At 68.4% G+C, this 55,951-nt stretch carries 53 protein-coding genes, 2 tRNA genes and 7 pseudogenes (1 of these 62 cut by a window edge); 39 read left to right on the top strand and 23 right to left on the bottom strand.

The features are described from left to right. A protein-coding gene (locus tag EBN03_RS08695; protein WP_122187449.1) for an NAD(P)/FAD-dependent oxidoreductase crosses the window boundary here: on the bottom strand, nucleotides 1–526 show its 5' portion. Its footprint begins 644 nt before the window's first position; the window shows 526 of its 1,170 coding nt (coding positions 1–526); the start codon lies at nucleotides 524–526; the stop codon falls past the left edge of the window. Between the two features lie 164 nt (nucleotides 527–690). Between EBN03_RS08695 and EBN03_RS08690 the strand changes: the two genes are divergently transcribed. Next, complete coding sequence (locus EBN03_RS08690) at nucleotides 691–1,131, top strand: DUF4231 domain-containing protein (protein ID WP_158675567.1); 441 nt, start codon at nucleotides 691–693, stop codon at nucleotides 1,129–1,131. A gap of 34 nt (nucleotides 1,132–1,165) precedes the next feature. Here EBN03_RS08690 and EBN03_RS08685 read toward each other — a convergent pair whose 3' ends face one another. After that, on the bottom strand, nucleotides 1,166–2,548 hold the full coding sequence (locus EBN03_RS08685; RefSeq protein ID WP_233608262.1) for a type I glutamate--ammonia ligase: 1,383 nt from the start codon (nucleotides 2,546–2,548) through the stop codon (nucleotides 1,166–1,168). A gap of 182 nt (nucleotides 2,549–2,730) precedes the next feature. On the opposite strand from EBN03_RS08685, the gene EBN03_RS08680 reads away from it, so the two are divergent. After that, on the top strand, nucleotides 2,731–3,072 hold the full coding sequence (locus tag EBN03_RS08680) for a YciI family protein (RefSeq protein ID WP_122187447.1): 342 nt from the start codon (nucleotides 2,731–2,733) through the stop codon (nucleotides 3,070–3,072). A 3-nt stretch (nucleotides 3,073–3,075) separates the two neighbouring features. After that, the gene (locus EBN03_RS08675; protein WP_122187446.1) at nucleotides 3,076–4,332 is read left to right on the top strand and encodes an RNA polymerase sigma factor; all 1,257 of its coding nucleotides are present in this window, start codon (nucleotides 3,076–3,078) and stop codon (nucleotides 4,330–4,332) included. A gap of 48 nt (nucleotides 4,333–4,380) precedes the next feature. Here EBN03_RS08675 and EBN03_RS08670 read toward each other — a convergent pair whose 3' ends face one another. Both EBN03_RS08670 and EBN03_RS08660 read right to left on the bottom strand, forming a co-directional pair. Next, entirely contained in the window at nucleotides 4,381–4,845 is a 465-nt protein-coding gene (locus tag EBN03_RS08670) for an NUDIX hydrolase (protein ID WP_158675566.1), read from the bottom strand. A 468-nt stretch (nucleotides 4,846–5,313) separates the two neighbouring features. Beyond that, complete coding sequence (locus EBN03_RS08660; protein WP_122187443.1) at nucleotides 5,314–6,309, bottom strand: LLM class F420-dependent oxidoreductase; 996 nt, start codon at nucleotides 6,307–6,309, stop codon at nucleotides 5,314–5,316. 279 nt (nucleotides 6,310–6,588) lie between these two features. On the opposite strand from EBN03_RS08660, the gene mihF reads away from it, so the two are divergent. Together mihF and EBN03_RS08650 are read left to right on the top strand one after the other, a co-directional pair. Next, nucleotides 6,589–6,903 (top strand): integration host factor, actinobacterial type, encoded by a 315-nt coding sequence (gene mihF / locus EBN03_RS08655; RefSeq protein WP_122187442.1) that lies wholly within the window; start codon nucleotides 6,589–6,591, stop codon nucleotides 6,901–6,903. Nucleotides 6,904–7,068: 165 nt separating this feature from the next. Continuing rightward, nucleotides 7,069–7,157, top strand: a tRNA-Leu gene (locus EBN03_RS08650). 121 nt (nucleotides 7,158–7,278) lie between these two features. On the opposite strand, the gene EBN03_RS08645 is transcribed toward EBN03_RS08650, so the two are convergent. Next, on the bottom strand, nucleotides 7,279–7,794 hold the full coding sequence (locus tag EBN03_RS08645) for an SUKH-4 family immunity protein (RefSeq protein WP_122187441.1): 516 nt from the start codon (nucleotides 7,792–7,794) through the stop codon (nucleotides 7,279–7,281). A 282-nt stretch (nucleotides 7,795–8,076) separates the two neighbouring features. Between EBN03_RS08645 and EBN03_RS08635 the strand changes: the two genes are divergently transcribed. Further along, nucleotides 8,077–8,997, top strand: coding sequence for an NAD-dependent epimerase/dehydratase family protein (locus EBN03_RS08635; RefSeq protein WP_122187440.1), 921 nt, complete (start codon nucleotides 8,077–8,079; stop codon nucleotides 8,995–8,997). 182 nt (nucleotides 8,998–9,179) lie between these two features. Here EBN03_RS08635 and EBN03_RS08630 read toward each other — a convergent pair whose 3' ends face one another. After that, nucleotides 9,180–9,626: a DUF6098 family protein gene (locus EBN03_RS08630; RefSeq protein ID WP_122187439.1), complete on the bottom strand. Its 447-nt coding sequence runs from the start codon at nucleotides 9,624–9,626 to the stop codon at nucleotides 9,180–9,182. A 172-nt stretch (nucleotides 9,627–9,798) separates the two neighbouring features. Here EBN03_RS08630 and EBN03_RS34510 point away from each other — a divergent pair, with 172 nt between their 5' ends. From EBN03_RS34510 to EBN03_RS34060, 3 genes are read left to right on the top strand one after another with little or no spacing between them, the layout of a single operon-like run. Continuing rightward, the gene (locus EBN03_RS34510; protein WP_199742678.1) at nucleotides 9,799–10,311 is read left to right on the top strand and encodes a hypothetical protein; all 513 of its coding nucleotides are present in this window, start codon (nucleotides 9,799–9,801) and stop codon (nucleotides 10,309–10,311) included. After that, complete coding sequence (locus EBN03_RS08620; protein WP_122187438.1) at nucleotides 10,271–10,483, top strand: YccJ family protein; 213 nt, start codon at nucleotides 10,271–10,273, stop codon at nucleotides 10,481–10,483. The genes EBN03_RS34510 and EBN03_RS08620 overlap by 41 nt, the downstream gene beginning before the upstream one ends. Then, nucleotides 10,480–10,629, top strand: a complete 150-nt coding sequence (locus EBN03_RS34060) for a hypothetical protein (protein ID WP_158675565.1) — start codon at nucleotides 10,480–10,482, stop codon at nucleotides 10,627–10,629. Before EBN03_RS08620 ends, EBN03_RS34060 begins: the two co-directional genes overlap by 4 nt. 39 nt (nucleotides 10,630–10,668) lie before the next feature. On the opposite strand, the gene EBN03_RS08615 is transcribed toward EBN03_RS34060, so the two are convergent. Then, a complete protein-coding gene (locus EBN03_RS08615) occupies nucleotides 10,669–12,234 on the bottom strand; it encodes a cation:proton antiporter domain-containing protein (RefSeq protein WP_122187437.1) in 1,566 nt (521 codons plus the stop codon). Between the two features lie 299 nt (nucleotides 12,235–12,533). Between EBN03_RS08615 and EBN03_RS34960 the strand changes: the two are divergent. Together EBN03_RS34960 and EBN03_RS35805 are read left to right on the top strand one after the other, a co-directional pair. Beyond that, nucleotides 12,534–13,514 (top strand): annotated as a pseudogene (locus EBN03_RS34960) (zinc-binding alcohol dehydrogenase family protein); the annotation flags it as partial. Further along, entirely contained in the window at nucleotides 13,506–14,522 is a 1,017-nt protein-coding gene (locus EBN03_RS35805; RefSeq protein WP_407671113.1) for an Acg family FMN-binding oxidoreductase, read from the top strand. The pseudogene EBN03_RS34960 and the gene EBN03_RS35805, both read left to right, overlap by 9 nt. 408 nt (nucleotides 14,523–14,930) lie before the next feature. On the opposite strand, the gene EBN03_RS08605 is transcribed toward EBN03_RS35805, so the two are convergent. Continuing rightward, nucleotides 14,931–15,374 (bottom strand): TIGR03618 family F420-dependent PPOX class oxidoreductase, encoded by a 444-nt coding sequence (locus EBN03_RS08605; RefSeq protein ID WP_122187436.1) that lies wholly within the window; start codon nucleotides 15,372–15,374, stop codon nucleotides 14,931–14,933. A 112-nt stretch (nucleotides 15,375–15,486) separates the two neighbouring features. On the opposite strand from EBN03_RS08605, the gene EBN03_RS08600 reads away from it, so the two are divergent. Beyond that, nucleotides 15,487–15,575 (top strand) — tRNA-Leu (locus EBN03_RS08600). Here EBN03_RS08600 and EBN03_RS08595 read toward each other — a convergent pair. Continuing rightward, nucleotides 15,554–16,054 (bottom strand): hypothetical protein, encoded by a 501-nt coding sequence (locus EBN03_RS08595; RefSeq protein WP_122187435.1) that lies wholly within the window; start codon nucleotides 16,052–16,054, stop codon nucleotides 15,554–15,556. The genes EBN03_RS08600 and EBN03_RS08595 overlap by 22 nt on opposite strands. Before the next feature lie 9 nt (nucleotides 16,055–16,063). Between EBN03_RS08595 and EBN03_RS33645 the strand changes: the two genes are divergently transcribed. Continuing rightward, nucleotides 16,064–16,309, top strand: a complete 246-nt coding sequence (locus EBN03_RS33645) for an LppU/SCO3897 family protein (protein ID WP_147471498.1) — start codon at nucleotides 16,064–16,066, stop codon at nucleotides 16,307–16,309. Between the two features lie 124 nt (nucleotides 16,310–16,433). On the opposite strand, the gene EBN03_RS08590 is transcribed toward EBN03_RS33645, so the two are convergent. Together EBN03_RS08590 and EBN03_RS08585 are read right to left on the bottom strand one after the other, a co-directional pair. Beyond that, a complete protein-coding gene (locus tag EBN03_RS08590; RefSeq protein WP_233608261.1) occupies nucleotides 16,434–16,802 on the bottom strand; it encodes a TM2 domain-containing protein in 369 nt (122 codons plus the stop codon). Between the two features lie 344 nt (nucleotides 16,803–17,146). Continuing rightward, nucleotides 17,147–17,812, bottom strand: coding sequence for a DUF6891 domain-containing protein (locus tag EBN03_RS08585; protein ID WP_122187433.1), 666 nt, complete (start codon nucleotides 17,810–17,812; stop codon nucleotides 17,147–17,149). Nucleotides 17,813–18,250: 438 nt separating this feature from the next. Between EBN03_RS08585 and EBN03_RS08575 the strand changes: the two genes are divergently transcribed. From EBN03_RS08575 to EBN03_RS08555, 5 genes are all read left to right on the top strand, one after another. Beyond that, on the top strand, nucleotides 18,251–18,895 hold the full coding sequence (locus EBN03_RS08575) for a LysR family transcriptional regulator (protein WP_122187431.1): 645 nt from the start codon (nucleotides 18,251–18,253) through the stop codon (nucleotides 18,893–18,895). A 235-nt stretch (nucleotides 18,896–19,130) separates the two neighbouring features. Beyond that, nucleotides 19,131–19,607 (top strand): hypothetical protein, encoded by a 477-nt coding sequence (locus EBN03_RS08570; RefSeq protein WP_122187430.1) that lies wholly within the window; start codon nucleotides 19,131–19,133, stop codon nucleotides 19,605–19,607. 4 nt (nucleotides 19,608–19,611) lie between these two features. Beyond that, nucleotides 19,612–20,748, top strand: coding sequence for a sensor histidine kinase (locus tag EBN03_RS08565; RefSeq protein WP_147471497.1), 1,137 nt, complete (start codon nucleotides 19,612–19,614; stop codon nucleotides 20,746–20,748). After that, on the top strand, nucleotides 20,745–21,392 hold the full coding sequence (locus EBN03_RS08560; protein ID WP_122187428.1) for a response regulator transcription factor: 648 nt from the start codon (nucleotides 20,745–20,747) through the stop codon (nucleotides 21,390–21,392). The genes EBN03_RS08565 and EBN03_RS08560 overlap by 4 nt, the downstream gene beginning before the upstream one ends. Nucleotides 21,393–21,471: 79 nt before the next feature. Next, nucleotides 21,472–21,849 carry an integrase core domain-containing protein gene (locus EBN03_RS08555; RefSeq protein WP_122187427.1) on the top strand — a complete coding sequence of 126 codons (378 nt, stop codon included), beginning with the start codon at nucleotides 21,472–21,474 and terminating at the stop codon, nucleotides 21,847–21,849. Between the two features lie 661 nt (nucleotides 21,850–22,510). Here EBN03_RS08555 and EBN03_RS08550 read toward each other — a convergent pair. Further along, a pseudogene (locus EBN03_RS08550) lies at nucleotides 22,511–22,627 on the bottom strand (helix-turn-helix domain-containing protein); the annotation flags it as partial. 102 nt (nucleotides 22,628–22,729) lie between these two features. Here EBN03_RS08550 and EBN03_RS33640 point away from each other — a divergent pair. The 5 genes and pseudogenes from EBN03_RS33640 to EBN03_RS34505 all read left to right on the top strand — a co-directional run bounded on the left by EBN03_RS33640 (nucleotide 22,730) and on the right by EBN03_RS34505 (nucleotide 26,231). Beyond that, nucleotides 22,730–23,596, top strand: a complete 867-nt coding sequence (locus EBN03_RS33640; protein ID WP_147471496.1) for an anthrax toxin lethal factor-related metalloendopeptidase — start codon at nucleotides 22,730–22,732, stop codon at nucleotides 23,594–23,596. 15 nt (nucleotides 23,597–23,611) lie between these two features. Then, entirely contained in the window at nucleotides 23,612–23,773 is a 162-nt protein-coding gene (locus tag EBN03_RS34055) for a hypothetical protein (RefSeq protein WP_158675564.1), read from the top strand. Between the two features lie 756 nt (nucleotides 23,774–24,529). Then, complete coding sequence (locus EBN03_RS35500) at nucleotides 24,530–24,835, top strand: transposase (protein WP_122187424.1); 306 nt, start codon at nucleotides 24,530–24,532, stop codon at nucleotides 24,833–24,835. 44 nt (nucleotides 24,836–24,879) lie between these two features. Further along, nucleotides 24,880–25,080, top strand: a pseudogene (locus EBN03_RS35670) (transposase); the annotation flags it as partial. 755 nt (nucleotides 25,081–25,835) lie between these two features. Further along, the gene (locus EBN03_RS34505; protein ID WP_199742677.1) at nucleotides 25,836–26,231 is read left to right on the top strand and encodes a hypothetical protein; all 396 of its coding nucleotides are present in this window, start codon (nucleotides 25,836–25,838) and stop codon (nucleotides 26,229–26,231) included. Between the two features lie 162 nt (nucleotides 26,232–26,393). On the opposite strand, the gene EBN03_RS08515 is transcribed toward EBN03_RS34505, so the two are convergent. Further along, entirely contained in the window at nucleotides 26,394–27,356 is a 963-nt protein-coding gene (locus tag EBN03_RS08515) for an alpha/beta hydrolase (RefSeq protein WP_122187840.1), read from the bottom strand. A 116-nt stretch (nucleotides 27,357–27,472) separates the two neighbouring features. Here EBN03_RS08515 and EBN03_RS08510 point away from each other — a divergent pair, with 116 nt between their 5' ends. From EBN03_RS08510 to EBN03_RS08495, 3 genes are all read left to right on the top strand, one after another. Further along, a complete protein-coding gene (locus tag EBN03_RS08510) occupies nucleotides 27,473–28,126 on the top strand; it encodes a TetR/AcrR family transcriptional regulator (protein WP_122187422.1) in 654 nt (217 codons plus the stop codon). Nucleotides 28,127–28,919: 793 nt separating this feature from the next. Beyond that, nucleotides 28,920–29,237, top strand: a complete 318-nt coding sequence (locus tag EBN03_RS08500) for a YciI family protein (RefSeq protein ID WP_122187420.1) — start codon at nucleotides 28,920–28,922, stop codon at nucleotides 29,235–29,237. 112 nt (nucleotides 29,238–29,349) lie between these two features. After that, nucleotides 29,350–30,114, top strand: coding sequence for a type 1 glutamine amidotransferase domain-containing protein (locus tag EBN03_RS08495; RefSeq protein WP_122187419.1), 765 nt, complete (start codon nucleotides 29,350–29,352; stop codon nucleotides 30,112–30,114). Between the two features lie 53 nt (nucleotides 30,115–30,167). Here EBN03_RS08495 and EBN03_RS34945 read toward each other — a convergent pair whose 3' ends face one another. Both EBN03_RS34945 and EBN03_RS34940 read right to left on the bottom strand, forming a co-directional pair. Beyond that, a complete protein-coding gene (locus EBN03_RS34945; protein ID WP_233608260.1) occupies nucleotides 30,168–30,314 on the bottom strand; it encodes a hypothetical protein in 147 nt (48 codons plus the stop codon). Nucleotides 30,315–30,369: 55 nt separating this feature from the next. Continuing rightward, a pseudogene (locus EBN03_RS34940) lies at nucleotides 30,370–31,140 on the bottom strand (cytochrome P450); the annotation flags it as partial. Between the two features lie 329 nt (nucleotides 31,141–31,469). Here EBN03_RS34940 and EBN03_RS35970 point away from each other — a divergent pair. Beyond that, nucleotides 31,470–32,267, top strand: coding sequence for a hypothetical protein (locus tag EBN03_RS35970; protein ID WP_233608259.1), 798 nt, complete (start codon nucleotides 31,470–31,472; stop codon nucleotides 32,265–32,267). A gap of 321 nt (nucleotides 32,268–32,588) precedes the next feature. Here EBN03_RS35970 and EBN03_RS08465 read toward each other — a convergent pair whose 3' ends face one another. Then, nucleotides 32,589–33,122, bottom strand: a complete 534-nt coding sequence (locus tag EBN03_RS08465; protein ID WP_122187415.1) for a hypothetical protein — start codon at nucleotides 33,120–33,122, stop codon at nucleotides 32,589–32,591. A 38-nt stretch (nucleotides 33,123–33,160) separates the two neighbouring features. After that, the gene (locus tag EBN03_RS35790) at nucleotides 33,161–33,604 is read right to left on the bottom strand and encodes a recombinase family protein (RefSeq protein ID WP_158675562.1); all 444 of its coding nucleotides are present in this window, start codon (nucleotides 33,602–33,604) and stop codon (nucleotides 33,161–33,163) included. 190 nt (nucleotides 33,605–33,794) lie between these two features. Between EBN03_RS35790 and EBN03_RS08455 the strand changes: the two genes are divergently transcribed. Beyond that, nucleotides 33,795–35,258, top strand: a complete 1,464-nt coding sequence (locus tag EBN03_RS08455) for an aldehyde dehydrogenase family protein (RefSeq protein ID WP_122187413.1) — start codon at nucleotides 33,795–33,797, stop codon at nucleotides 35,256–35,258. Between the two features lie 21 nt (nucleotides 35,259–35,279). Here EBN03_RS08455 and EBN03_RS08450 read toward each other — a convergent pair whose 3' ends face one another. Beyond that, nucleotides 35,280–37,508, bottom strand: coding sequence for an AfsR/SARP family transcriptional regulator (locus tag EBN03_RS08450; RefSeq protein WP_122187412.1), 2,229 nt, complete (start codon nucleotides 37,506–37,508; stop codon nucleotides 35,280–35,282). A gap of 127 nt (nucleotides 37,509–37,635) precedes the next feature. Continuing rightward, complete coding sequence (locus tag EBN03_RS08445; protein ID WP_122187411.1) at nucleotides 37,636–39,165, bottom strand: aldehyde dehydrogenase family protein; 1,530 nt, start codon at nucleotides 39,163–39,165, stop codon at nucleotides 37,636–37,638. Here EBN03_RS08445 and EBN03_RS08440 point away from each other — a divergent pair. After that, nucleotides 39,164–40,558 (top strand): MFS transporter, encoded by a 1,395-nt coding sequence (locus tag EBN03_RS08440; protein WP_122187410.1) that lies wholly within the window; start codon nucleotides 39,164–39,166, stop codon nucleotides 40,556–40,558. The two genes, EBN03_RS08445 and EBN03_RS08440, sit on opposite strands and share 2 nt — an antisense overlap. A gap of 28 nt (nucleotides 40,559–40,586) precedes the next feature. On the opposite strand, the gene EBN03_RS08435 is transcribed toward EBN03_RS08440, so the two are convergent. Further along, nucleotides 40,587–43,760 carry an ATP-binding protein gene (locus tag EBN03_RS08435; RefSeq protein WP_158675561.1) on the bottom strand — a complete coding sequence of 1,058 codons (3,174 nt, stop codon included), beginning with the start codon at nucleotides 43,758–43,760 and terminating at the stop codon, nucleotides 40,587–40,589. Between the two features lie 389 nt (nucleotides 43,761–44,149). After that, nucleotides 44,150–45,688 carry an MFS transporter gene (locus EBN03_RS08430; RefSeq protein ID WP_233608258.1) on the bottom strand — a complete coding sequence of 513 codons (1,539 nt, stop codon included), beginning with the start codon at nucleotides 45,686–45,688 and terminating at the stop codon, nucleotides 44,150–44,152. 155 nt (nucleotides 45,689–45,843) lie between these two features. Here EBN03_RS08430 and EBN03_RS08425 point away from each other — a divergent pair, with 155 nt between their 5' ends. The 3 genes from EBN03_RS08425 (at nucleotide 45,844) to EBN03_RS08415 (ending at nucleotide 47,604) form a co-directional block, all read left to right on the top strand. Beyond that, a complete protein-coding gene (locus EBN03_RS08425) occupies nucleotides 45,844–46,587 on the top strand; it encodes a TetR/AcrR family transcriptional regulator (protein ID WP_122187407.1) in 744 nt (247 codons plus the stop codon). A gap of 375 nt (nucleotides 46,588–46,962) precedes the next feature. After that, on the top strand, nucleotides 46,963–47,280 hold the full coding sequence (locus EBN03_RS08420) for a YciI family protein (protein WP_122187406.1): 318 nt from the start codon (nucleotides 46,963–46,965) through the stop codon (nucleotides 47,278–47,280). A gap of 33 nt (nucleotides 47,281–47,313) precedes the next feature. Continuing rightward, entirely contained in the window at nucleotides 47,314–47,604 is a 291-nt protein-coding gene (locus EBN03_RS08415; protein WP_122187405.1) for a type 1 glutamine amidotransferase family protein, read from the top strand. 32 nt (nucleotides 47,605–47,636) lie between these two features. Here the strand turns inward: EBN03_RS08415 and EBN03_RS08410 are convergent, their stop codons facing one another. Next, entirely contained in the window at nucleotides 47,637–48,455 is an 819-nt protein-coding gene (locus EBN03_RS08410; protein WP_122187404.1) for a thioesterase family protein, read from the bottom strand. A 128-nt stretch (nucleotides 48,456–48,583) separates the two neighbouring features. Between EBN03_RS08410 and EBN03_RS35785 the strand changes: the two are divergent. Next, nucleotides 48,584–48,903 (top strand): annotated as a pseudogene (locus tag EBN03_RS35785) (aldehyde dehydrogenase family protein); the annotation flags it as partial. Nucleotides 48,904–50,361: 1,458 nt separating this feature from the next. Here the strand turns inward: EBN03_RS35785 and EBN03_RS08400 are convergent. Continuing rightward, nucleotides 50,362–50,940: pseudogene (locus EBN03_RS08400) on the bottom strand (AfsR/SARP family transcriptional regulator); the annotation flags it as partial. Nucleotides 50,941–51,247: 307 nt separating this feature from the next. Here EBN03_RS08400 and EBN03_RS08395 point away from each other — a divergent pair. From EBN03_RS08395 to EBN03_RS35665, 6 genes and pseudogenes are all read left to right on the top strand, one after another. After that, complete coding sequence (locus tag EBN03_RS08395) at nucleotides 51,248–52,321, top strand: LysR family transcriptional regulator (RefSeq protein ID WP_199742675.1); 1,074 nt, start codon at nucleotides 51,248–51,250, stop codon at nucleotides 52,319–52,321. A gap of 45 nt (nucleotides 52,322–52,366) precedes the next feature. Then, nucleotides 52,367–53,128, top strand: coding sequence for an SDR family oxidoreductase (locus tag EBN03_RS08390; RefSeq protein ID WP_158675560.1), 762 nt, complete (start codon nucleotides 52,367–52,369; stop codon nucleotides 53,126–53,128). A 182-nt stretch (nucleotides 53,129–53,310) separates the two neighbouring features. Then, a complete protein-coding gene (locus EBN03_RS08385; protein WP_122187401.1) occupies nucleotides 53,311–53,712 on the top strand; it encodes a hypothetical protein in 402 nt (133 codons plus the stop codon). A gap of 23 nt (nucleotides 53,713–53,735) precedes the next feature. After that, nucleotides 53,736–54,650, top strand: a complete 915-nt coding sequence (locus EBN03_RS08380; protein WP_233608257.1) for an EamA family transporter — start codon at nucleotides 53,736–53,738, stop codon at nucleotides 54,648–54,650. 59 nt (nucleotides 54,651–54,709) lie between these two features. Continuing rightward, on the top strand, nucleotides 54,710–55,363 hold the full coding sequence (locus EBN03_RS08375; RefSeq protein ID WP_122187400.1) for an NAD(P)-dependent oxidoreductase: 654 nt from the start codon (nucleotides 54,710–54,712) through the stop codon (nucleotides 55,361–55,363). Nucleotides 55,364–55,651: 288 nt separating this feature from the next. Next, nucleotides 55,652–55,816: pseudogene (locus tag EBN03_RS35665) on the top strand (helix-turn-helix domain-containing protein); the annotation flags it as partial. Nucleotides 55,817–55,951: the final 135 nt, after the last annotated feature.

The raw sequence follows: 55,951 nt of genomic DNA, 5'->3' as shown, positions 1-55,951 counted from the left end.
CCGCGTCGTGAGCCAGATAGGCCAGGGCCTTGACCGCGTCGATGGAGAAGGTGTCGAAGCAGTACCGTTCGGTCACGGTGACCGGTGGCCCGCCGCCGCTGGGCAGCTCGATCGGCGCGTCGAGCCGGGTTTCGGTGACCCGCATCGAGGCGGCCAGCCCGGCCGGCCAGCTGTCCCGGCCGACCAGTTCCACGTTCCCGACCGCCATCACGCCCGTCTCGCCGGGCCGGCGCGCGAGATCGCCGTAGAACTCCCGGCCGCACGACACGATCGATTCCAGGTTCTGCAGCCCGTCGCGCATCGATTCCAGGTGCGCGGGCGGCACCCACGGCAGGAACTGGGCGGCCGCGATCGACGAGGTCGAACCCGTGTACGCACCGGGGCGCCCCTCGGTGGCGAGGACGGTGACCGGATAGCCTCGGTCGGCCAGCTCGTGCGCGGTCAGCAGCCCGATCACGCCCGCGCCGACCACGGTGAATGCCGCAGGCGCCGACCTGCCGCGCCGCGGTACCGCTGAGCCGTCCATGTCCACGATGGCAGCCTAGGGCCTGTCTGTCTCAGCTCGGTACGCGCGGCGTGCGCGTCGGTCCGCGTGTCGCGCACGGAAACGGAACAATTCGGTATCTTCTTCCGCTGCAGTCTGTTTCGGTGAATGATAGGTTTCCCGGCGGGCGAGGGGGTGGTTGTTTCGTGACGGACCGAACCGTGACCGATCCGGCGGATCCGGTGTGGAAGCGGCTGAACGATCAGATCGCCTGGTTCAGCCGCAGCAGCCGCCAGGCGCAACGCGCGTACAAGAGCGTGAAGACCGTCCAGGTCGTCGTCGGCGCGGTCGTCACCGTCCTCGCCGCCTTGAGCGCGCCGGCCCCGGTCACCGCGTCGGTGTCCGCGCTCGTGGTGATCGCCGAGGGCGTGCAGCAGGTGTTCCAATGGCATACCAACTGGCTGACCTACCGCAGCACGGCCGAGGCGCTCAAACACGAGAAGTTCCTCTACCTGGCCGAATCGGACCCCTATGCGGGAACGGATCGCCGGCAACTGCTCGCCCGGCGGATCGAGAACCTGCTCGCGCAGGAGAACGTGCAGTGGCGGTCGGACACGGACTCCGACAAGAGCACGGCCGGCGCGTGATCCCGCCCGACCGGCACCCGCGTCCCGTCGCCGGCTAATACAGCCAGCGCGTCCGCGCGACGACCTCCGCGGGTGCGGCGCCGGCGAAGGACTCGATTTCCGCGCGCCGGACCGTCACCAGGGTGTCGGCCAGTTCGGGGCCGTAGGCGCCCGCGACGACCGGGTCGGCGGCGAAGGCGGTGACGGCTTCGGCGAGCGATCCGGGCAGCCGTCGGATCCCGCGCCGGCGCAGTTCCTCCTGCGGGAGTGCGGCCGGATTGCCGTCGACCGGCGCGGGCAGCCGCGCCCGGTCCGCGAGACCGGCCGCGCCCGCGGTCAGCAGGCCGGTGAGCAGCAGGTACGGGTTGGCGGTGGCGTCGAAGCATTTGAGCTCGATATTGGCCGCGCGGTGGCGTTCGCCGTCGGCGCCGGTCACCCACCGCAGCGCCGCCTCCCGGTTCTCCGGGCCCCAGCAGGCGTAGACACCGGCCCAGCGTGAGGGTACGAGCCGGAGATAGCTCGCGGTGGACGGGCAGCCGACGGCGAGCAGCGCCGGCAGGTGCCGCAGGATTCCGGCGGCGAAGCTGTCGCCGTCGGCGGTCGCCCCGCACGGCCCGTTGCCGCCGGCCATCAGGTTGTCGGCGCCCCGCCACAGGCTCAGGTGGACGTGACCGCCGTTGCCGACCCGGTCGGGTTCGGCCGCGGGCGCGAACGTGGCGCGCAGGCCGCGGTCGGTGGTGACCGCGCGGATCGTCTCCCGGATCAGTACGACCGAATCCGCGGCGTCGACCGGATCTGTTGCGGCGCAGGTCACTTCGAACTGGCCGGGGCTGTATTCGGGATGGATCTGCTCGACGGTCAGCCCGGTGCGGGCCAGCGCGGCGAGCACATCGCGCAGATAGTCGGCGCACGCGGTGACCCGTGCCATGCCGTAGGCCGGGGCGGAGGTCACCGGCACGAACCGGTCCTCGTCCGAGCCCGCCATCCACTCCACTTCGAAACCGGCCCGCACCGACCAGCCCGCCGCCGCCAACCGATCGACGGTGCGCCGCAACAGGTTTCGTGAATCCTGCGGGTGGACCGCGCCGTCCTGGTCGTACCGTTCGCCGGGCGCCCACGCCCAGCCCGGCCGCGCGCCCAGCCGGGTCAGCCGGTCCAGGTCCGGATGCAGGCGCAGGTCGCCGGACGGACTGCCCGCGAACCGCCCACTGACGATCGAATCGTCGGCCAGAAAGGCGTCGAACACCGGGGAGGCCCCGACACCCCACGCCGCCGTATGTGGAAGCTTCTCCACCGGAACCACTTTCGCGCGGGTGATGCCGGAGTTGTCGACCCAGGTCACCGCGACCGCCCCGATTCGGGCCGGCAGCAGCTCCGCGACGATCCGCTGCGCCTGTTCGTGCCGTCGGTTCCGTTCGTCGATGGTCAGGGCCGGCAACAGACAACCTCCGGGATTCGGTGGAGTCGAGCACAGTGGACGGTGGTCGTTGCGACCCTAAGCCCGGCAGAATCTCAGGTGCGCGAAAGCCGCGCCGCCGAGTTGTCGATTCCGGCCGCCGCCGCACGTCGAACACAGTGAGACGGTCCGACCGGCGGACCGGACGACGAGAGGAGCCTCCCATGGCCGAGTACCTGGTCCTGATCTACCAGGACGAACGGCGCGTCGGTGACATCGGCGCGAGCACCGCCGTGATGCAGGGTCATCAGGACTTCATGACCAACAACGAGAGCGCCCTGCGCGGCGGGAACGCCCTCGAGCACACGCACACGGCCACCAGCATCCGACCCGACGGCGCCGGCGGATTCGTGGTCACCGACGGCCCGTTCGCCGAGACGAAAGAGCAACTCGGCGGCTACTACCTGATCGAGGCGGCCGACCTGGACGAGGCCATCGCCCGGGCCGAGCAGATCCCGATGCCCGAGGGTGGCGTCGAGGTCCGCCCGATCCACGTCTTCGGCTGACCGATGGCCCAGCGAGGTCGGGACCGGGCCGTGGCGGCCGCGGTGGCCGACGCGCACCGGCGGGAGTGGGCCTTCGTGCTCGCCGCGACGGTGCGCGTCACCCGCGACCTGGACGCCGCCGAGGAGTGCGTCCAGGACGCCTACGCCCAGGCCCTGACCCGCTGGGCCGCCGACGGCGTCCCGGCCCGCCCGGGTGCCTGGCTGACCACGGTCGCCCGCAACCGCGCGCTCGATCTGCTGCGCCGCCGCGCCACCATGACCCGCGCGCTGCCGCTGCTGGTGTCCGGCGACCGCGACGACGACATCGCCGACGAGGTGGTCGCCGACCCGGTCATCCCCGACGACCGGCTCCGGCTGATCGCCACCTGCTGCCACCCGGCGCTGGCCCCCGAAACCCAGGTCGCGCTGACCTTGCGGCTGGTGTGCGGGCTGGCCACCGCCGAGGTCGCCCGCGCGTTCCTGGTGTCGGAATCGACCATGGCGGCCCGAATCACCCGGGGCAAGAAGAAGATCGCCACCGCCCGCATTCCGTACCGGGTGCCCGGACCCGCCGATCTGCCGGACCGGATCCAGGCGATCCTCGCCGTCGTGCACCTGCTGTTCACCAGTGGTCACAGCGCGGTGGCCGGACCCGACCTGATGCGGGTGGATCTGGCCGATCGTGCCTTGGACCTGGCCCGCATGCTGCACGGCCTGCTGCCTGACGATCCCGACGTCACGGGCCTGCTCGCGCTGATCCTGCTGACCGACGCGCGCCGCGACGCCCGGGTCGCCGCCGACGGCAGCCAGCTGCGCCTCTCGGAGCAGGACCGCACCCGCTGGGACCGCGCCCGCATCGCGGAGGGCATCCCGCTGGTCCGCCGGGCCCTGCGGCAGCGGCCCAACCGATACGCCCTGCAGGCCGCGATCGCCGCGGTCCACGCCGAGAGTCCCTCGTTCAAGGACACGGACTGGCCGGAGATCGTCGGCCTGTACCGCCTGCTGGGCGAGTTGTGGCCGTCCCCGGTAGTGGCGCTCAATCACGCTGTCGCAGTGGGTTTCGCGGACGGCCCCGAAGCCGGCCTCGCCGCCCTGGACCCGCTCACCCTCGAACCGCGGCTCGCCGGCTACGGCTACCTCGCCGCCGCCCGCGCCCACTTCCTGGCCGCCCTCGGTCGCAGCCCCGAGGCTCGTCTGGCCTACGAGGAGGCACTGCACCTGACCACCAACGAGGTGGAACGCGCGTTCCTGGCGGCGCGGCTGGCGGAACTGACCGAGTGAACGGTGCTGCGCCACAGGTGCGCAGCACCGCGACCCGGCCCGCCGGGCTCAGCCGCGATAGCCGTCGAGGATCTGCCGGATCGACGAGGTGACCGGGAGTTCGCCGGCGAGCGGCACCCAGCGGTAGCCGGAGTAGTTCGACAGCCGAACCGGGCCGAATTCGGCGACCCGCGCCGCGAAGTGTTCGCGGCGCACGGGCTTACCGGCAGCGGAGAGATAGTCGAAACTGCCCAGATACCTGGTGATTTCGACGACCAGCAGGCCGGTCTCCTCGGCGACGCCGCGGCCGACCGCCGCCACCAGGCTCTCGCCGGGCTGCAGGATCGTGCCCGGTAGGTGCAATCGATTTCGGAACGTCAAGCGGTCGTCGCGTTCCAACAGCAACACCGCACCATTGCTCTCGAGCACGACACCGACTCGCAGTGCCACATCGTCCGCTTCCGCACGCTCCACCAAGCCGGCGAGTACCGACTCCTCGATGGACAGCTTGGGCGAAACCTCGAAACCCGTCACAGCACACCCCATCCCACGCAGCCTGACCCTTCCGCGGTCGGCCTGTGCGATCACGCTACCGGGCCGGACCAGGTCCGCAGCAGGGGTATCCGCCACATCCGGAGCATCGTGGCCCAACCGAGACAGACGCCGAAAACATTTCCGGACAGTGCGGTCGGTACTCGAGCGACCGGTTCGGCCACGGGGCGCCACGCCGCGTCGATAGTTGCGATGCATGGCCCGATTCCGCACTCTCTACCCTATGTCCCCTGCCTGTCCCGTGTGCTCCTGGCCTGCGCCGATGGCGGTGTCGGCGCACAACTCGGTGCGGTATCTCCGGTGTGTGTGCGGCAGTTGGCTGGTTGCCCACGGCGGCGGGGTGGACGCGGTCGCCGGCCCGCGCAACCACGCCCCGGAGGCCGAGCCCGAGGAGGGCTGGGAACCGCTCCCACTCCCTGAGATGTGAGTTGTTGCTCACCTTTTCCGGCGTCAGTCGCGCAGCGCCGGAACGACCTCCCGTTCGAACAATTCGATCCCCGAGGTGTCGTAGGCGGACTCCGCGAAATTGGTGATGGCGTACTCGAGCCCCAAGGCCCGCAGCGCCCGCAACCGCTCGGCGATCTGCTCGGGCGTGCCCACGGTGGCGCTGTTCGCGTACTGCTCGTGGACATACCGCTTCGCGGCGTCCGCGCCCAGGAACGGCGTCAGGCGGGCCGCGTGCGCGTCGATCCGGTCGGCGACCTCGGCCGCGGTGGCGCCGATGGCGACATTGAAATTCGACGAGCGGGTGATCGCGTCGAAATCGGTTCCGGCTTCCGCGCAGTGCGCCCGCAGGATCTCGGACTTGCGGGCGAAGGTCTCGGCGTCGCCGCCGAAGTTGGTGTACTGCGCGTACTTCGCCGCGATGCGCAGCGTCTTGCGCTCCCCGCCGCCGGCCACCCACAGCGGGATTCCGTTGTCCTGCAACGGTAGTGGCCGCACGATCGCCTCGTCGACCTGGTAGTGGCGGCCGTCGAGGGTGGCACTGCCCGTCGTCCAGGCCTGGCGCACGATCTGCACCCCCTCGTCCAGCCGGGCCAGCCGCTCGCCGGCGCTCGGGAACCCGTATCCGTAAGCGCGCCACTCGTGTTCGTACCAGCCGCCACCCAGCCCGAGTTCGGTCCGGCCGCCGGAGATCACATCGACCGTGGCGGCCAGCTTGGCCAGCAGCGCCGGGTTGCGGTAGCTGACCGCGGTACACATCTGGCCCAGCCGGATCCGGTCGGTGACCGCGGCGAACGCCGACATCAGCGTCCACGCCTCGTGCGTGGCTTCGGTGGTCGGGACCGGCACGGTGTGGAAGTGGTCGTACACCCACAGCGACTCCCACACCGACCGCGCGTCGGCCCGCAGCGCCAGGTCCCGCATCACCGCCCACTGCCGCCCGGGTTCGATCCCGGCCAGGTCCAGGCGCCAGCCCTGCGGGATGAAGATTCCGAAGCGCATCGCACTCCCTCTGCTCGCTCGTCCGGGCCCGCCGCTGGTCGCGACCGGCCGCGTCCACACTGACCACGGCCACCCCGACCGGCAAGCATTCCACTCCCCCTGAGGCGAACGTTTCCCGGAGCGGGCATACTGGCAAACAACCCGCATCCATGTCGAACGGGTCGTCCCGGCGGTGTGGAACCCCGGTTGTCCTCGCGGTGTGTCGTTACGGCACCTGCCTGACCGTGATGTTCAATCGGTGCGGTTGAGGTTCCAGCGAACGAGTGAAAGGTTGTAGATATGGCACTGCCCACGATGACCGCCGAACAACGCTCCGAAGCGCTGGCCAAAGCGGCCGCGGTGCGCAAGGCGCGGTCGGAACTGATCGATCAGATCCGCAAGGGGTCGGTCTCGCTGGCCGAGGTGCTCAAGCGCGCCGACCAGGAAGACCTGGTCAAGAAGACGAAGGTCGCCGCCGTCATCAAGGCGCTGCCGGGTATCGGCCCGGTGAAGGCCGCCAAGCTGATGGACGACGCGGAGATCCCGGTCGACCGTCGCATCGGTGGCCTCGGCTCCCGCCAGCGCGCGGCCCTGCTCGACGCCCTGGCCCACTAAGCCGGTTGCGCCGGAGGCACCACCGGCCCACCAGGCCCGGTCCCCCGCCTCCGGCTCCGACTTCCCTCAGTGGCGGCGCTCAGCCCCGAACCCAGCGCTGACCTGCGTAAATCCCTGTGATTTGGTCCACGCGAAACCTTCGGATAATCTTGCTGAGCACCACCGGTCCGGGTGGCGGAATGGCAGACGCGCTAGCTTGAGGTGCTAGTGTCCTATTAACGGACGTGGGGGTTCAAGTCCCCCTCCGGACACCAGTGTTGAATACACAAGAAATGGCGGCCACATCGGCCGCCATTTCTGTCTGTGTATCACCACGATGTGCTGTGCGCACCGGGCAAAGTCCCTGTGGGACAACGTTCGCCCCGTGCCTTGCTGTCATATCTCCAATGCCTGGTCCAGGAAAGTCGCCCACCAGGTGCCGGTGTCCAGGGCACGTGGATCGAGGGTTATCAGGCTCTCGACGATGGCGCCCACGGCCGAGCTCATGCTCTCTTCGTCGGGTTCGGCCAGCTGCCACAAATCGCGATAGACCCTGCCGACGAACATCACGAAGAGCCCGAGATTCGAGTTGGCCAGGAAGACCTCAGCCATACCGTCGAAGAGGCAGCACACTTCGTCACTGCCCACGTCCACGGCGAAACGGAAGTCCTCCGGTACACCGTTGACCACAGGGACGTACTCCCGGTCAGCCACATGCATGGAGCCGAGCACGCCGCCGTCCGGCAGCGGAGCGAAGGAGCCGACGTCCACGGTGGGCAGACCCACGGTGGTAAGGAACTCGCGGGTCGACGCGGACAGACCAGGATGCACCTGCTCCGGTGGCACAGTCGCGAGAAGATCCCCCCAGATCGCCGCGACAGCGGTGCTGAGATCGTCGTTCAACCAGCTCATCAGGGCACTCTCTCCTCAGAGAAGGGCTCGCCGGCCCCGAGCATCTCCATCGCGGTCGACAGCAGCGCCGCCCGCAGGACGCCGTGACGGTAGCCGCTCTTCTCCGATGTTGACATTGCTTACTTTTCCCTTCTATGCTGTGTTGGCACTGTAAACATAGCGCGGGTCCGAGAAACCCGGTCCGCACCCGGCCACGGTGGTCAACCGCATCGTCACTCGGTGGCACGATGCTCGTCACCGAGCTGACGTCGTCGACACCACCCATCACCTCGAGGAGACCCCATGCAGACCGTCCTCGGCGCCGGCGGACCGATCGCCGACGAGCTCGTGAAAGAGCTCCACCGCAACTACACCAAGGACATTCGCCTCGTCAGCCGCAAACCGTCGAAGGTCGACGACACCGATGAACTCGTAGCAGCAGACCTCACCGATGCCGAGGCCACCAGCCGTGCCGTCGCGGGCAGCCGAATCGCCTACCTCACCGTCGGCCTGCCCCTGGACTCGGAGCTGTGGGAGCGTCAGTTCCCCACCATCATGCGCAACGTCATCGACGCCTGCGCCGAACACGGGACGAAGCTCGTCTTCTTCGACAACACCTACATGTATCCCGGAACGTCGACGCCCCAGACCGAGTCGACGCCATTCGCGCCGGGCGGCCGGAAGGGACGTGTCCGTGGCGAGCTCGCCACGATGCTGATCGAGGCCGTGCGGGCCGGTCGGGTGCAGGGACTCATCGGCCGCGCCCCCGAGTTCTACGGGCCCGGCGCGACCAAGAGTTACACGAATTCGTTGGTGTTCGACCGGATCAAGGCGGGTAAGCGGCCGTTCGTCCCGGTCGACGCCCACGCCGTACGCTCCCTGATCTGGACTCCCGACGCGAGCCGGGCGCTGGCCCTGCTCGGCAACACCCCCGATGCCTACGGCCAGACGTGGCACCTGCCGATCGACCCGAACCGGCAGTCCTACGCCCAGCTCATCGAGATCGCCGCCGAGGTCACCGGCCGCGAGATCGGCTACACGGTGCTGCCGATGCTCGCCTTCCGCCTCGGGCGCCACTTCGTCAAGCCGCTTGACGAGATGTACGAGCTGGTCGGCCGCTACCGCGACGACAACATCTTCGACAGCTCGAAGTTCGCGGCCCGCTTTCCCGACTTCCAGGTCACCACCTATCGGCAGGGTGTGCAGCGAATCCTCGCCGAGTGACCGCTGGCCGCCACTGGTGCTCGTCGTGCCGGAGGTCTCCTGAACGACCGGTTCAGAGGGTCCAGACATGCTGGTGCAGAACAGAATTCGTCTCCGTTAGGGCGATCGATCAGGTCACGGACGCCTACCCTGGAACTGTCGGGGTAGGCGAGCGATACGACCGGTATCGAGAACGAAGGGTGTCAACCCGAGGAGTCGCGGCCGACAGCGAATTTCGTTCGGTAGACGTGCCGTGCCGCGGCGACGACCGCGTCGTCCACCACCGCGATCACCCACGCGTCCGTGATGACCGGGTCGTGGTCCGGGCCGCGCGCGACCTCCTGTCCCGCCAACAGCCAGGGCCGCCGGCCGTTACCCGCGCCGAGGTCGGCGTACGTGCACAGCCTGCGCGCCACCCACTCGCGCGCCGGCCGTGGCCACCGCGGCTCCGGCGCCAGCGTGGTCACCGACAGCCCAGGCAACTCGACACCCGACTCTAAGTCGGTGCTGCGCTGCTCGGCCTCGGCCGGATATTCCGAGTACCGCAGGTACACCGGACGGTGCACCACCAACTCGGTCAACTCGTCGAGACCGGCGACCAGCGGCACCGACCCCTGCGAGCCGGGTGCACCGGATGCGGTATCGGCCATACCCCCGGATACGCCGTTCGAGCGGTCACCACGCGAGGAGGCCGGGTGCGCAGCCACTCCTGTGCCTGCGGGTCGTAACCGATCGGTCCGGCGGCGGTCGGTTCGCACGGTGTCGAGCGGGTATGCCGCTGGTCGACCCGACGAGATTCGGCGACCGGCGAGGAGGTGGATCGTGCGTGACCGGACGATAGCGAGAGCGCACGGCACGTTCAATATCGTGGGCGGTGTCTGGCCGCTGGTGCACCGGCGCAGCTTCGAAGCGGTGTTCGGCGCGAAACACGACCGTTGGCTGATGCGCACCGTCGCCGGCCTGCTGGTGGGCAACGGAGTCGTGCAATGCCTGGCCGCCGATACCCCCGACGGTGTCCGCTGTGCGCGGCAGCTGGGTCTGACCACGGCATCGTGGCTGCTGGTCATCGATCTGGTCTACGCGCCGCCGGGGCGGATCCCGCGGACGTATCTGCTCGACGCCGCCATGGAAATCGGCTGGATCACGGCCTGGCTACAGCCCTCGACGCGAGGTACTTCGAACCGCTCGCTACCGCGGTTGAGGCTGGTCCGCGACGGTTCGGTGGCCGAGGCGAGCCAGGATCGCGATCCGCGTACCGGCCTGTTCACCCTGTATCCGAAGGAGTTGCGAGATAATGGCTTTCGAAGAAAGTTCGGTATGGGCGGCGGAACATGACACGTCGGTCGAGATCGTGGACGCGATCTTCGCCCGCGCCGGGAACGACGAACAACTCGCCCAGCGGATCTGGGCAGAACGGCCCCGCGACGTCCTGGACGCGGCCTTCGCCGAATCCACTGCGGCCAGCTTGATCTGGGACGGTCGAGTCATCCAGCGACCGAACGGGTGATTGCCGGAGGGCGCCTACGCGCCGCGGTGATCGCGGCCGTGCTGACCGCGGTCTGCGCGGTCACCGGTGTGTCCTGGGTGCTGGTGGAGCATCGCCGCGTCGAGAACCGCGAGGGGCTGGGTCTGCGCGACCCGCAAGGACACTGATCGGCACGCTCGGCCCGGGCCGCCGATCGGTTTCGGCAATCACCCTTCGGGTCGCCGGAGTGGGCGGCGCAGGACCGACCGCACGAAGCGGCCGCGCCGGGCCGGTCGCGCCGGCCCGTCCGCGGCGCGCGGCGGCGCCTTGGGCCGCGCGAACAGTGGCGACACGACGGGTACCGAGTCCGGGTCGGCCAGAACCAGGACTTCGTCGCCGACATCGAATCGCGTGTCGGGCGTGACGGTGACCAGCCGCCCGCCGCGGATGATCACACTCACCCAGAGATCACCGGGCGGCAGTTCGGCGACACTCATTCCGTCGGCCATCGACCCCGGCGCGACGAAGAACCGGTGCAGGCTTTCGGGTTCGGTCTCGAAGCGGGCGTTCATGCCCCACGGCCGCGGGTTCACCGGCCGCAACGGCACCCGCAGGAGGCGGGCCAGCGCCGGCACCGAGCCGCCCTGCACGATCACCGAGAACGCCACGACGACGAAGATGATCTCGTAGGCGCGGTGGGCGTCGGGCACACCGGCCTGCAGGATGAACATCCCCAGCAGAATCGGGACCGCGCCCTTGAGCCCGGTCCACGAGACGAACAAGCGTTCACCGCGGCTCAGGTCGACCCGCCACAGCAGCGGCGCGACCAGCACCGGCCGGATCACGAAGGCCAGCAAGGCGGCCAAGGCCAGTCCGATCCACAGGGCATGCCCCTCGACGACGCCGTGCGGCCCGGTGAGCTGGACGGTCAGCCCGAGCATCACGAACGCGACGATCTCGGCCAGACTCGCCAGGGCGGAGTGGAAGCGTTCGATCTCGACCTTGAACGGCGCGCGATGGTCTCCGACCACGATGCCCGCGACCAGGACCGCGAGAAAACCGGAACCGTGCGCGAGGGTGGTCAAGGCGTAGATCGCCATCACGCACATCAGCACGCGCAGCGAGTACAGACCGGCGGCCGGCAGCGTCACGGTGCGCATGAACCACAGCAGGCCCACCCCGCCGACGACACCCGCGACGGCACCCACGGCGAGCTGCAGCACGAACGCGGAGATCACCGTGCCGACGGCACCGAAGCTGACACTGCTTCCGGCCAGCAGAACGACCAGCAACGCGATACCGACCGGGTCGTTCGCGCCGGATTCCCCTTGCAGCAGTACGCCACTGCGGCCGGTGATCTGCCGCCGGCCGAGTACCGAGAACACCACCGCGGGGTCGGTGGGTGCGAGCGCGGTGCCGAGCAGCAGTGCGATCCGCCAGTCGAGCCCGAACAGCAGATGTGCGGCCAGCGCGACGGTTATCGCGGTCAGCAGGGTGCCGGCCACGCCGATCCACACGATCGGCCCGGCGTTGGCGCGCACTTTGCGCCACCCCATCTGCATGCCGCCGTCGAACAGGATCACCACGAGCGCGACCGTGACGATCTCCACCACGTGATCGATCGGCACCCGCTCGAGTCCGGGCCACAGATCGGACGCGAACGCCGCGCCGAGCAGGAACACCGCCGGCGCAGGAATGGGGATCCGCTCCCCCAGCCGGTGCGACAGCACCGCCGCCAGACCTGCCGCCGCCACGATCGCCAGCGCGACCGCGAACGCCGTCACCTGGGTCATCGCCGCCCCCGCGGCACGCTGGGGGATGGTTTCGTGCGCACGGTGTGCGAATCGGCAGCTGCGGCGAATGCCGGCACAGTGTCCTCCTGGTACCTCGAACGAACCTCATTCGCCGACCAGGCTTCCCGGCACTCCCGTACCGATCTTAACCTGGCACCGACACGCCGCTGCGGCCGAATAGGGACAATCCACGCGACCCGCACAGCCGAACACCCCCTGGCCGGCATTGCCACCGCAACCGACACCGCGGGACGATGAAGGCACCGGAGGTGAGTGCGATGGACATCGAGGCGACCTCGATGGGTGCATGGCGCGCGGATCCCGCCCGGCCGGGAGCGCTGCGGCCGGTGACCGAGCCGGTGCCCGAGCCCGCTGCCGGCGAGCTGCTGGTGCGGGTGCTGGCCTGTGGGGTGTGCCGAACAGATCTGCACGTGGTCGATCAGGATCTGCCGGTACATCTGCCCGACGTGATCCCGGGGCACGAGGTGGTCGGCGAGGTGGTCGGTGGTGGCGCCGGGGTGACGGTGCCCATCGGGACGCGGGTGGGAATTCCGTGGCTGCGGCACACCTGCGGGACCTGCCGGTTCTGTGTGCGCGGCCGGGAGAACCTCTGCACTGGATCGCGCTACACCGGCTGGGACGCCGACGGCGGTTACGCCGAATACACCACGGTGCCGGCCGATTACGCGCTGCGGCTGCCGGAGGGGTACAGCGATGCGGAACTGGCTCCCCTGTTGTGCGCGGGCCTGATCGGCTATCACGCGCTGAGCCGCGCGGAGGTACCCGAGGGCGGCGTGCTGGGCATCTACGGTTTCGGTGGCAGCGCCCACCTCACCGCACAGGTCGCGCTGGCCCGAGGCGCGCGGGTGCACGTCATGACCCGGGGCGCCGCGGCTCGGGAACTGGCGCTGGCCCTGGGTGCTACGTCCGCCCAGGGTGCCGGGGACCCGCCGCCCGAGCCGCTCGACGCGGCGATCCTGTTCGCCCCGGCCGGCGAGCTGGTGCCGCCCGCACTCGCGGCGCTCGATTCCGGTGGGACGCTGGCGGTCGCCGGTATCCATCTGACCGACATACCACCGTTGAACTATCAACGACATCTGTTCCGGGAGCGCCAGATTCGCAGCGTCACCGCCAACACCCGGGCGGAGGCGCGGGAGTTCCTGAACCTGGCCGGTGAGACGCGGCTCGCGGTCACGGCGCACCCGTACCCGCTGCGGGACGCCGACCGGGCGCTGCAGGATCTACGAGACGGCAGATTCGACGGTGCGGCCGTGCTGATCCCGGAACCCCGGTCGACGGCGCCGAGCTCCCGGTCCGCGGCACCCGACCGCCGGACCCTGCTGGCGGTGTTCCGGCTCGCCACCCGCGCGCCGTCGCTCCACAACACCCAGCCGTGGCGCTGGGTGGCCGACGGTGCGCACCTCGATCTCTTCGCCGACATCGATCGGCTGCTGCGCGCCGCGGATCCCCAGGGCCGCCAGGAGTTGATCAGCTGCGGCGTGGTGCTGCACCATGCCGTCACCGCCCTGGCCGCGCACGGCTGGCGCGCGGAGATCGACTACTTCCCCGATGCCTGCGACCCGGATCACCTTGCCGCCCTGAGTCTTCGGCAGACCGCCGGGGCGAGCGCGGCCGATGTCGAGCTCGCCCGTGCCATGGACGAGCGCTACAGCGACCGGCTACCGATGCTGCCGCCCCACGGACTCGAGCAGCTGGTGCCGCGGTTGCGGGCGGCGGTGTCGGCCTACGAGCTGGATTTCGATGTACTCCCGGAAGCCGGCCGTGCCCGCCTGGCCGCCTTGTCGGACCGGCACGCCGCCGACCGGGACAACGACGCGCTCTACCAGCAGGAATTGTCCGGGTGGGCCGGTCACGCGGACGCCCCCGAGGGCGTACCGCCGTCCTCGCTGGTCTCGGCGGCGGAGTTCGCCCGCACCGATGTCGGGCGCGCGTTCCCGGCGGCACCGCACGCGCAACGGCGCGCGGGACTGTCCGACCGCGCCGAGGTCGCCGTCATCAGCTCGTACGGTGATTCCCCGCTGCAATGGCTGTTCACCGGCGCGGCCCTCTCGGCGGTCCTGCTCGAATGCACCGTCGCGGGCCTGTCCACCTGCCCGCTCACCCACATCACCGAAACCACCGCCGATCGCCGCGCGCTGGCGATGTTGCTGCCGCAACCCGCACCCCTGCCGCAGGCACTGGTCCGGATCGGCACCGCCCCCGACGACGATCGGCCACCACCTTCGCCACGCCGGCCGCTGGTGGACGTCGTCGAGTTCCGGTCGTAGCCGGGGTCCACGCATCGCCGCTGCCCTGGGCCTACCAGCTCGCCATGACCGCCGTCGAACACGTCCCCCGGCTCAGCGGCCGCGCCGGGACCCTGCTGGCTATGCCGGCCGAAAAGCTTGATGCGGCACTGGCATACACCCGGCAGACCGGCGAGGACCTCCCCGAGATCAGCGACTGGAGGACCCGGCCACACGACCGATGTTCGGTGCCTCGATCCCAGCCGCGGTGCCCGCGAATGCGGCGCCAACGACACCGGGTACCCATCATGGCGCCGTTACTACTGATCCCGGACGGCCGACTCGCCATCCCCGCGAACGGGTTTCGCGCCGCCGGCCGAGGCGCCGGCATGTCGAGGCCAGCTTCGTTGCACAACAACAGCTTCGCCGTCGCAACCGGCACGTGACCGGTCAGGCGGTGCCGTAGACGCGGTGCGGGTCGACGAGCACGACCGCCCGCCGCTCGGCCGCCATCACCTGGTCGTAGGTGTCCCAGTCCTCGTGGGTACCACCGGCCGCAGTGAACACCTCCCGCAACAGCAGGCGCAACCGCTCGGCGTCGATTCCGGGCGCCGGATCGTCCGGCCCGGCGATCCACACCGGACCCTCGACCGTGGCCCATTGCCAGCCGACGCGGGCGACGATCGCCGCCCGCGGCCGCGCGCGCAGATTGTCCAGCTTGCGAGCACCACCGATCGCCACGAATCCGACGACAGGCCGTCCGGTCGACGGGTGATCCAGCACCCCGGCGTTGACCACAGACGATTGAACGGTGCCGTCCGCACGCACGGTCGACACGACACAGAGGCCGTGATCGCCGGCGATCAGCCGCCCGAAGTCCGCAAGATCGCTCATCGGCGCAGTATATGCCCGCGCGGGGCCTCCCCCGATGGCGCACAGCGCACCCCAGCTCGCGCAACGATTTTCGTCATCCGACCAAGATCGGTTACTCTTTCCCAGCACACCGGTCCGGGTGGCGGAATGGCAGACGCGCTAGCTTGAGGTGCTAGTGCCCTATTAACGGGCGTGGGGGTTCAAGTCCCCCTCCGGACACCAGTGCTAACCACACGCGGATTGGCGGCCACATCGGCCGCCAACCCTGTGTGTGAGTAGCGAATCTGCAAATCGAGCGCATCATAAATTCGAGCACGGTCCGAGGGGCTCCCCGCATCCAGCACTGACGCGATGTCCCCCAGCGAGTCGATCAGGTCGTGCAGCTTGCTCGGGTTGAGCGGCACCACCTGAGGCAAGTTGTCCAACTCGCGCTGGGCAATAGCCTTCTCGGCGTGTGCCGAGTTCATCGGTTCCACCAGGATCTGCGGATCGACACCAGCTTCGATCGCGCCACGGTGGCGTTCGAGCGTCCCGACCGCCTCCGAGATCCGCCGGCGAAGTGCCTCCCGCACACCGCCGTTGGCGTCCGCATTGTGTGCCTCGACCAGCGTGTCGATCGTGCGTTCCCGATGGTCGCCATCGAACAACTGGCCCAGCCACCGGTTGACCGGGCCGATGATCACAGACTCGCGCAGGTTCACCGTCTTCGGATGATCGCTCAGCGCTGGACTACCTGGGGTCAACGTACGAGCGAGACACCGGTAGTACACCACCTCACGTACGAGGAGAGCGTGATCACCGGATACCGGTACGCGGACTGCGGTACCCCGGACGCGAGTTTCCGCGTGGTGTCCCGAGTCGACGGCCGGTCGGACGAAAGCCTGTGCGGCGACGACTCGGACAAGGTGATCACCCTCGCCCAGCCACCCACCACTTTCTGCGTGAAGGATCAGTAGTCCGAAGTTCCGCATCGCAGCTGCGGGCACAGCCCGCAGGCCTGCCCGCATCCGGAACCGCAGCGGCCTCATCGGCCGCCATTTCTGTGTGCGAGTAGAGGCAATGCCCGACTCGGAGTCGTCCTCAGCTCTCCTGAAGCGGGCGGCCTTGTGAATCGGGAACCTTGCCGGTCAAGATCATGACGGCATCGATCAACGGCCAGATTCCGCCGAGACCGCAGGTGAGCCATGTGACCGCGATCTGGGCTATGCCGATGCGGGTGTAGCCCAGATAGAAACGCCCTACGCCCAAGCTGCCCAGGAAGATTCCCAGCAAGCCGGCGACCAGCTTGGACTTGTCCGAATACGGCTCACCCAGCCCGTTGCGACCGTTGGGCGCTTGCGGATCAGAGCCGGCCGGTCCGTACGGCGCCGGCCCGGGCACCGGCGAACCGTACCCCGGCTGGCCCTGCGGCGGTTCCGGCATGGGCTGCTGCTGATATGGATCAGACACGTGTGATCTCCTGGTTCCTCTGCGTTATGGCCCACTCCGGCACGGAAACTCGCCTGGTCGGCCTCAGGCGCACACCGTAAACCGACGGCGCTGCAACCCGATTGGAATCCGTTTGGAGGAAGCCACGCGTATCGCCCTCACGCCGTCGTGCCGGTACCCAGGTCGATCCCCGGTGTCGGTGGAGCCACGGTCAAGGGCGTCCCGTCCGGCACCGTGGCCCTGTGCGCCAGGGCATTCGAGTCGTGAACCGGGCCACCGGATCGAGGCCATGGCCACCGCGAAGTTCGCGGTGCCCGGCCACATTTGTCCCGCAGCGCAATTCGGGTGACGGAGTCTCTCGGGCGCTACCCCTCGATCGGGGCGTACCAGTCGGCGTTCTCGAGCAGCACCCTCGTGCCCAGGTCGCGGTTCCATTCCGGCTCGATGCCGTGCCGCCGGAGGATGGGAAATACCACCTCGTCGAGCAGGCGCGTCACGTCGGCCGTATAGAGGTCCGCTTTCGCGTCGTCGCTCAGCGCGTCGTAGGTGGCCTCGTCGAAGTCTTCGGGCGGGAACGCGCCGAAGCCGATATACGTCGCGCCGTCCTCGAGGAGCCGGCTGGTGTCCTGCTGATGAAAGTAGATGTAGCCCTTCCAGTGACGGCTGTCGTCGCGTTCGTCCCAGATCTCGCCGGACGCGCAGGTGCCGCAGCAGGAGAAGTCCGCTCGTGCGACCACACCGTTGGCATCGATCTCTTCGAACGCGGCGATCGTGCGGGAGGTGTGCGCGCCGATCTCCGCTTGCTGGCGCAGCCGCGCGGCGCGGAGCGCGGCGAACGCTACCCCGAGCTGCTCGTCGGTGAGGTCGTAGTCCTCGCCGTAGCTGTCCACGAAATCGTCGGCGTCACCTCGGCCGGTGATCAGCTGATCCCAGATCTGCCGGGCCAGCTCGACGCGGCCGGCCTCATCGAGAGGCAACTCGGGCAGAGTGGCGTAGGGCGGCAATGTGTTCGGGTTCGATATGGCGCTCACAGCGCAACCTCCAGACTGCGAGCGAAACAGTGTGAATCGCCCGCGCCGGCGATGCTAGCGTCCGGGTGTGACACCACTCGGGCGACATCGCCCCGAGCGGCATAGGGTTACGGCCGATATCGCGGGGCTACCTCCAACCCGGCGACGACCGCCTCTCTTGAAGGCAGCTATCGCCGGGGCACCGTTACCGGCCGACGGTGGCTTTGTGCTGTGTGACGGCACCCGCCAGATTCACCTGTGGCTCACAGTCCGAATGCGACCCGCTCCCGCCGACAGCGACGTCTGTGTCGTGGTCGCCATTGCGGAGGTCGAGGCTGTCCAGAAAGTCGGCGATCAGGTCGCTCACGATCTCGGGGTGGCTGATGTTCGGCAGGTGAATCGCGCCCTCGATCGTCCGCAACGGCGACGTGGGACCGCACCGCTGCCGCCGGGGAGTTCGTGGTCCAATCGGCGCTGTCCCAACAGCTGCGCAAGCTCGAGGACGAGCTCGGAGTGCGACTGTTCGACCGGACCACACGGTCGGTGCGGCTCACTCAGGCCGGAGCACAACTGCTTCCGTTCGCCGAACGGGTGCTCTCCGATGTGGGACTGCTGACCGCCGAGGCCGACGCGCTGCACGGCGTGCTACGCGGCAATATCGCGGTCGGCATGATGGAATGCCCGCCACTGACACTCGATATGGCGGGGGTCAGCCGCCGGGTCGCGTTCGAGGTGGTGCGGGTCGAGGAGATGGTGCGCTTCGCCGCACTGGGCTTGGGCCTGGCGATCCTCCCTCGGTCCATCGCGCAAGAGGCTGCCGACCGCGACGACGGCCCACGAATGCTGGAGATCACCGGCGCCGATCTGCGCCGTTCGGTAGCCTGGTCCACCGCCACGACGGTCCGGCTGCCCCCGCCGCCCGCGCTTTCTTCGACTTCGTCATGGACCTCCCGGGAGCCACCGGATCCAGTAGCGCCCCAACGTGATCCACCGATGGGCCACGGACCGAGCGATCCGCACACCCGCACTACTGAATACACGGCGGCCACATCGGCCGCCGTTTCTCCGTGCGAGAAGCAGATTCGCAGGTCGAGCGCTTCGTAGATGCGGGCGCGATCCGACGGGCAGCCCGCGTGCGGAACCGCTCCACCCAGCGAGCCGATCAGCTTGTTTCGAGAGGTCCGGCCGCACAGCCGGGCGAATCGCTGAGGCCGCCCGACCGAAGGTGTCTTGTGGGTCCGACGCTCGGTATCCCGGCATCAGCCTCGATCGGTGAATCCACCCGAACTCCACCCGTGGGTGGTGTGATCGGGCCTCGACGCCGCCGACGCTGGTATCCATGCAGAACTCGCAGCTTCAAGCCGCCCTGGTCGTGGTGCTCGTCCTCGGCTGGGTGGTTTATCGGCAGACTCGGTGGCAGGTGCTGGATCAGGCACGGATCTGGCGGGGGCCGGTCCTGTTCGCGGTGCTGGGAGTGGTGGCCGCCCGGGACTCGCTGCACGACGTCGGACCGGTGGACCTGGTCGCGTTCGCGGTGCAGGCGACGCTGTCGCTGGTGGTCGGCGCGCTCATGGGCCGGTTGTCGCAGTTGCGGCCGGTAGCAGGCGGGTTGGAGGCGCGCACCGGGTTGGCGGGTTCCGCATTGTGGCTGCTGCTGATCGTGGTCCGGGTAGCACTCGATAGCGGCGCGCGGGCGATGGGCGCGACGGCCGTCACCTCCGTCGGTGTGATCCTCCTGCTGCTGGCGGTGAACCGGGCGGGGCGGATCGGGGTCCTGGTGCGGCGTGCCGAGTTCCGGTCGGGTGCGGCACACTGAATCGGTGCTCGCCCCTGCCACCGCGACGCGGCTGACCCGGCTCGTCCGGTTGATCGGCCTGGTCGCCGTGGTGTGGGGGTCGGTGGGGCCGGAGCTCACCCGCTATCCGTTGGTCACCGCGCTGACCGTGGTGTCGTGGCTGGGCTGGGCCGGGTGGGCACTGCTCCCGCGCCGCGATTCCGCCGCGGTCCGCTGGTCTCTGGTGGTGATGGGAGTTGCGGGCGGGCTCAGCGCCGCCTACCTGCCGGCTTCGCTGATCACCGCCTACGCGGTCGCGTTCGGTGGGCCCGCGCTGCTCGGGGTGACGTTGACGCAGGGTTTGGCGCTGTCGAGCCTGGCGACCGGGTCCCTGTTGATCTCGGCGCTGGTGGCGCAGCTGCCCGCGCGCGGTGTCGCGAGCATGGCGGCCGGTGCGGTGGTGGCGATGCTGCTCGGGGTGACCCGCGGCCAGACTCGGCTGGCCGCCGAACAGAACCGGCTACTGCTCGAACAGAACCGGACGATCCGCGCCGAACGGGACCGGGCGGCCGCGCTGGCCGAGCGCGGCCGGATCGCCCGCGACATCCACGACGTGCTGGCCCATACCCTCGGCGGGCTGGCACTGCAGCTGGATGCGGCCGACGCGTTGCTGGAGGCCGGGCGGGTGGACGAGGCGGCCGGCCGGGTCCGGTCCTCGTACCGGCTGGCGCTGTCCGGGCTGGCCGACGCTCGCCGGGTGGTGGGGACATTGCGGGCCGGGGACTTCGAGCCGGCTGCGGAATTGGGGCGCCTGGCCCGGGAGCATCGGGAGGCCGGCGGTACCGTGGAGCTGCGGCTGGACACCGAGCTGGCCGGACTGGACGAGCAGGCAGGTGTGGCGGTGCTGCGCGCGGTGCAGGAGTCGCTGACCAACGCACGTAAACATGCTGCGGGACAACCGGTCACGTTGACCGTTCGAGACGAGGACGCGGATCTGGTGGTGACGGTGACGAATCCGTTGACGTCGCACCGTACCGTGCTGGGCCCCACCGGATCCGGGGCCGGCCTGCTGGGTATGTCCGAGCGGCTGCGGGCCGTCGGCGGAACGGCCGACGCCCGGCGGGTGCGGGATCGGTGGGAGGTCCGCTTGACGGTCGGTCGTACGCGAGGAGAGCAGCGGTGAGTTCCGAACCGGCGCAACGGATCCGGGTCGTGGTCGCCGACGATCAGGCCGCCGTCCGGGACGGCCTGGTCACGGTGCTGTCGCTGCTGCCCGATATCGAGGTGGTGGGCGAGGCCGGCGACGGGGCTGCCACGGTCGACTTGGTCCGTACCCACGCGCCGCACGTGGTGCTGATGGATCTGCGGATGCCGGGAACCGACGGCGTTGCCGCTACCGCCGCGATCACCGCGCGCTATCCCGGCACCGCCGTCCTGGTGCTCACCACCTACGCCGACGACGCCTCGGTGTCCGCCGCCCTGCGTGCCGGCGCCCGCGGCTACCTGACCAAGGACGCCGGCCGCGCCGAGATCGCGGCCGCCGTCCGCTCAGTAGCCAGCGGCCACACCACGCTCGCCGCCGCTGTCGGCGCGCGCCTGGTGGCCGGTCTGCGGCAGCCCGCCGACCTCCCGCCCGATCTCACCGCCCGGGAGTCGGAGGTTCTCCGGCTGATGGCCGCGGGCCGCAACAACGCCGAGATCGCCGCCGAACTGTTCATCGGTGTCAGCACGGTGAAATCCCACATCAACGCCCTGTTCGCCAAGCTCGGCGTCCGCGACCGCGGGCAAGCGATTGCCGCGGCCCACCGATCGGGGCTGACACCCTAGCCCTGCCGTACTTTGAACCGCCGTTCTCGCCGGTTCAACGGCCACCAAGACGACCGCGCTGGTGTCCAGGGCCCTCAACATGGCTGTCTGGCGGCGCGATCACTACGGGCATCCGGTCGAGCCAGGGCTGATCTTCCAGACCGATGCCAGCTCCCAATACACATCGATCAAGTTCACCGAATCCCTTGCCCTGCGGGGGCTCTCGGCATCGGTAGGTTCTGTTGGGGATGCCTACGACAATGCTCTCGCCGAGTCGATCATCGGTTTGTTCAAGACCGAGGTCGTCGACCGGCACGGCCCGTTCAAGACCCTGACCGAGGTCGAGTTCGCGGTCATGGAGTGGTGCGACTGGTACAACAACGCGCGCCTGCATTCCCGGCTGGACTGCCTGACCCCGGCCGAATACGAGGCCGCGCACTACGCTCAATCATCGCCACGCCGACCGGCGCTGGTCTGAAACCGAAGCCGGTCCCTTACCCGTGACGGTTCATGTTCCCGCAATGACAAACCTGTGGAGCTGAGGGGACTCAAGCCCCTGGCCCCACATGTGGGTCGATCACGTCGTGGTTCCGCCGATGACCTGCACTGCCGCGTGCCGTTTGGACGATCATTTCCGCAGGTCGATCCGTGTGGTTAGCCGATGTGTCCCCCTCCGGACACGGAACATGACGAAAGCCGTTGCATAGCAACGGCTTTCGTCATGTCATGACAGAGGTCGATCACCCCTTGGCGCAGTCGTAGCTTCCACCCGCCGTCGACAGAACGGTCAGTGAGCCTGGCCGAGCTCGGCGAACTGCCACCGTCTCATCAGGTTCGAGCGGACCGACGGCACCGCAATGGCGAACTGAATCCCCTGGCCTTGTCCGGAGACTTTGGTCTGCCCCGGCTTTTCCGTAGTCGCGTGGCTAGGTTCTTGTGCCACTGATGTGAAGGAGCGGCAGGGGACGGCGTGAGTATCCGACGGAGTTTCGGCGCATGGTCCTGGATCTCGTCGAGGCCGGCGGTCGCTGACGTCGCGCGTGATCTCAGGATCAGCGATCGGACGATCTACACATGACGCCGCCAGGACCCCCGCATCGACCGCAGCTTGGAGTCCGGTCTATCCAGCGCCACTGCTAATTCACCCATTTCGACGCGCACTGGCGTGAGATCCCCATCTCCGCGGCGACCGGAGCGATTGGGCGGGTCTGGCAGCACTGGACGAGCCGGCGGCGGCCCTCGACGGTCAGCGTCAAGCCGGCCTGCTGCGCATGCGCACCTGCGAGGGGATGGCCGTGGCCCGCGTGACAACGATCTACAGTCTGTGGTGACCACCGTCATGATGGGCAGGAGCCGGGGTGCGGATCAGCAGGGCGATTGGCAGCCTGTTTCAGGAGCGGATAGTCCCGGCGATCCTTCGGGCGGGCGAGGCAGCCGAACACGATGCGGGGGTCATGCGTGAGATCAGCGATGGGGCAAAGGCAGCCGCACAGATGGCGAAAAACGCCGATCAGAAGGGTGCGGGGCAGGTTTATGCCGGCAAAGCCGCGCGCGTTTCAGGCTTCAATCCGCTTTACGGCCCAAGAAAAAGGAGTAGCACACCCCTGTCCGCCATATACGGCGACCGGCTCAGAGTTACCGGAAATCGGCGCCGCACGAGACAGCACCTACGTGACTTGGAACGCATACCCGACAGCTTCCATAACAAACTCCTCGAGCACTTCGCCAGCCATCCCGAAGGCGGCATAGATATTATCGACGGCACAGTGACCCAAATCATGACCGACCTTCGCGGAGTAACACCTCGCGGCTGGCCCCCCGGACAGACCTGGGACAACGTACCAGGACTGTACCGTACGACAACGCACCAGGTGGCCCTCGGCAGCAAGGGCGAGCACGATACTCTCTCGCTGGCATTGCATGAGACCGGTCATGCCTTCGACGCAGCCCTCGGCACGGCGTCCGAGTCGGCAGAGTTCCGACAGCTGTACGACCGGATGGACGGATTGAATCCTTATTTTGCCCAGCCAGGTGACGCCGGACGGTCAGAAACCTTCGCCGAGGGGTTCGACTGCTGGGTATACAACCGCAATATGCCACCCAATTACCGAGCTTATGCTATCGCCGATGGCCTCGGAATAAGCAAGAATAAACTGGCTTCGGGGTCTCTGCTCGAACGCTATTTCTCGGACATACAACACCGCCTCGAGTCAGATCAGCTCTAGAAAGGAACGATTGATATGACAGCAACACGCAACTCCGACGGAACTCTGACGGTGCCGATGCGCGCCGAAACCAACGGGATAATCGGCGATGCTCTCGTCACGATCGATCGAGATCATCCCGACTACGAGGCATGGGACTCCTGGCTACGCGGGCAAGAGGAGAACGACAATGCCTGATCTTGATCGCCCCGGACGCAGAACAATACGATAGCCGCTGCGAAGCAACGGCTATCGTCGCTTCCGAGTGAATCTTCGGACGCCGGAGCGGGTTCGGCGACCGGCAACGGCTGAGGTACCCACACTCGGCCGAGCCCGGTCAGAGCGCCGCAAGGCAAGCCTCCGCCAGCCTCGCGCCCACAGCCTGCCCCAACCAGCGGGAGTAGCGCCGGGAGACCGAGCCCCTGGGGGGCGACACCACCAGGAACCGGCTCAGCGCCGGCCGACCAACCACACCGCGCGCAACACCGCTCCCCTCACAGCCGCTTTTGAAAGAGCAGCCCGGAGGTCCGCAGAGGTTGTTCGACGCGGCATCAACGGCTTACATTCTTGGATGCGCATATCCACATTTCTACAAAAATTGCCGACCATGTCCTCCCCGATCGGCGAGAGCCTGCGAACGAACCGGAACTCATCCACACCGGCTGCCTACCCGCCACTCCCCTGTGCCGGCCGCCCAGTCGCATGCCCCCACCTCCATCGAGGTGTCGTGTTCGGCAGCTGCCAGCGCCCGATCCGCGCCGCCAGGTCCGCTCCCGCGACGCCGTACCCGATCCGTAGCGCCGCGAGCCCGTATGCCTTCGAGAACGTACGCGGTGAGGAGCTGAATATCGCACTACGCCCGCTGGAGAAGTGGGGGGAGCGGCACCGCATCCGCCTCCAGGCCGTTCAGCCCTCGGCGGGTAGGGTCAGCTAGCTTGAGTTTTAACCTCGGGGCTGGTCCCCGGTCTGCGGCGGGCACTGGCAGCGGTGCCGCTGCCGCGGGCCGCGGACGGGCGACTGGTGCTGGCGGTGGACATCACCTGCCGGCTGCGGCCCGAAGCGCACACCTGCCCACAGCGGATCCTGTGTCACATTTACGGCCGGGCCAAGAACACTCACCAGATGATCCCGGGCTGGCCGTTCTCGGTGGTGGTCGCGCTCGAGACCGGCCGCAGCTCCTGGACCGCACTACTGGATGCGGTCCGGCTTGTACCGGGTGACGACGCCGCCGAGGTCACCGCAGCCCGTTGCGGTCGGTGATCGGCAATCTGACCACCGCCGGTCAGTAGCGTCCCGGTGATCCCGACATCTGGGTCATCGCCGATGCCGGCTACGACGGGCCGCGGCTGGCGTTCCTGCTGTCGGATCTGCCGGTGCGAGTGCTGGCCCGGATGCGCTCGGACCGTGTCCTGCGACGTCCGGCCGCCCTGGCTGCCCGGCACCAAGGGACGCCCGCCCCGCCACGGTGGCGAGTTCGTGTTCGGCGACCCCGCGACCTGGGGTGAACCAGCGACCGAAACACTCACCGAGACCAGGCTTCACGGACCCGCGCATGCCCGCTCGTGGGACCGGCTACCTCCCCGGCTGACCCACCGCTCGTCCTGGGTCGCCGCCGCCGGAAAACTCCCCGTCATCGAAGGCACTGTGATCCGCCTCGACGTCGCACGGCTGCCCAGTGGCGCGATACCGAAACCCGTCTGGCTCTGGCATTCGGGCATCGGCCTCGACACCGACACTGTCGATCTGCTCTGGCAAGCGTTCCTGCGCCGCTTCGACATGGAGCGCACCTTCCGCATGCTCAAGCAAACCCTAGGCTGGACCGCCCCCCAAACTCCGCGACCCCGACAGCGCGGACCGATGGACCTGAATGCTGTTCGCCGCCTACACCCAGCTGCGCCGCGCTCGCAGCCTTGCCGCCGACCAACGACGACAATGGGAGAAACCCCCTTGCCGCGCAACAACTCACGCCAACATGTGTCCGTCGGGTATTTCGGCACCTGCGCCCGAACATCGCCTGTCCGGCCAGCGCACCGAAACCCTCACGGCCGGGATCCGGCGGGCCGCCGCAACCAGCTGCCCAGACCGCCACGACGTCCACATGAAGGCCGCCAGCAACGCTCACGCACCAACCCCAGCCGGGCCGCGGCCACGCCGACAGGGTTACACTCGAGCTAGTGTTCCGCGCCTGAAATCCGTTGCCTAAGTATAGGATTCGACGGTGGCGAGGACTGGACGGCCGAGGTCGGGGCCGGAGTCGGTGGTGACCGAGGCCCAGCGTAAGGAGCTGATTCGAGGGGCGCGGGCAGCGACATCGGCACAGGCATTCGCGTTGCGGTGCCGGATTGTGCTGGCCTGCGCCGAGCCCGGCGCGTTCAACACCCATGTCGCCGCCCAGGTTGGGGTGACCGGAATGACGCGCAAGTCCCCGCCGGTCCAGCAGTGGCTCGCCGCGCACCCGCGTTTCCGTGTGCATTTCACCCCGGACCGGGTCGCCGTGGCTCGACCAGGTCGAACGCTGGTTCGGGTTTCTCACCCAACAGCTGCTGCGCCGCTCGGTCCACAAAAGCGTGTGAAAGACGAACGCCGCCGGATCGGTGTCGTTGGCCTGGATCAGCGCTCGTATGCAGGCGATGCGTCACCGGCAGCGAGGGCGTGAAGACGACGTCCGTCTCGCAGCCGCAGGGCCAGATCTCCGGTCGAGGCTTCGGACGATATTCACAGATCCGTTATCCCGGATCGTTCATGGCGGCGACAGCTGAACGTCCTGTACTGCCGAATCGAGCGTGTCGGAAGAGTGTTCAGATACATCGTTGCTGCGTCATGCCGCCAGGGCCGCACGGAGGAATTCGCGGATCTCCGCCTGGGCGAGCTCGGCCTGCGGTTCCATGCCCGGCAGAGTGAGGAACGCGTGCCGCGCTCCCGGATATTCGGTGAGCTGTACGGACGTTCCGGCCGCCCGCAGTCGCTCGGCATAGCGGCGGCCGTGATCGGCGAGTGCGTCCTGGGTCGGCACCACGACCAGGGCGCGGGCGAGTCCGCTCAGGTCGTCCGCGTACAGCGGCGAGAGTGCGCGGGCGTCGGTTCCCGGCGGGGCGGCGAACCCACGCAGGAGCCGCAGTACCGGCACGGCGGGGCCCGGGTCGTAGGCGTACTCGGCGATGGAGGGATAGTCGTACATCGTCTCGGTCACCTCGACCGCGGGGTTAACCAGCACCTGCGCGGCGAGCCGCAGGCCGGCGTTCCGGGCTCGGATCGCGGTCAGCGCGCTGATCAGCCCGCCGAAGCTCTCGCCGAAGACCGCCGTGCGAGCCGGGTCGGCACCCCATTGCGCGGCGTGCCGCACCACGTGCTCGAGCACGTCCCACCCGTCGTCGGCGGCGTGCCCGAGCGTGCTGTCCGGGCCGACGAGGCGGTGCTCGACCGAGACGACGAGCGCGGGCAGGTGGACGGCGAGGTGACTGTTGGTCCAGTCGCATTGCGCTGCTGTGCCCACGTAACCGCCGCCGTGCACGTGGATCACAAGTGGCAGGCCAGTTCGGGTGTCGGCTCCGCCGTCGCTCGTCGACGCGGGCCGGTACACCCGGACCGGAAGGCCGCGGCCCGGTAGTGCCAACTCCTGCCACTCGATCACGGCCCCGGGGTCCGGCGCGCCGATGAGCGGCCATGCGGCGCTGGACGCTCGCCAGCGATTCTCCGCGTCGCGGTAGGCGATCAGTTCCTCGGGCTTCATCGCTGAGAACTCCGGCGCCCGTGGCCGCTGCACAGCGGTGGTCTCGCTCATGTCCATCTCTCCCTCTCCCGGCCAGGCTCGTCCGCCCGCCAATGCGCACAGTGTTGCACGCACCGCGTGCATCGTCAAGTGCATAGGCTATGCTGAGCTTGGACGAGAGGGGCTAGATGGCAGGCCGAAGGCGTTGGTCGACCGAGGAAATTCTGGATACGGCGACGGAGCTGCTGCGTACGAGCGACGCCGAGTCGTTCAGCGTGCGCAAGCTTGCCGCGGCGCTCGGGACCGACTCCTCGAGCCTCTACCGGCATTTCCGCAACAAAACCGAATTGCTGCGCGCGGTCGCCGACCGGATCCTGGTGGCCGCGATGGACGGCTATCGCCCCGAGGGCGACTGGAAGCAACGCATCACCGCAACCGCCCAGCGCCTGCGCGGGGCCTTCGGCCGGCACCCCCAACTCGCCGCACTCTGGGGACGCTATGGCTCCGGCGGCACCGGTTCCCGCCTGGTCATGGAGGAGGTCCTGCAGGCCTTGCGGGCCTCGGGCCTGCCCGATGCGGAAATTCCGCGCCACTACCACCGGATCGTGATCCTGCTCGCCGCGCTGATCGCCTCCGAGGCCGGCATCGACACCCTTACCCCCGGCGAGTACGAACAGGGCATCGAGCAGTTCCGGGTCGCGGTCCTGGGCGCCGACCCCGACCGCTTCCCCACCCTGGCCCACTTCGCCCGCGAGATCCGCCCCCTCGGGGCCGACCGCCACGCCGCATTCGAGGAGATCGTGACCGCCCAGCTCGCCCGGATCGAGGCCGCAATTCCTTGACACGGAGGCGCGTCGGAGCCGTCCGCCCCAATCTGCGACATCCGGCGCTGAGATCCCAGGACGCGGGTGCCGAAGAGTCCGAGCACGATCGCGAGCAGGCGCACTTCGAGGTTCTTGCCGTCGCGGACATTCCGGGAATCGCTGCACTGCAACGGATCTGAGCGAGGGATCGGATACTCAGACCAATTCGACGTCACCTGGTCGGCCCATCCGGTGGACGGGCTGTCAGAAGAGGACGAGGTGACGGTTCATACCGAGGGGCGCGACGATCGCTGCAGTTGCCTGGGGAGCAAGGGCTTCCTTCACGGCGCGGCCGGCTCCGAGGAAGACCACGAATCGGACGCTCCCGTAGCTGCGATGGTCGATCCACGGCAGGCGCAAGGCATCCCGCGGTGAAGAACGCTGCCGCGATACCGAGCCGTGCCGACCAGGATCGCCGGGAGACCTCGGACGGTGACCACGAGAAAGAGCCGACGCAGGGGCATTCGAGGGTTCTCCCGGTGTCAGCCGCGAAGGCCGGATATCGGGACTGCGAGCCAGCCGCACCTTGGCGGCCCCACGTCTGGCTACGCGGTGAATCCCGGCGGGGCGCTGACCGATTCTGGCAGCTGGACTGAACTGCGGATATCGCCCTTCCCCGACACGGAGACGACTGCCTGTGAACCCCTGTGACAGAGGTAGGGCCTCGTCGGCCCTGGGCCCGAAGCAGCGTCGGCCTCGGGACACGACCGCGGTCACCGACAGCCACCGAGCAATAGTCCAGCAACTATCGCTGTGACCGTATACTCGGCAGATGGCCGAGTGGATCTTGTTCATGCATCCGCCTCGCGACAATTTCATCGCAACCATGACCGCTGACGAAAGATCCGCGTTCGCCGCGCACAGGGACTGGCTGGCGCGACTGGACGCCGCCGGTGTGCTACTGGCGGCCGGGCCTACTCTGGGCACGGTCAATACCGGTGTGGGGATCTTCACCGCCGACGACGAGACCACCGCACGGCGCATCATCGCTGACGAGCCTGTCACCAGCGGAGGCTTCATGCGCGGCGATCTGCGATCGATCCAGCTCGGCTACCTCAACCCCCGCAACGAGAGCGGCCCAGCCACCTGACCGTCGCGCCGGAACGATGGCCGCGCGGTCCGATCACAGTCCCGCGAACCGCACCGAGGGCCAGTCCATGGCATCTGCGGTGAAGTCTTTCCCTACCATCGGAGGACCGGCAATGGCCATCGCGTATCCGACCGAACATCACGAGATCATCGACGTCACCCGTGCCCAGCGTCCGCGAGTGCTGATGGTGGTCGCCAACCCGTCGACCTCGACGGCGCTGAACATTCCGGTAGGCTTCTGGGCCGCCGAGCTCACACACCCCTATTACGAATTCACCAGGGCCCGTTACGATATCAGCATAGCCAGCCCCGACGGCGGACGTGTCGAGATGGACGCCATGTCCGATCCGCGCGACGAGAGCCGCTGGTCGGCAGACGATCTGATCACCATGGGCTTCATCAACACCCCCGAATTGGCTGCCCTGCTGGACGATACCGCTGTATTGGCTGATCGGAACCACGACGACTTCGACGCCATCGTGGTCTGCGGAGGCCAGTCGCCGATGTTCACCTTCCGGGGCCGCAAGGATCTGGCTGCCACGATTGCGGCATTCCACGCCGCCGAGAAGCCGACTGCGGTGCTGTGCCACGGCACCTGCGCGCTGCTGGACGTGGTCGCCGACAACGGCACGCCGCTCGTCGAGGGCAAGACCATGACCGGCTTCTCCAACGTCGAAGAGGACTTCTCCGATCAAGCCCTCGGCCGCACCGTGATGCCGTTCCGAATCCAGGACGAGGCCATCGCGCTGGGCGCCAACTTCGTCACCGGCGGACTGTTCCGCGCCTTCGCCGTCCGCGACGGCAACCTCATCACCGGCCAACAGCAGTACTCCGGCGCGAAAGTCGCTCGGATGGTGATCGAGTCGCTGGGAATCTGAACGGATCGGTGGGCACAGCGAACAGCCCGGTGCCCACCGGGTTCCACCTCGGATCAGGCGGGCCGGAAGCCGACGCGCCGGGACTCGAGGCCACGGATGACCACGTTCGGCTTGAAGGGGGGACTCTCCGAGAGCAGTTCGATGGCACCGACTTTGCGGAGCAGCACGTCGAGCAGGATCTCCATTTCCAGCAGAGCCAAGGGGGGCGCCCAAGCAGTAGTGGATGCCGAGGCTGAAGCCGAGATGCTTCTTGGCGGGGTGCATGGGATCGGAGTAGCGGGCGACGTCGGTGCGATCGGGCTCGGGGAAGACGCGCTCGTCGTGGTTGGCGCAGTTGATGAGGACCACCACGCCCTCGCCGGGTTCGAAGTCGTGTCCGGCGACGGTGATCGGGCGGGTGGCGGCCCGGGTGGTGATCTGCACCGAGGGTTCCAGGCGCAGGAGTTCGTCGGGCGCGCAGGCAGTGAGTTCGGGGCGGTCGCGCATCGCCTGGATCTGGTCCGGCGCGCGCAGCAGCCGCAGCATGCCGGTGCCGATCAGGTTGGCGGTGGTCTCGTGCCCGGCCACGAAGGTGGTGATGCAGGTGGCGAGCAGTTCTTGCTCGGTGAGCACATCACCGCGGTCCTCGACCTGCGAGAGCGCGCTGAGCAGGTCGTCGCGCGGGTTCACGCGGCGCTTGTTGAGCAGCTGCCGGAAGTAGCCCATGAACCCGCGCGAGACGGCGCTGCGCGCCCGCAGCGATTCCTCGGGCAGCGTGTAGTCGTGGTCGAATCCGCGCGCCAGATCCTGCGACCAGTGGTGCACCTGCTCGTATGCTTCCTCCGGCACACCGATGAGCTCACAGGCGATGATCAGCGGCAGCGGGTAGGCGATCATCTCGACCAGATCGAATTCGCCTGCCTCCAGGGCCTTGTCGACCAGCTCCGCGCTGAGCTTCTCGATGCGCGGGCGCAGCCGGGCCACCGTGCGCGGCGTGAAACCCTTGGTGACCAGGTTGCGCAGGCGGGTGTGGTCCGGCGGCTCCATCCACAGGAAGGAGATGGGCAGTTCCTCGGGGGCGTCCTCGGGTTTGACGGTCGGGTGCATCATCCCGGCTTCTTCGGCGTGGCTCCACGCGGTGGTGGACAGCACTGCGGCGCAGTCTTCGTACCGGGTGAGCACGCGATGTCCGAGCGGGGTCTGATGGATGGGCCCGGCATCGCGCAACACGCGCGCCGGGGTTTACGGGTCCGAGCGGCCGTCGGGCCCGAAGAGCCGGGCCAGAGCGTTCACAACGGCCGGGTCCTGCGCTTCGGCAACGGCGTTCGCCTCTGGGGCGGCCATGATTGTCCTCCTGGATTCAACGATCGGCCGGCATGACGAGTGCGGCGCCATTGCCGCGCAGCATGATCCGGGCCGCCAGTACCGGTCGGGTCAGTGCGGGGTTCGACGAGATGGGCGACGCGCATGAAGGTGCGCGCCACCAGCGGGTCCAGGTGGGCGGCGCGATGCACCTGCGCCACATACGCATTGGTGAGCCGAGTGCGCAGCCCGCGCCGGCCCGCGACCCGCGGATGACGCAGATCCGACGCGGCCGCGAGCTGCCAGGCGGTAGCGCCGGCCTCGGCCGCGGCCGCGTAGAAACGCGCGGGCAGCTCCGCGTCCGGCAGGCCGCCTGCCAGGCATTCACGCAGCGCGACCGCATGCAGCGCCGCGACGGTCACGCCCTGGGCATAGAGCGGGTTGAACGCGCACTGACGTCTTCGGTGCAGTCGACACCGTCGACGATGTTCTGCCAGTACTCTCGATGGTTGCGTGCATTGGGCAGCAGGCCCGACATCCCGACGATGGCAATCGGGTCGCGCGCCAGGCGTCTGTCGTCCGTCACGGAAATTCCTCTCGAACCACGGTGTGGTGAGCCGTGTCGCTCAGGCGGCGACGATGGTGGCGGTGGTGGTGGACGCGATGAGTTCGGCCGCGATGGCGGCGAACAGGCGATGACCGGACGGGCTCGGGTGCAGGCCGTCCAGGTGTTCGGCTATCGGACGGTGTCCCCCGACCGCACCACCGCGGCTGCGGGCGCCGACGGATCCAGATATCCGGAACGGACGGTGGTGGAATCGGATTCGACAATGTGCGTGGACGTCATCTGCTGCCCCGTCCCTCGTTCATGATGCCGGTCTTCTCGACCCTGGTCGGTACCGGCGCCACGGGGCAGCCGCACGATGTGCTGAGCCCGCATACTTCGGTGCCGACTCCGCGCGGCCGCCAGTGCCCAGCTGGCGGCATCGGCGAACGCGCCGTGCCCGAGAACAACGGTCGAGCCCGGACTGCGAACAACACCGGGCCCGAGCAAGGCCGAGAGCACCAGGAGGGGGCATGCTCGGTGCGCGCCAGCACACCGTTGGTTCACGAAAATCTCGCCTCCGTGATCATCGTGGTGGAGGATCTGGACCCGTGACCGCCCAGCGGCGGGGCCTGCAGGCTGGTGGCCATCATTTCCGCAGGTCGATCCGCGTGTTTAGCGGATGTGTCCCCCTCCGGACACCAGTGCTGACCACACGCGGATTGGCGGCCACATCGGCCGCCAACCCTGTGTGTGAGTAGCGAATCTGCAGATCGAGCGCATCATAAATTCGAGCGCGGTCCGAGGGGCTCCCCGCATCCAGCACTGACGCGATGTCCCCCAGCGAGTCGATCAGGTCGTGCAGCTTGCTCGGGTTGAGCGGCACCACCTGAGGCAAGTTGTCCAACTCGCGCTGGGCAATAGCCTTCTCGGCGTGTGCCGAGTTCATCGGTTCCACCAGGATCTGCGGATCGACACCAGCTTCGATCGCGCCACGGTGGCGTTCGAGCGTCCCGACCGCCTCCGAGATCCGCCGGCGAAGTGCCTCCCGCACACCGCCGTTGGCGTCCGCATTGTGTGCCTCGACCAGCGTGTCGATCGTGCGTTCCCGATGGTCGCCATCGAACAACTGGCCCAGCCACCGGTTGACCGGGCCGATGATCACAGACTCGCGCAGGTTCACCGTCTTCGGATGATCGCTCAGCGCTGGACTACCTGGGGTCAACGTACGAGCGAGACACCGGTAGTACACCACCTCACGTATGACAGCGGCCTGCATCTTCCGCGAGCAGCTGGCGCAACGAACACGGCCCCGCAGCTGATATTCACGGGGCAAGGTCGTCGTGCGAGTGCGAACACTGCATATCCGGTGTAGTGGGGATTCCGTAGGATCGCGGTAACCGTCGGCCCCTGACACCCGTCACCCGCACGATGCCGATTCTGGTCCGGTCGGCGCGCCGAAGGACACGGGATGTTATCCAGGTTCAGAGATGTGGCAATCGCCTTGTCTCCAGAACCTGCGATGTACTCGCGCCACAACCGCAGTGTCTCGTGATGCACATCGACCCATCGGGCCGATCGCGCGCGCTGCCGCGTAGGCGATCCGTACTCATCGAGACGTTCGAGAGCCAGGCGCACGGCCTTCTCGGGGTAACGCTTCGACATGATGGGAACCATCTTCCTCGAGAAGGAAGCGGTCTCTAATCCGTGACGGTTCAGTCGTTCGATATGTCGGTCCGTCGGCGAAATGGTTGCCGGGCGCGGCAGGTGCTGTCAGCTGCCGACAGCGCGGTATCAGCGGCGGCGACCACTCTTCAGTAGTCACGATAAGCACTGCGACACCATAAGGAATCCGATGACCACCGTGATCAGTCAGGCCGAAAACTATGTCGATGGGCGCTGGATCACCGGCGACGGTGAGTCGATAGCGTCGATCAATCCGTCGACCGGCCGACAGCTGGCGCTCACCCCGGCCTCGGCACCCGCCCAGGTCGCCGCCGCCCTCACCGCGGCCCGGCACGCCTTCGACGAGGGCGAGTGGAGCCGGCTCGCTCCCGCCGACCGGGGTGCCCTGCTGAACCGTTTGGCGGTCCTGCTCGAAGAGCATCGGGACGAGCTGGTCGAGCTGGCGGCTGTCGAACTCGGCACCCCGATCGGCAGCGGGCCCACCCAGCATGTGGATCTGCCCGTGAAGTATTTCCGCTGGTTCGCCACCGCCGCGGCGAACGGACCCCGGGACGGCTACGAGCAGCCGCTGCCGCTGGACCACGATCCGATCAGCAACAGCAGCATGCTGCTGCGCGAACCGGCCGGTGTCGTCGCCGCCATCGTCGCCTACAACGCGCCGATCACGATGTCCGCCCTGAAGCTCGGCGGCGCCCTGGCTGCCGGGTGCTCGACGGTCCTGGTCACCTCGCCGAAGGCGATCCTGTTGACCTCGGCGTTCGTACGGCTGGTCGAGGAGGCCGGATTCCCCCGCGGCGCGGTGAATCTGGTCTTCGGCCCGCCCGAGGTCACCAGATTGGTGGTGCAGGCGCCGGAGGTCGACATGGTGAGTTTCACCGGTTCGCCCTCGGTCGGCAGCATCATCCTGACGCTGGCCGCACCGACCCTGAAGAAGGTGGTGCTCGAACTCGGCGGCAAGTCGCCCAATATCGTGCTGCCCGGCACCGATCTGAGCCGGGCGGTGCCGGCCTCGGCGCTGCGATTCACCCGTAACAGCGGGCAGGCCTGCGGCGCCACCACCCGAACCCTGGTGCCGCAGGCCGATTTCGACGAATACGTCGAGCGGTCGGTCGAGTTCCTGCGGAGCCTGACCGTCGGCGACCCGATGTCCCCCGACACAGTCCTGGGACCGCTGATCACCGCCGAGCATCGCGTCGACGTGGAGGGATTTCTCGCCCGCGCCCGCGCGGCCGGAGCGCAGATCCCCGTCGGCGGTGGCCGTCCGGCCGGCCTCGACGAGGGCTTCTTCCTCGAGCCGACCCTGGTGACCGGTGTGCCCAACGAGGCGGAGATCGCCCAGGAGGAACTCTTCGCACCGGTCGGCGTGGTGATGCCGTACACGGGCCTCGATGAGGCGGTCCGCATGGCCAACGATGTCAAATACGCGCTCAATGCCAATGTTTGGGGACCAACGGCCGAAGCCATCGCCTTCGGCCGCCGGGTCCGCTCGGGCACCGTCACCATCAACGGCGGAGCCGGAATGCGAGCGGACGCACCGTGGGGCGGGCCGGGATTCAGCGGTATCGGCCGAGAGGGCGGCGAAGAGGGATTCCGAGAATTCTTCGAGGTCAAGCACATGCAGTGGCCGCTGTAACCCGGCCCTGGCGCCCACCGGTCAGCTGGTCGGCGGACCCACGTCGAGCAGCGACAGCACCCGGGGACGCCAGTCCAGGACTTCGCCGCGGTGCCCGCACAGCAGCCAGTGCCAGATCAGTCCGCTGTACAGTCCGAGTGCCCGCTCTCCGTCCCCGGCGTCTACCGCCCACTCCAAGGCGGCCAGGCAGTTGGTGTATTCGACGGTGAGGAGGTCGGCTGTCTGTCGATCGTCGAGCAGCCGTGGCACCGCGTCCCGCACGAGCGCGAGGAAATAGTCCGCGTGTGCGGCCGCCAGTCGTCGGCTCTCGCCGGCCGCCTCCAATTCCGCCGCGGCGTAGGCGCGGATCGTTTCCACCATGCGGTATCGCGCGCCGTCGAACTCGACCAAGGATTTGGCCACCAGTGCCGTGAGTGCCTGTACGGTGCCGTCGCATACCGCGTCGATGGCGTCGAGTCCGGCGCCGTCGGCGAAAACGGCCAGCCTGCGGGCCAATTCGACTTCCGAGTCGCCGAGCAGGTTCCAGCTCCAGGACACCACGGCGCGCAGTGTGCGATGCCGGGGTGACATATTCCGGCTGCGCGAGTCCAGGACGCGGAACCGGTGGGGCAGCCGCTCGGCCAGGTGACGGACCGGCAGCGCGTTCAGGCGGGCCGCGGCGAGCTCGATCGCTAACGGCAGCCCGGAGAGGCAGCGCACGACGGCGACGACATCGGCGCATTCGGCGTCGGTCAGCCGGAAATCCGGTCGTACCGCGCGAGCGCGGTCCACGAACAGCCGGACGGCGGCCGATTCGGCGGCGACCGCCACCGACGCGCCGGGCTCCGGTGTCGCCAAAGTTCCTACCGGATAGAGCTTTTCCCCCTCGATCCCGAGCGGCTCGCGACTGGTGGCCAGTACGGTCAGCGCGGGGAAATGGCGCAGCAGGAACGCCGCGAACTCGGCGGCATCGTCTATCACGTGCTCGCAGTTGTCCAAGACCACCAGCATCCGGCCGGTTCCGATGGCCCGGTGCAGTGCCGCGCACCAGTCGCCGCCGTCGCCGGCTCCGACGAGACCCAGCGCCGACAGTACGGCCGCCGGAACCGCGGACCGCGTGGACGCGTCGCCCGCGCGCCGCGGCGCGATAGCCGCGAGCTCGGCGAAGACGCAGCCGTCGGGCCAATCCGGCTGCGTCACTGCGAGTTCCGTCGCCAGTCGGGTCTTGCCGACGCCGCCGGTCCCGGTCAGCGTCACCAAGGCGGAGCAGCGGAGCAGCCGGGTCAGCCGGTCGAGATCGCGCTCCCGATCGACGAGACTGGTCTCCCGCCGCGGCACCCCTTGCTCGCCTCCGCGGGGCGCTGCCGGCGCCGCCGGCTCGATCGCGGGTTCGGGCCCCGACCACGCCGAATCACAGTGCGTCCCTGTCGAATCCCGCGGTAAGCGGCTCGGCTCGGAGGTCGCCGGAGCGGCCGGAAGCTCGGCATCGGCGGCCGCGTCGATCGAGGCCAGTGCCGCGCGCAAAGCCGGGCCCGGAGCGACTCCGAGTTCCCGACGCATCAGTTCGGCCGTGTGCCGGTAGACATCGAAGGCCTCCGACTCGCGTCCCGAAGCCACGAGAGCGGTGATGCGCCGAGCCGCCAGCGTCTCCCGGAAGGGATGCGCCACGCAGTACTGCGCCAGATCCGGCAGCGCCTCGTCGGCCCGCCCGAGCGCCGAGAGGAGATCGGCGCGCAGCTCGATCGCCGCCAGCCGCTGTTCGGTCAGGGCAGTGACCGTCGAGCGCATGGCGGCCGAGTCGACCACTCCGACGAGCGCGTCCGAACGCCAATGCGCCAGCGCCCGATCCAGCGCGCGGGTGGCGGGCTCGCGCCGCCCGGCCGCGCTCAGCCGCCGAGCCTGTTCGACCAGCCGCTCGAACCGGCACACGTCGACCGCCTCCGGTTCGACCGCCAAGAGATACCCCGCTCCGACCTTCACCACGCGATCCACGCCGACTGCCACGCGCAATCGGCTCACCAGGGCCTGAACCGCGTTCTCCACGTTCGCCGGTGGATCGGCGTCCCAGATCCCGTCGATCAGCGGTCCGGTCGGAACCACCGCCCCGGCGCGAAGGGCGAGCAGCGCCAGCAAGGTTCGCAACCGCGGCCCGCTGATCGCGAGTTCGCGGCCGTCGGCCGCGAGCACCGAGACCGGGCCGAGAACCCTCACCTGCACCACATGACACCTCCGCGCTCCCTCCCGCCCATGATCGCTGGAATCCGCGGTCACTGTTCGAACGGATTCCCACCATCGGGTGGCCGCCGACGATCACAGCGGAACCCGTTCACGCACCTTCCAGTTCGACGACCTGGTCGGCGGCGCAGTTCCCACCGCGCCGCCAACCAGGTCGGGGTGATCAAGCCCCGGTCTCGATCATGACGGTCTTCTGCTCGGTGTATGCCTCCAGCGCGGTGCGACCGCCCTCCCGGCCCAGCCCTGAGGTCTTGTAGCCCCCGATCGGCGCATTGGGCATGAAGGTGTAGCCGTTGACGCCGATCGCGCCGGCGCGGATGCGGCGGGCCAGCCGGAAGGCACGCGCGATGTCGGTGGTGTAAATGCCCGCGGCCAGACCGTATTCGGTGTCGTTGGCGATCCGAACCGCCTCGTCCTCGTCGGAGAACGGGATGACGGCCAGCACCGGACCGAAGATCTCCTCCTGCGCCAGCCGGCTGCGATTGTCGACCTGAGTGAAGATGGTCGGGTTCAGATAGTTGCCGGCGCTGAGCGCATCGCCCGGCCGGTCCCCGCCGAGCAGCAAATGCGCGCCCTCGGCGGTGCCGGACTCGACGTAATCCAGCACCTTCACCAGTTGCTGCTTGTTGATCAGCGGTGAGGCGTTGGTGTCCGGGTCGAACGGGTCGCCGTAGCGCACCGAGGCGGCGATCTCCCTTGCGCCGTCGAGGAATTCGTCATAGCAGTCCACGTGCACCAGGGCCCGGGTCTGGGCGGTGCACTGCTGTCCGGACATGCCCAGCGCGATCATGCGCATCACCGCCTTCCCGGCCTCGCGGACGTCCGCGTCGGGGAAGACCAGGCTCGGGCTCTTGCCGCCCAGTTCGAGGGTGACGCGTTTGATATCGCGGCCGCTGGCCTCGAGAATGCGCCCGCCGACCCCGCGGCTGCCGGTGAAACTGACCTTGTCGACGCCGGGATGGGTGATCAGCGCCTCGCCGGAGGTGGCGCCGACACCGGTGACGAGATTGAAAACGCCCGGGGGCAAATCCAGTCGATCGATCAGTTCGGCGATCGCCAGGCTGCTCAGGCTCGCGTACTCGGAGGGTTTGAGCACGACCGTGCACCCGGCCGCCAGGGCGGGCGCGACCTTGTTGGCCAGCTGCAGCACCGGCGCGTTCCAGGGCACGATGGCCGCCACCACGCCGACCGGTTCCCGGAAGCTCAGGTACTGCAGATCACTCCGCTCGGTGTACTGCGGATAGGTCTCCCCGCCGAGTTTGTCGATCCAGCCGAGGTGGTGGTCGAACACGTCCGCGGCGACCGCGGCCGATAGCCGGTACTGGGAGGTGAAGGAGATCGGCATGCCGTTCTCGAGCGTCTGGATCCGGCTCAACCGCGGTGCGGCCTCGCGCAGCAATGCAATCAGTGGTTCCAGGAGCGCCTTGCGCTCCTTGGCTCGCAGCCGCGGCCACGGCCCCTCGTCGAAGGCGCGCCGCGCCGCGCCGACTGCCCGATCGACATCGGTGGCCGAGGCGTCGGCGATGGTGGTGACCTCTTCGTTGGTCGCAGGGCTCAGGTGCTGCCAGCGCGCGTCGGAGTCCGAATCACGCCACTGACCGCCGAGGTAGAGCCGTCCCGGAGCGATCTCCAGCGCATCCCGGTTGGCAAGCACGGACAGTTCGGACCGGCTGAGATTGTCGGTATTCGTCATGCCGACCACATTCGCCCGCACGGCGGACACCGCGCTGGTACGCGGCGACAGTCCGGTATCAGCGGGCGCGCCCACGCTTGCGCGCATGGTGAACAATTCGCTCCGATCCGCCCCTGGGCGAGCCGGCCGTCACGCGCGGCTGCCGCGCCTGGCCGCGTTCTGGCTCCTGGTGACCGCGCTGGCACTGATGCTGTTCGCGTCCTCGGCGCCGTCGCCGCTGTATCCGATCTATCAGCAGCAGTGGCACTACTCCGCGCTGGTTTCCACGGGCGTGTACGCGACCAATGTCCTTGCGCTGCTGGCCACTTTGCTGACCGCCGGGTCGCTGTCGGACCATATCGGGCGGCGGCCGGTGCTGTTCACGGCCGCGGTGACGGCGCTGGCGGGGACGCTGATCTTCGCCGAAGCGCGCTCGGTGACATGGCTTTTCGCCGCCCGAGGGATTCAGGGCATCGCGGCCGGGTTGTCCACCGGGGCGATCAGCGCGGCACTGATCGACCTGCAGCCACCGGGGTCGCGGCTGGGCGTGCTGATGTCCAGCATCGCCGCAGGGGCGGGCTCGGCCGCCGGCGCGATGTCGTGCGGACTGCTGGTGGCCTTCGCCCCGGCGCCGACCCATCTGGTGTTCTGGCTGCTGGCCGCCGCGTACGCGGCCTTGATCGTGGGCGTCACGATGATGCCCGAGACGGTCACCCCCGACGGCCGCGCGCTGGACTCACTGATTCCGAAAGTGTCTGTGCCACAATCAGTTCGGTCGGTCTTTCGGACGCTGCTGCCATCGGTCGTCGCCACGTGGGCGCTGGGCGGGCTGTATCTGTCGCTCGGCGGGGCGCTCATGCGCGCGCAATTCCATCTGGCCAGCCCGCTGGCCGGTGGACTGGTGATCCTCGCGTTGCAGGGCGCGTCGCTGACCGCGGCCGTCCTGACCCGTGAGTGGACCATCGACCGGTTGCTACGCAGCGGCCCGGCCTTCCTGGTCAGCGGCGTCGCAATCGCCCTGACCGGCGTCGCGACTCGGGAAGTGGCACTCTTCCTGGTCGGCAGCAGCATCGCCGGAATCGGCTGCGGACCGACATTCACCGGCATTCTGCGGATGCTGACCGGATTAACCGAGGCCGACCGCCGCGCGGAGGTCATCACCGCGACCTATGTCGCCGCCTATCTCGCGTTCAGCCTGCCCGCCGTGCTCGCCGGACTGTGCCTGAGCCGATTCGACCTGTCCACCACCGCATTCGGCTACGGCGTGATCGTGCTCGTCCTCGAACTCGGCGCCGTGCTCAGCAGCCACCGCCACCACGGTGCGTTGGACACGCTCTCCGCCGCCCCGCCCTGCCCCGCACCCTGCCCCGGCACCGTTGCGGCGAACCCGCACGTCGTCGCCGCACACGCCTGATCAGCTCGGGCGCGGAAGGATTCGGACCTCAGCGCAGGGCTACCACTGCGTGTTCGACCTCGACGAGCAGCGGCTCCAACGCGGTGTCCTCGCCCTCACCCGCGAACTTCTCGAAAGCCTCGTCGCCGAGGGCTTTCCGGGCCAGAACCACCGCGCGCTGGTCGTCGGGTCCGAGCACGGTACGGCCCTCGCCGCGATACCCCCGCCGCTGGGCACCGAGAATTCGCGCCGCGTGTTCGGGCAGGTCCGCGGCGAGAGCGGCCAGGGCATGCGCGAACGCCACATCCAACAGCATCAGCGGGGATGCGGAGGCCGCGTATTCGCGTGCGATCCTCAGCTGTTGAACGGCGGTGTCCATCCGGTCCGCGTCGACCGATACGGCCGCGAAGATGGCACGCCATCGAGCCGGTACGAACATTCGCGTGACGCTGTGAAAGTCGGTGCGAAGGAGGGTGGGCGACACCACGTTTTCGAAGAGCTCGAATGCGTGGTCGATTCGTCCTTCCCGCCATGCCATGTAGGCCCGGTTCTGACACCGGTTGGTGATCTCGGCGCCGGTCAGGTCGGTCGGGTCGATCTTCTCGGCGCCCGCGAGATAGCCGGTGGCGCCTGCGATATCGCCGCCACAGAGATGCAGGTTCGCGGCCACGAGCAGGACCTGGTGCCAGATGTCGGGACTGAGTTCGTCGCTCAGCAGCTCCGTGGCACGGCTGATCGACGGTGCGGCACAGTCGATTCCGTGCCACAGCACCCGCATCTGCGCCAGTTCGAGCATCGCCGCGCAGAGCGTGCGAGGATCGCCGGAGTCGCTCAGACAGTCCACGGCCGCTTCGAGATCGGCGAAGATGCTCTCGATCGGCTTGGCATCGACGTCCTCGTACGCCCGAATCACGAGCGCCTGGCCGCGTAGTCCGCCCTCCTCGGCGGTCGCACAGCGGTCGAGCAGACTCCGATCGCCGCGGTAATGCTCCCGCAATGCCAGTAGCAGCATGAAGAACGGATGGATGCCGCGCGGTTCGGTCATCGCGACCCGGATCAGGTGCTCGAATTCGGCGGAGGTGTCGGGGATCGACTCCGGCCGGACGACGATCACGGGCGCCGAGATCTCCTCGGCGTACCGGCACATCAGAAACGATCCCGTGCAGCCGGGCGGTATCCGCGCACCGGTGAGGTCGAGCACCCGCGATCGCCAGGTCGACATGTGGGTGCGTCGACCACGGAACAGCCAGTACCAGGCCAGATCGCCGAACAGCCGCACCGCGACTTCCGGCTCCCGATGCCGGATCGACCAGGCCAGGGCCGCTTCGCAATTAGCGTGGTCGGCGGCGAATCGACGCATCCATTCGCGTTGGGCGGGTCCCCGTAGTTCGCGTGCGCCCGCTTCGCAGAAGTCCACGAACCATGCGGCGTGTGCGCGCTCCCACCGTTCCGTCTCGCCCACACGCGCCAATTCATCAGCCGCGTAGGTGCGAATGGTGTCGAGCATCCGATAGCGACGGCCGTCGAACTCCACCAGTGACATGGCGACCAATCCGGCCAGCCAGTCGGCTACGGTCTCTTGGTCATCGATGTCGGCTCCGCACACACCCGTGATCGCCTCCAGGGTCGTGCTGCCGGCGAAGACCGAGAGACGGCAGGCCAATTCGGCTTCGGCGGTGGGCAGTAGAGCCCAACTCCAGGCGACCATCGCCCGCAGGGAACGATGCCGAGGCGCCGCCTGGCGGGATCCATTGGCCAGCAGGTCGAAACGATCGTCGAGCCGGTCGGCCAAGGCCTGCGGCGACAGGCCGTGCAACCGCGCCGCGGCGAGCTCGAGCGCCAGCGGCACCCCGTCGAGAGTACGCACGACGGTGGTGATCGCGCGACAATTGTCCTCCGACAGTTCGAAATCCGGCCGCACGGCGGTCGCGCGATCCAAGAACAGCCGGACGGCGGCGCAGGCGACGGCCCCGTCGACACTCGCCTCCGGAGTGGGCACCGGCAGGGCTCGCACCGGATAGAGCTGCTCGCAATCGACTGCCAGCAGTTGACGACTCGTCGCGAGTATCGTCAGCCGCGGCAGCCGCGCCAACAGGTCGACCGCCAGTTCGGCCACCGCGGAGATCACGTGTTCGCAATTGTCCAGAATGAGCAGCATCCGCTGCCGCCCGAGCACGCGCACCAGCGCATCCGTCCAGTCCCCGCCGGGCTCCTCGAGGAGCACACCCGGTGCGACGGCCGCGCAAACCGCTGCCGCGACGGCATTGCGGACCGCGGTGCTCGAAAGGTCGGGCGCCACCGCCGACAGTTCCGCGAAACCGTATCCGTCCATCAACCGGGCACCGTGTGCGAGCACCAATTCGTTGGCGAGCCTGGTCTTTCCGATACCGCCCGGTCCGACCAGCGTCACCAGCCGGTGCCGCCGGAGCAGTGCCGCGACCTCGCAGACCTCCGCGCCGCGGCCGACGAAGCTGGTCAGCCGTCGCGGCGGCGCCTGGCCGGTCAGGGCGGCGCGCTGCGGTTCGGCCGGCGGTTCGAGTGGGGCGACCGCGCGGCGCAGCAGCGCCGATGGCTCGACGCCGCGTTCGGTGCGCAGCATCCACTCGATCCGGCGGAACGCCCGCAGCGCATCGGACGGACGCCCGGCCGCGGCCAGTGCGGTCACCAGGCGCGCCGCCAACGACTCCCGGAACGGATGCGCGGACGCCTCGGCCGCCAGGCCCCGCACCACCTCCGCGGCCCGCCCGAGTTCGAGGCAGGCGTCGGCGTGCAGTTCGACAGCCCGCAGCCGCTGCTCGCCGAGCGCTTCGGCGGCGGCGCGCAGTACCTCGGTCTGTGCGGCGTCCCCGAGCGCCGGCCCCTTCCACAGCTCGAGCATCCGGTCCAGCTCCGCCACGGCAACCTGAGCCCGGCCCTCCGCCAGCGCGCGGCGACCCGCATCGAAAGACCGCCCGAACCGATGCGCATCCACCGCGTCGGGCTCGACCACCAGGACATAACCCGGTTCCACCCAGTCGACGGCGGCTCTGCCGGTGATCGCCCGCAGCCTTTTCACCAAAGTGTGCAGAGAATTCTCGGGCGAAGCAGGGATCTCCTCCCCCCACACCGCGCCGACCAGCCGCGAGACGGGGACCACGGCTCCCGCTTCGAGCGCGAGCGCGGCCAGCAGCGCCGCCAGCCGTCTCCCCCGCACCTCGGCGACCGATTCTGTGCCATCGATCACCGCCACCGTCCCCAGTAGCCTGATCCGAATCAAGCCTTCGTCACCTCTGTTCCTGTTCGCCAGCCGATCGAAGGAAGGGCGCATCACAGTACCCGCAGCGCGAATTGCGCAGGAGCGACGGGGATTCCGGGTGCCGCCCGGCGGCAACCATGGTCATCTCGGCTCCGTTGTTGCCGCAGTAGCGGGCTCGAGCGCCGCGAGTTGGCCACGATCACCGACGGTGTCAATGGCTACGTGGTTGAGGGCGACCGTCCCCACACGCCGGAGTGGGGACGGTCGCCACAATTGGAAGACAAGGGGGCACAGCGTGTTCGAGGAATTCGCCGCCGATCGAGACCGCCGCGCCAGCACCCCGGGCTGTTCGCTGGGGTGCGGTGTTCATTTCGCAGCTAGCGGGCCTCGGCTGACTCCGTGTCCTCGGCGGCCGGAACACCTTCCGGCGCAGCCGGCTTCGCGCCCTTCATGAGGAAGAAGGCGATCACCGTGGCGGCCAGCACTGCCGTACCACCGGTCAGGAAGGTGCTCGACATGGCGTCGGTGAAGGCGGCGCGGGCCGCGCCCACCAGGGCACCGTCGCTGCTGGCGAAGGCGCCTGCGATGCCCTCCCGTGCCGCCGCCGGGGCATCGGCGGGCATGCCCTCGCGGTAGGTGCCGGCCAGCACCGCGCCGAGCACCGCGACACCGAGCGCACCACCGGTCTGCTGGATGGTGTCGTTCAGCGCGGAACCCACACCCGCCTGCTCCGGCGGGATCGCGCCCATCAGCGCACCGACCGCAGCCGGCATGGCCAGGCCCGCACCGGCGCCGACCAACGACATGGCCAGGGCAGGCAGCCAGAAGCCGGACTCGGAGGTCAGCGCGGCCAGGGCGCCGAAACCGCCGGCCAGCACGAGCATGCCGGCCAGGGCGACGGGCCGCACGCCCAGCTTCTGCACCAGCGCGGCGCCCAGCCCGTTGAACACCAGCGCGGTCAGCGCGAACGGCATGAAGGCCAGGGCCGTCTTGATCGGTGAGTAACCGAGCACGAACTGCAGGTACTGGGTCAGCACCAGGGTGAGGCCGGCATTGGCGAAGGTGACCAGCACCAGGGAGAAGCTGGACCCGGTGAAGACCCGGTTGCCGAACAGCTGCAACGGCACCATCGGGTGCTCGGCCTTCATTTCCCGGATCACGAAGGCCGCCAGCACGACGACCGCGAGCACCAGCGTCACCCAGATACCGGTGAGACCCTTGGCCGGGAACTCGATGATGGACCACACCAGCGACACCATGCCGACGATGGAGAGCACCATGCCGGGCAGATCGATCGGCCGGACGGGACCCTTGGACTCCGGCATCAGGGTGAAGGCGGCCACGATCGCCAGCGCCGCGATCGGCACGTTCAGCAGGAACACCGAACCCCACCAGAAGTGGTCCAGCAGTATGCCGCCCAGCACCGGGCCGCCGACCATGCCCAGCACGGACACGCCGGTCCAGGCCGCGATCGCCCGGGGCCGCTCGTCCTCGTCGAACACGGTGATCAGGATGGACAGCGTGCTCGGCATGATGAGCGCGCCGCCCACCGCCATGATCGCGCGGCCGGAGATGAGCATCCCCGTGGTGGTCGCATAGGCGGCGATGAGTGAGGCCGCGCCGAAGAGCGCGAGCCCGAGCACCATCACCAGGCGGCGGCCGAAGCGGTCCGACAGGCTGCCGGTGGTGAGCAGCAGGCCCGCGAAAACCAGGATGTAGGAGTCGATCACCCACTGCAGGGCCTGGGACCCGGCGTGCAGATGGATCGCGATCTGCGGCAGCGCCACGGTGAGAACCATATTGTCGATCACCAGCAGGAGGGTGGCCGAGCAGAGCACGGCCAGTACCAGCCAGCGCTTCGGGTTGCGCTGTGCCGCAGGCGATGTCATCGCCCCGGTCGATGTTTCGGCAGTCATTTCGAGTTCCCTCCGGGAAGCTGGTCCGCACACTGTTCGGTCATGCCGCACACTGTACGTTCGATCGCACACTGTTCGCAACATTGGAACGGCGTACGGTTGATCGAACGGTGTTCCAGCTGGGGTTATGCTGTTGCACGGATGAAGGAGGAGCCTTGGCGGCCAAAACCCAGGAATTCTCGTCGGTATGGACCCGGCCGCACCGTGAGCGGCGCGACCAGCCCGCCCTCAGTCGGGAACAGATCGTCGGTGAAGCATTGGCCCTGCTCGATACCGAGGGCTACGACGCGCTCAGCATGCGCAAACTCGGCACCCGCCTCAATGCCGGTGCCACGTCGCTGTACACGCACGTCGCCAGCAAGGACGAGATCCTGGAGTTGGCGATCGACGAGGCCTTCGGCGACGTCCGGACGCCCACCGACATCAAGCCGGAAAACTGGCGCGCCGATCTGCTCGGGCTCGCGCAAGACGTGCGGGCGGCGGTCCTGCGGCATCCCTGGATCAGCATCGCCATCACTGGGGCCGGACTCGCTTATCTGGGCCCGAATCTGCTGCGCACGTCCGACGCCATGCTCGCTGTTCTCGAGGCCGCCGGATTCGACGACGCCACCGCCGACCGGGGGGCCAACGCCATCTTCGCCTACGTCCTCGGCTCCGTCGGAACCGAGACCGCGATGCTCACCAGCGTCGAGCGCAGCGGACTCGGCGAGCAGGAATGGTTCACCGCGATGATGGCCGCCGCCGAACAAGCCGTGCAGGGCTATCCACACGTCGCCAGGCGCTATGGCGGCTATCGCCGGCTCGACTCCGCGCAGTCGCGCGAGGACTTCTTCAACGCCGAACTCGACCTCATCCTCGACGGACTGGAGTTACAGCGCAGTCGCGCCCAGGGGCGCTGAGCCGCTGCGCGCCGCGAGATTCCGCGCCGCACGATTGCGCCCAGCGCCGCCAACCGCTGCCACTGCGCCGGGTCTCGACGATCACCGGGACCGCGAGCACGGTCAGCGGCGCGGCCACCGAATGCAGGCATCGAGCGGCACCGTTCCCGGCGTCGGTGCCGGAGGCCGTCGGGGAGAAACCGAGACAGGCAGCGGTCTCGCCATGGTCGCCACGGTGAGACCGAGCCTCGGCATCGATGTCCTCCCGGCTCGCACACGCAGCGTATTCCCATATGCGGCAATCGTGTTCCGTGTCGACCACGAGACACGACTGCGGTCACCGACAGCTACTGAGCAATAGCCCAGCAACTGTCGCCGTGAACGTATACTCGGCACATGGCTGAGTGGATCTTCTTCATGCATCCGCCTCGCGACAATTTCATCGCAACCATGACTGCTGACGAAAAATCCGCGTTCTCCGCGCACAGGGACTGGCTGGCGCGACTGGACACCGCCGGTGTGCTACTGGTGGCCGGGCCTACTCTGGGCACAGTCAATACCGGCGTCGGGATCTTCACCGCCGACGACGAGGCCACCGCACGGCGCATCATCGCCGACGAGCCTGTCACCAGCGGAGGCTTCATGCGCGGCGATCTGCGGTCGATCCAACTCGGCTACCTCAACTCTCGCAGCGAGAGCGACCCAGTCGCCTGAGCCTCAGATGTCACCCGTGCCCAGCGTCCGCGAGTGCTGATGGTGGTCGCCAACCCGGCGACCTCGACGACGCTGAACGTAGCCAGCCCCGACGGAGGGCGAGTCGAGATGGACGCCATGTCCGACCCGCGCGACGAGAGCCGCTGGTCGGCAGACGATCTGATCACCATGGGCTTCATCAACACACCCGAATTGGCTGCCCTGCTGGACAATACCGCTGTATTAGCGGATCTGAACCACGACAACTTCGACGCCATCGTGGTCTGCGGAGGCCAATCGTCGATGTTCGGCTTACGGAACAGGCGATCCGTTTGCCGAGAATGATTGCCGAGCCGGCTACGCCACTGTGATCCGTGTCAGCGTGTGCCGAGCAGCAGGGTCTGGGTGCCGCGTCCGAGCGGGCCCTTCTGATCGAAGAGGCGGGACTCGGCCATGCCGATGCCGCTGCGTTCCGGGTAGGTGACCGCGTCCAGGCATATCCACTCGCCGACCGGGTCGCGGTGCAGGGTCACCGTCAGATCGGTGTTGATGAAAATGTATCGGCCCCAAGCCAGGACGGAGCTGACGCCGTTGCCGAAGTCAGCGGCGGCGAGGACACGGTGCAGCGGGCTGAGCGAGGTGCCGGCCACGATCGGGTAGCGCAGGCGAATCCAGCACACGGCCGGGCCCGGGGCCTGGAAAGCGCCTGAGACGAAACGGTATTCGACCCCGGTGTGGAATCCGACCGGCTGAGTACTCGGGAAGCTGTGATCCGGGCTCGGCGTCACGGTGGCCGGGCCGGGCGGGGTGCCGGTCGGCAACATCTCGGTCGGTACGTCGAGTTCCGGCTCGACTGGTCGAAGCCGCCACGCGGTGGCCTTCAGCACCGGACCTCGGTCCGAACTCAGTGTGGCCTCGATCAATTCGATACCGCGCCCGGGTTGGGCGACTCGCGCCTGGGCCCGGGTGACTCGTGCTTCGGCCCGTAGCGGCGCGATCGGCACCGGCCCGAGAAACTCCACCGTGACCCGCGCGACCCGGCACCCCGGCTGTGGCTCGCACTGCTCGATCACATACCCCAACAGTGCCGACGGCGCACCGCCGTGCTGAGCATCCGGCGACCACGGTCCACGGGTGAGTTCGGTGGGGTGGAACAAATCCGGGTCCGAAGAGTCGGGCAGGTAGAAGGCATCCATGGCGTTACTCCTTGCGGCACCGGAAGTACTGGCGGTGCAGTTGTCCTCAGCGTGTCACTTCGCGGCGGTTGATGGTCTTCACGATTGCGTCGCGCACGGCGTCAGCATGCCGGCGCAGTGTGGATCCACGGATTCCCGTCGGCGGTGGCCGTCCGGCCGCCCTCGACGACGGCTTCTTCCTCGAGCCGACCCTGGTGACCGGTGTGGCCAACACGGCTGAGATCGCCCAGGAGGAACTCTTCGCACCCGTCGGGGTGGTGCTGCCCGACACGAAGCATTCGCCTTCGGCCGCCGGATCCGCTCCGGCACCGTCACTATCAACGGGGGCGCCGGAATGCGGGCGGACGCCCCGTGGGGTGGGCCGGGCTTCAGCGGTATCGGCCGGGAGGGCGGCGAAGAGGCGTTCCGGGAGTTCTTCGAGGTCAAGCACATGCAATGGCCCTTGTGATCCGGCCCTGACCAGCAGTTGACCTGGCATCGTCCCGGACCGGCACATCAGAAACACTCCCGTACCGCCGGGCGGTATCCGGGCACCGGTGACCTCGAGCACCTGCGACCGCCAAGCCGACATGTGAGTACGCCGGCCGCGCAGCAGCCAGTACCAGGCCAGCACACCGAACAGCCGCACCGCGACTTCCGGCTCCCGATTCCGGATCGACCAGGCCAGGGCCGCTTCATAATTGCCGTGTTCGGCGGCGGATCGACGCATCCATTCGCGTTGCGCGGGTCCCCGCAGTGTGCGCGCGCCGACCTCGCAGAAGTCGACGAACCACGCGGCGTGCGCGCGTTCCCACCTCGCCCTCTCGCCCGTCCGCGCCAGTTCCTCGGCCGCGTAGGCGCGAATGGTGTCGAGCATCCGGTAGCGGTGGCCGTCGAATTCCACCAATGACACGGCGACCAGTTCGGCCAGCCGGTCAGCGACGGTCTCTCGGTCGTCCCCGTCGGCTCCGCACACCTCTGTGACTGCCTCCAGGGTCCCACCACCGGCGAAAACCGAAAGGCGGCGCGCTAATTCGGCTTCCGCGGCGGGGAGCAGATCCCAGCTCCAGGCGACCATCGCCCGCAGGGACCGATGCCGAGCCGCCGCCTGGCGGGATCCGTTGGCCAGCAGGCTGAAACGATCATCGATCCGGTCGGCCAGCACCTGCGGCGACAAGCCGTGCAGCTGCGCCGCGGCGAGCTCGAGCGCGAGCGGCACCCCGTCGAGGCTGCGCACGATGGCCGTGACCGCGCGGCAATTGTCCTCCGACAGTTCGAAATCCGGCCGCGTCGCGGTCGCGCGATCCAGGAACAGCCGAACGGCGGCGCTGGTGGCGGCCCCCTCGATGCTCGTCTCCGGCGCGGGCACCGGCAGGGCTCGCAGCGGGTAGAGCTGCTCGCAATCCACCGCCAGCAGTCGACGACTGGTCGCGAGGATCCTCAGTAGCGGAAGCCGCGACAACAGGCTGACCGCCAGATCGGCCACCGCGGTGATCACATGCTCGCAGTTGTCCAGGATGAGCAGCATCCGTTTCCGCCCCAGCGCTCGCACCAGCACATCCGTCCAGTCCCCGCCAGGTTCCTCGAGGTTCACCCCCGGTGCGACGGCGGCGAAGACCGCTGCCGCGACGGCCTTGCGGGCCGAGGCGCTCGAATGATCCGGCGCGACCGCCGACAGTTCCGCGAAACCATATCCGTCCGTCCACTGTTCACCCTGCGCGAGCACCAATTCGGTAGCGAGCCTTGTCTTTCCGATACCTCCCGGCCCGACCAGCGTCACCAGCCGGTGCCGCCCGAGCAGCGCCGCGACCTCGCAGAGTTCCGCGCCGTGGCCGACGAAGCTGGTCAGCCGCTGCGGCGGTGCCTGGGTAGGCCGGGCGAGCGGCAGCGGGTGGGACGGCGGGTCGAGTTGCGCGACCGCGCGGCGCAGGATCGCCGACGGCTCGACGCCGCGCTCGGTGCGCAGCATCCGCTCGATGCGACGAAACGCCCGCAACGCATCGGAGGCGCGCCCGGCCGCGCCCAGCGCGGTCACCAGGCGAGCCGCCAGCGACTCTCGAAACGGGTGCGCGGCCGTCTCGGCCGCCAGACCCCGCACCACCTCCGCGGCCCGCCCGAGTTCGAGGCAGGCGTCGGCGTGCAGTTCGATGGCCGTCAGCCGCTGCTCGACGATCGCTTCGGCCGCAGCGCGCAGCGCGTCGGTCGGCGCGACATCGCACAGCGCCGGCCCGTCCCACAACTCGAGCATCCGGTCCAGCACCGCCACGGCATCGTCCGGTCGGCCCTCCGCCAGCGCCCGGCGCCCCGCATCGAGCAACCGCACGAACCGGATCGCATCGACCGCCTCGGGCTCGACCGCCAGGACGTACCCCGACCCCACCCAGTCGACGGCATCGCGACCGGTGATTGCCCGCAGCCTCTTCACCAGGGTGTGCAGCGAATTCTCCGGGGAGACGGGAATCTCCTCCCCCCATACCGCATCGACCAGTCGCGAGACCGGCACCATCTCCCCGGCCTCGAGCGCGAGCGCGGCCAGCAATGCGGCCAGCCGACTGCCCCGCACGGCGGTAACCGAACCTTTGCCGTCGGTAACCTCCACCGCGCCCAGCAGTTTGACCCGGATCACGCCGTGCCCCTTCCGTTCCCGATCGCCAACGACCGAATGAGGACGCGCGCCGCGCCGGCGGCGCGTTCGAGCCTGTTCGGCCGCTGGAGTCTGCGTCTCCCGATTACGTTCCGGTGTTCATTTCCAATCTCAAATCACTTGCAGAGCAATGTGAAACAATCACTGCCCGCCATGCCACAACGCGGCCTTGTGGCGTGCCCGGCCGCCGTGGCCACCAGGTCGGGACCCTTCCGGCACACGTGGACGTGCCACGCTTGCCGATTTACAGTGGCGTGTGGCTGTTCTCGATACCCAACACGTCCGCTCGTTCGTAGCCGTGGCCGAAGCAGGCAACATCACCAGAGCGGCCGGGCAACTGCACCTGACTCAGCAGGCCGTGTCCCTGCATATTCAGCAGTTGGAGCGCACGCTCGGCGTCGCTCTGTTGGTGCGCACCTCACGCGGTGTCGTGCTCACCGCCGCGGGTGACGAATTCGCGCGCGGCGGAGCGGAAGTCCTGACCGATCTCGAAGCACTGGCCCTGCGGGTGCAGGCCGTTGCCAGGCGGCAGGAAGGAACCCTCCGCCTGGCGTGCTGCCCCTACTCGACGACCCTGTTCGCGACGTCCATCGCCGAGGCGATGGAACGCGCGGTGCCCGGAATCGACGTCGAACTCGTCACCGTCACAACGCAACCCGCGGAAATGGAGCTGTTGCTGCGCGGCGCCGCCGACGCCGCGTTCATGTGGCTGCCGGTCGGCGACGACCGGCTCCACCACGCGGAAATCCGCCGGGACGAGCGGGCGGTCGCCGTGTGCGCGAATCACCCACTGGCGGACCGGGAGTCGGTCGGTCTTGCCGAACTCGCCGACGATCCGGTGGTGCAGCCGAATGTACTGCTGTCCGACGCGGCGGTTCGCCATTGGCTGGCCGAGCCGCGGCCGGGCGGACAGCACGCGGTGCGAGGGCCGGAGACCGCCGAGATCGCAGAGGCCCTCATGATGGTCGCCCGCGGCCGGGGCGTGTGGCTGGCACCGCGACCGGTCGGCGACTGGGCCGCCACGCCAGGTGTGCGCTGGATTCCGGTGGTCGACGCCGAGCCCAGCGATTTGGCTGTCGTCTGGCTGCCCAGTGCACCCAAGGACCTCGTCACCCGGCTGATCACCGAGGTTCGTTCCATCACCGGATGGAGCGGCGCGACCGGCGACGACGTGCCGGCACAAGCCGGGCTTGTGGCGACGCCTCGAAGTGTTGTTTCAGCGTTCGACAGCGGCACAGCATGATCGAAACAGCAATATTCGAGGCCGATCGCTGTGGAGGAGCTGGTTGTGGAGCTCACGACGGGGCCGGTACGTGACCTGCACGGCAAGGTTGCCGTGGTCGTGGGCGGTAGCCGCAATCAGGGTGCGGCGTTCGCTCGGTTGATCGCCGCACGCGGTGCGACCACGGTGGTGAGCTATGCCCATGACGACACGGCTGCGGACCGCCTGTTGGCAGAGCTGAGCGAGCACCGGACGAGTGTCGAGGCGGTCCGTTCGGATGCCCGGGTCGCCGCGGACGTCACGATCCTGTTCGAGGGCGTCATCGAACGCCACCGCCGACTCGATATCGTCGTCCACACCCCCGGCGCGGTCCTCGAGAAGACCATCGCGGAATGTACCGACGACGACTTCGACCATCTGGTGAACTCGAACTTTCGCAGCGTGTTCCACACGCTGCGGGCGACGGGCCGGCACATTCAGGACGACGGCCGCTACATCGTCCTGTCCAGCGCGCTGACCGCTCGCCCGGCTCCCGCCTACGGCCTGTACACCGGGTCGAAGGCCGCGGTCGAACACCTGGTGGCAGCGGTGGCCCGGGAACTGGGGCACCGTGGTATCACTGTCAACGCGATCGCTCCGAGTCCGGTCGACAACAGCTTCTTCCGGGCGGCGAAGTCTCCGGGCGCGCTCGTGGAAGCGGCGCTGCGCAACCCGCGCAACCGCTTGGCGACAGCCGATGATGTCGCCGCACTGATCGGCTGGCTGATCAGTGCGGACGCACGGTGGATCTCCGGCCAGACGCTGTATGTCGACGGAGCCGAATTCTGATCCCTCTGCGCGGCCCGAACACGAACGTCCGGGTGGTGCGCGCGTCGAGACCCCACTGTCAGGTGCTGCCAGCGTCATGTCAGCGTCGTCGGACAGTATTCGAGGCGTTATGTCAGCGGCCGTCCGGCTGTACGAAAACTGTTCTATCGCACCGAAGTCCGCGTCAACTGAAGGAGTCGTTCATGTCGAATGCCGCGTACCGTCTCGCCCCGGTCGCTGTCCTCGCCGCTGTCACAGCCGGATCGGCCGTCGCCGCACCGCAGGCCACGGCACACACCATCACCGCGGTCACCGTCACCCCCGGTCTGGGCGGCGGCTTCGGCACCGGGTGCACCTATCAGGTCTCCGCCACCGTGGACGCGGACGCCTACCGAATCACTTTCCTCGACAACGACTATCCGATTCGCGGCAACCAGAACCTCCAGGTCTCCGGCAACACCGCGTCGCTCGCCTGGACCCCGTCCACCACTGGAACCCACGTCATCACGGCCCTGTTCACGGTCGCCGACCAGGCGCCTGTGAGTACCACCGTGCAGGTCGACAGCACCGGGCTCAACCTCGGCAGCGCCTGCTTCGCCCAGTAGCGGCAGGAACAAGGAGCGAACGATTGAATACCCGCCGTACCGGATCCGCCTCGTCTGCTGGGACATTGGCGCTCACCGGCCTCACGCCGATGGTCTGGGGATCCACCTACGCCGTCACCACCGAATTCCTGCCGCCGGATCGGCCACTGTTCACGGCGCTCATGCGAGCACTGCCCGTCGGCCTGTTACTGCTGGCGATCACACGGAAACTGCCTCAGGGGCAGTGGATTTGGAAGGCGGGAATGCTGGGCCTACTGAATATCGGCGCCTTCTTCCCCCTGCTGTTCCTCGCCGCGTACCGGCTGCCGGGCGGGGTGGCGGCGGTGCTGGGGGCCGCAGCGCCCCTGATTGCGCTCGCACTGGCCACGGTGGTATTGAACGAACGGCTCACCACGCGGAAAGTACTCGCGGGTGTGATCGGGCTGTTCGGCGTCGCGCTCGTGGTGCTACGGGCCTCCGCCACGCTCGACACCCTCGGCGTGATCGCAGGCCTGGCCGGCGCAGCCTCGATGGCCTCCGGGACCGTGATGACCAAGCGCTGGGGGCGGCCGGAAGATGTCGGTCCGATCACCATGGCAGGCTGGCAACTCACCGCCGGCGGCCTGCTGCTGCTTCCACTCGCTCTGCTCGTCGAGGGTTCGCCGCCCGCGCTGGACTCCAAGGCCATCGGCGGGTACCTGTACCTCGGGCTGATCGGGACCGCCGCCGCCTACGCCCTCTGGTTCCGCGGACTCGCCCGGGCGAACGCCACCTCGATCGCCTACCTCGGACTGCTCAGCCCACTGTCGGCCGCCGTCATCGGATGGATCGCGCTCGGCCAATCGCTCACGCCACTTCAGGTACTCGGCATGATCATCGCCCTCGGCGGAACCCTGCTCGGCCAGACCGCGACAGCTCCCGCCCCGCAGCGCGCCGAACTCACCAGCGCCACAGCCTGACCCGCCACTGAGACAACGGCAGTCGGCAATCAGAAACCATTGACAGGAGACGAAATAACATGCACATCACTGTTTTCGGAGCATCGGGTGCGGTCGGTAGCAGGGTCGTCCAGGAAGCCGTGAGCCGTGGGCATCAGGTGCGGGCAGTGGCTCGCAACGCGGCGCGGCTGGGTGGATTGCCTGCGGGCGTGGAGGTGCGGGCTGGGGACGTGTCCGATCCTGAGCAAGTTGCAGAGCTGAGCGCCGGCAGTGATCTGGTGATCAGCGCGACTCGCCCGGTCCCTGGGCGTGAGCAGGAGCTTGCGGAGGTGGCTGCGGCTGTGCTGGAAGGGCTGGCGCACACGGGAACCCGGCTACTGGTGGTCGGAGGATCAGGGAGCCTTACCGTGCCGGGCACTGACACTACGGTGATCGAGCTGCCGGACTTCCCGGTCGAGGTGCTGCCGGTAGCCGTGGGGGGCAACCGTCAACTCGAGGTGTTCCGCGCCGCGGCCGCGCAGGCGAACGATGGGCCAGTGGACTGGGCATACCTCAGCCCATCGGCCGTGCTCGAGCCCGGACGGCGCACCGGCGCTTATCGTCTCGGCACCGATGAGCTCATTGTCGATGAGGACGGCAACTCGTCCATCTCGATGGAGGACCTCGCCGTTGTGCTGCTCGACGAGGCCGAACTCCCGAAGCACCACCGCACTCGTTTCACCGCTGGATACTGAACCGCCGTCGCCGCTGGCACGTCAGCGCCGTGTCAGCGGTGCGGGCCATCGTCGGCGAGAGCTGGGCGAAGTCGAGTGCTGCACAGTCGTCGGTTAGTTCGGTGAAACGGTCTTCGGGCAGGATCGCGCGAAGCTGCGCGGTGGCTCCTTCCACGTCCGGACCGAGCACGAGTCGGCCCATGCGACGGTACTGCCGGACGACCCAGCCGAGGATCGCGCGGCGTGTTCCGGGCCGCCCGAATCGACTCCATCCTCCGGTAGCGTTCACCGTCGAACTCAGGCAAATTCACCCGGGCCGCCGCTGTGCTGCACATCGCTCAGCCGGTGCTCAGCCGCCAGGTCCAGGTGCTCGAGAAGGAATTCGGCGGCCCACTGTTCGTCCGGTCGGTCTGGTCAACCAATGGAAACCCCACATCGCGTCGACGACAACCAGCGATCCGGTCGGTACGCTGACAGACGCTTAGGCAGTGTTTCGAAGTGGTGAGGGCGGGCCGTTCGGCCCGCCCTCACTCGTGTCGCAGCCATTGATTGATCGCAGCGACATGGACCGTCGCCACATAACGAACGGCGAGCTTGTCGTAGCGAGTG

The organism is Nocardia stercoris (assembly GCF_003696265.1).
GTDB classification, from domain to species: domain Bacteria; phylum Actinomycetota; class Actinomycetes; order Mycobacteriales; family Mycobacteriaceae; genus Nocardia; species Nocardia stercoris.
Note: the sequence above shows the minus strand (reverse complement) of the source record. Positions and strands in the feature narration are given on the sequence as shown.

Excerpts from the sequence above, each read along its gene's own strand:
- EBN03_RS08635 (WP_122187440.1), top strand. The coding sequence starts at position 8,077 with ATGCAGACCGTCCTCGGCGCCGGCGGACCGATCGCCGACGAGCTCGTG.
- EBN03_RS08420 (WP_122187406.1), top strand. The coding sequence starts at position 46,963 with ATGGCTGAGTGGATCTTCTTCATGCATCCGCCTCGCGACAATTTCATC.
- EBN03_RS08430 (WP_233608258.1), bottom strand. The coding sequence starts at position 45,688 with ATGACTGCCGAAACATCGACCGGGGCGATGACATCGCCTGCGGCACAG.
- EBN03_RS08495 (WP_122187419.1), top strand. The coding sequence starts at position 29,350 with ATGGCCATCGCGTATCCGACCGAACATCACGAGATCATCGACGTCACC.
- EBN03_RS08515 (WP_122187840.1), bottom strand. The coding sequence starts at position 27,356 with ATGAGCGAGACCACCGCTGTGCAGCGGCCACGGGCGCCGGAGTTCTCA.
- EBN03_RS08445 (WP_122187411.1), bottom strand. The coding sequence starts at position 39,165 with ATGACGAATACCGACAATCTCAGCCGGTCCGAACTGTCCGTGCTTGCC.
- EBN03_RS08500 (WP_122187420.1), top strand. The coding sequence starts at position 28,920 with ATGGCCGAGTGGATCTTGTTCATGCATCCGCCTCGCGACAATTTCATC.
- EBN03_RS08620 (WP_122187438.1), top strand. The coding sequence starts at position 10,271 with ATGGCTTTCGAAGAAAGTTCGGTATGGGCGGCGGAACATGACACGTCG.
- EBN03_RS08675 (WP_122187446.1), top strand. The coding sequence starts at position 3,076 with ATGGCCCAGCGAGGTCGGGACCGGGCCGTGGCGGCCGCGGTGGCCGAC.
- EBN03_RS08570 (WP_122187430.1), top strand. The coding sequence starts at position 19,131 with ATGCAGAACTCGCAGCTTCAAGCCGCCCTGGTCGTGGTGCTCGTCCTC.
- EBN03_RS08375 (WP_122187400.1), top strand. The coding sequence starts at position 54,710 with ATGCACATCACTGTTTTCGGAGCATCGGGTGCGGTCGGTAGCAGGGTC.
- mihF (WP_122187442.1), top strand. The coding sequence starts at position 6,589 with ATGGCACTGCCCACGATGACCGCCGAACAACGCTCCGAAGCGCTGGCC.
- EBN03_RS08605 (WP_122187436.1), bottom strand. The coding sequence starts at position 15,374 with ATGAGCGATCTTGCGGACTTCGGGCGGCTGATCGCCGGCGATCACGGC.
- EBN03_RS08440 (WP_122187410.1), top strand. The coding sequence starts at position 39,164 with ATGCCGACCACATTCGCCCGCACGGCGGACACCGCGCTGGTACGCGGC.
- EBN03_RS08555 (WP_122187427.1), top strand. The coding sequence starts at position 21,472 with ATGGCTGTCTGGCGGCGCGATCACTACGGGCATCCGGTCGAGCCAGGG.
- EBN03_RS08615 (WP_122187437.1), bottom strand. The coding sequence starts at position 12,234 with ATGACCCAGGTGACGGCGTTCGCGGTCGCGCTGGCGATCGTGGCGGCG.
- EBN03_RS35790 (WP_158675562.1), bottom strand. The coding sequence starts at position 33,604 with ATGTCGAAGCGTTACCCCGAGAAGGCCGTGCGCCTGGCTCTCGAACGT.
- EBN03_RS08385 (WP_122187401.1), top strand. The coding sequence starts at position 53,311 with ATGTCGAATGCCGCGTACCGTCTCGCCCCGGTCGCTGTCCTCGCCGCT.
- EBN03_RS33645 (WP_147471498.1), top strand. The coding sequence starts at position 16,064 with ATGATCGCTCAGCGCTGGACTACCTGGGGTCAACGTACGAGCGAGACA.
- EBN03_RS08630 (WP_122187439.1), bottom strand. The coding sequence starts at position 9,626 with ATGGCCGATACCGCATCCGGTGCACCCGGCTCGCAGGGGTCGGTGCCG.
- EBN03_RS08680 (WP_122187447.1), top strand. The coding sequence starts at position 2,731 with ATGGCCGAGTACCTGGTCCTGATCTACCAGGACGAACGGCGCGTCGGT.
- EBN03_RS35970 (WP_233608259.1), top strand. The coding sequence starts at position 31,470 with ATGACGAGTGCGGCGCCATTGCCGCGCAGCATGATCCGGGCCGCCAGT.
- EBN03_RS08660 (WP_122187443.1), bottom strand. The coding sequence starts at position 6,309 with ATGCGCTTCGGAATCTTCATCCCGCAGGGCTGGCGCCTGGACCTGGCC.
- EBN03_RS08410 (WP_122187404.1), bottom strand. The coding sequence starts at position 48,455 with ATGGATGCCTTCTACCTGCCCGACTCTTCGGACCCGGATTTGTTCCAC.
- EBN03_RS08510 (WP_122187422.1), top strand. The coding sequence starts at position 27,473 with ATGGCAGGCCGAAGGCGTTGGTCGACCGAGGAAATTCTGGATACGGCG.
- EBN03_RS34055 (WP_158675564.1), top strand. The coding sequence starts at position 23,612 with ATGACAGCAACACGCAACTCCGACGGAACTCTGACGGTGCCGATGCGC.
- EBN03_RS08645 (WP_122187441.1), bottom strand. The coding sequence starts at position 7,794 with ATGAGCTGGTTGAACGACGATCTCAGCACCGCTGTCGCGGCGATCTGG.
- EBN03_RS08455 (WP_122187413.1), top strand. The coding sequence starts at position 33,795 with ATGACCACCGTGATCAGTCAGGCCGAAAACTATGTCGATGGGCGCTGG.